The sequence below is a fragment of the Limnospira fusiformis SAG 85.79 genome (genome assembly GCF_012516315.1).
Taxonomy (GTDB): domain Bacteria; phylum Cyanobacteriota; class Cyanobacteriia; order Cyanobacteriales; family Microcoleaceae; genus Limnospira; species Limnospira fusiformis.
Genome location: NZ_CP051185.1, coordinates 115,343 through 170,989 on the forward strand (window position 1 = coordinate 115,343; position 55,647 = coordinate 170,989).

Genomic DNA, 55,647 nt, shown 5'->3' on the forward strand with positions numbered 1-55,647 from the left:
TTGTTGATACTTAGATAAATTCGTGCTATTGCGTCGTGGGTTGACCGTCCGGGACGGAACCCATAGCTTGTGCCTTCAAATCTCGATTCCCATTCAGGTTCGAGAGCCGACTTAACCAAGGCTTGCCTCGCTCTATCTTGGATTGTGGGTATTCCCAGGGGGCGTTTTTCATCCCTTCCGGGTTTTGGAATCCACACCCGTCGCAGTGGTTTTGCTTTGAGGTTTCCCTTGATGCTCTCAACAAGTTCAAACCTTTGTCTTGGAGAGATTGCTCTCATTCCATCAACTCCGGCTGTTTTCTTGCCTTGATTATCTTGGGTCACTCGTCGCACTGCTAAGAGTCGGGCATAATATGACTTCACCAATAGACGTTGCAACCTTCGTGCCTTTGCATCCTGTCCCGATTTAGCTGCTTGAAATATCCTCTTTTGGAGCTTAAAGATGTATCGCTGAACCTTGGCCCAGTTAATACTTCTCCATACATTCGTAGTCTTTGTAAGTTTTGGTTTCCCAAATCCCTTACTTTCTCTCGATTTCGTCATTTTGACTCCTACTAGACTCTATTCTTTACAATCAAACCGTGACCCGTTAGCATATCCCTACCATTACAGTCGGGCGTTGGCTTCTGGTCACATCTCACATCCTCTTAGACTTGCGGTTACACTTATCCCTACTGATATCTCGACCAGATAATCAGAGTCTAGGAGGACTTAAAACGTTCCGTTTATATGGGCATTCCATCTTTAGACTTGTCCTTTCCACCGGGGTACCTTTAAAGGTCTGTGTAGGTAGTCTTACAAGCCTCCTACTTTTCCCCTTGCTCTTTTGAACGTAGCGTGTCAACCTATTTCGCTACTAAATATTTACGATGGTTCAAGCCGGACATTCGGTTTCCCTAATCATGGATGGTTGGCAGTGGTCGCATTTGGTAGTAGGTTCTACTTCACGCCTTCCGTTCCCCGCTTCAATCCCAGGGGTGTGATTCCTGAAATTGGGGGTGGCTATCGCCGTTACCCTCATCTCCATTCCATTCATTCCTGTTCGGTTTCCCGATTTCTTTCCGGTTCGGTTTCCCGTCCCTTCAATTATTAATAAATGTTAAGAATTGTTACAGAGTGTGTTGACCTTGGGTTCCCTGCCTTGTTTTGTATATTTCTATACCAAACTTTGGGACATATAAACAGTTATGGAGATGGTCAGGAGTGCATCCTTATATTCAACCAAGGGGCTGAAATCCCCACCAGGCGGTTATTTCGGCATCGCAGCCTTATTTCATGCCTGAACGTCTCGCACTATTAGTGATATTTTAACTTAAACCACAAAATAGTCGAAGCCAATACGAAAGTCGCCACATTAGTTAGGATAATCGGTAGATCTTGAATCAGGGTCCCATATACAATCCTTGACACTCCCCGGCGTGAACGCACGGGGATTCTTTGTTCTACGACACGACTTGCTGATGCAGGATTTCTCCAACAACAGTAGAGGACTTGTCTCCCAAAGCGTTGCTCGGCTATCCGAAAGTTCCGGTATGCCCTACCGTACTCAATCCTCGACTCAGAATATTTCTAGCTGCGTTTTCATCCCTATCCATTGAGCAACCACACTTACAAACGTGCGTTCTTGTGGATAGTGTTTTCTTCACAATTGCACCGCAGTTAGAGCATTCTTGGCTAGTGTATTGCGGATTTACCGCAACCGTTACTCTTTCAAAAACTTTAGCAAAGTATTCAAGCCAGACACGGAACTGATACCAAGAAGCGTCGTTGATAGACTTAGCTAAACAATGATTCTGCACCATATTTTTAATTCTCAAATCTTCGTAGGCTATCAAGTCGTTTGACTGAACTACGCACCTTGCCAACTTCACAGCATGGTCTTTACGTTGCCTACTTATTTTGAGATAGTGTTTACCTAGAATCTGTCTAGCTTTGCCTCTGTTTTTTGAACCTTTAACCTTCTTCGATACGCGACGGTGACTACGTTTTAAGACCCGTTCGCCTTTTCTCAGGAATCTAGGATTTTCAACGGTGACTCCGTTTGAATCGGTGTAATACTCTTTCAGTCCAACGTCTAAGCCAATGGTATTGCCTGTCGGCGCTGTGTTTTCTTTCCTGTCAACGTTAATACAGAATTGAACGTACACACCATCAGCACGTTTCACCAGTCTTACCCGTTTGATCTGGCTGACTTGGTAAAAGTGTAAATCGCGTGTACCTTTGATTTTGAGTTTACCAATTCCTTTTTTATCTGTGAAAGTTATTGATTTTCTGTCGTCTGCAAGTTTCCACCCGGTTGATTTATATTCAACTGAGCGACAATCTTTTTGAAACTTCGGATACCCCTTTTTACCGGGAATCTTCTTCTTGCAGTTTTCATAGAATCGAGAGATAGCTGACCAAGCTCTTTCAGCGCTGGCTTGTCTCGCTTGAGAATTGAGTTCGTCGGCAAATGGAAAAGTTGCTGCCAGCACCGCACAGTATTTGTTCAAATCGTACTTATTCTTTTTAGGATTATCCATCCAATAGCGCAAACAGCTATTGCGGACAAACTGCGCTGTACGAATGGCTTCAGCTACTGCGATGAACTGGCTTGATTTTCCGTAGGTTTTGAACTCAAAAACTAGCATGGCTCTACCTCCTATCTTATGCTAACGCCATCAGCACAAAACATTCGATATTGCCACAAAAATTTACAATTAAAGCCGTCCTAGAAGGACGGGGTTTTAGACCCAGTTTCTTGATAAAAATACCCCCGTACAGAAAATTACGAACATTCCCAGGGAGACATCACGGGTTGATTTAGTTTTCCAGGTTTTAATTGCTTGGGGAAGAAATGCAATAGTCGTCAGCATCCCCGCTAATAGCCCAATTCCAGTAATTGTGTTCATAAATTGATGAGCAAATCCTGTGCTTAATTCAATAAAAATCCCACCCAAAACGAGTGGGATATTATCAACACTTGAGTATTAACACTCAGATTTTATGGTTCTTAAAATTAGAGTGCAGAACCCACACCGACGTAAGCCCCATAGAAAAACAGACCAACCACAACCAGAACACCAGTTCCGGCTACCGTGGCGATTAACCAAAGGGGAAGTTTAGCATCTCCAGACACAGCTTTATACCTCTCTATTCAAAATTGAAATTACTGGGGAAAAGGGTAAATATCTCCAAGGTATAATGGTACTTCTAGTTAGTTAAAGAAATAACTAGAAAACAGGATACCCAGGACAAAAATCAACAGCAAGCCCAGATACAGAGAGGTTCTGTTCAGTTCAACAGGCTGCTTATTGGGGTTACGACTACGATCCATGTATGTCTCCTATCGTTGAATAAACTGCATAGCGGCGATCGCACCCAGGAAGAAAACTGTAGGAACAGCCAGGGTGTGTACAGCCAACCAGCGAACCGTAAAAATCGGATAAGTTATCGGTTGGTTTTGATTTGCATTCGTCATGTTTTTAAGTTCTCCTGGATCTACTTACCAATAAATTGATCAATTTGTGTCTTGCTATCTTGGCGTTCAGTGATAATCGGTAGTTCCTGGCGCTCTTGAGTAAAATACTCATTAGGGCGAGGTGTACCAAAAGCATCATAAGCCAATCCGGTGCTGACAAATAACCATCCAGCAATAAACAAAGCCGGAATTGTCAGACTATGAATCACCCAATAACGGACACTTGTAATAATGTCACCAAACGGACGCTCACCAGTAGTACCTGCCATTTAAGTCTCTCCTGTTAACAAATCCACAACTTACAGACTCTCAATCATATTATAATAGGGTAGAGAGTCACTGATAACAAGCCAATTTTACCAACATTTTTTAAAGGCTGGTTTTGCTCTCAACTAGATGCTGAGGTGTTTCCGGTGTATCTAAGTAATGTTCCCCGTTGACCGAGTATAAATCCCCGTTCAGGACTGATAAACTCAATGCGGTAAAAATTCGAGGGAATATCTTCAACTTCCCTATCTTTTTGCCAGGCTTCACCCCCATCAAAACTACAGAGAAGGTTTCCACTACCGCCAGCGACCCAAATCTCCTCTGGGGTACGATAAGCCAAATCGAGTAATCCCCAACTGGTGGAAAACTCTGGCTTAATAGGATCACTCCACTCTTCAGGATCATTAGGATCGCTAAATCGGATTTCACCGCCGCGCGCTAACATCCACAGGCGGTTATCCTGACCAAAGCCAATTTTTTCTAGGCGTTTAGAACTATAGCGAATGTGGGGAGTCCAAGAGGTCTGTCCCGGTTCCCAAGTCGAGTAAAAATTACCCTTAGCCGAAACGGTAACATATTCGCCTTGTTCCGAGCGAGACAAGCTGCGAATCACCCCCACAGCATCTTCTACCATAGCTTGCCAAGTTTTACCGCCATCTTTAGTTTGATAGATGGCTCCGACATTAGTAGTCATTTCCGCCGCACTAGGTCCGAGGGCGACAATATTATTAGGAGCGCCGGGGAGTTTATTGCTGAGGGCGATGCGAGTCCAGGACTTACCGCCATCAGTGCTATGGAGAAGTACAGAAGGCTCACCGACAATCCATCCCTCCGAGCCACTAAAGCTAACAGAGGTCAGCAGAAGATTAGGTTCATCGAGATCTAGCTGTTTAGTTTCCCAGGTCTTACCCCCATCGTAAGTTTCTAACAAAGTGGCATTGCTACCGACAATCCAACCATGATCGGAGTTATCGACAAAATCGATATCAAATAACTTGGCATCTGTAGCCACCGGGACTAATTCCCAAGGATTATAGCTAACATCTGGCAGATAGTCACAACTTGCACAGAACAAAGCCACAGCTATCAAAATCGCCAATTTTTTCAAAAATTTAGGGAACTGCATTTGATTCAATCTGGTTAAATCCCTTAACGTAAACCATACAAACTAATAAAAAACAGAAATGCCAAAGCCAGCCCGCCAAAAATGAGAAGACTTTTCTGTTGAGAGGTTAGGGTATTGACTCCCAGACCAAACCCGAGATTCTCCTCAAATCCAGACGGACCGGAGGAGGAGCCAATATTCCTAAATTGGCTACGGGGCGCACCGCAAACGGGACAACGCCACCTAGCTGGCAGATCTTCAAATTCAGTACCTGGGGGAATATTGCCTGTAGAACTGCCTTTGGAGGGTTCATAGACGTAACCGCAGGCGTTACATTCATATCGGTCTGGGGATTTGACTTCAGTGGCTGGCTCACTCATAGTACGGACGGTCGGGGAGTTAATTATTAAAAGTCTATTACATAATATTACAGAACCTGACAAAGTTAAATCAATCTGTGGCGATCGCCCAAAATCCTCGAAATCCCCAAAATCCCCAAAATCCTCGAAATCCCCAAAATCCCCAAAATACCCAAAATACCCAAAATACCCAAAATACCCAAAATACCCAAAATACCCAAAATACCCAAAATACCCAAAATACCCAAAAATCTCAACAGTCCCCAAAATCCCCAAAATCCCCAAAAGCCAGTCAACAGGTTCAGCCCTGTTGGTAAGGGCGATAATCGCGGATTTCTGTTAAGATCCAACGAGAGCGATCGCGATCATCTAGTCCCACTGAACCGATCAGATCTTTGATTTATCGGTACAAGTGATCCAATAATATAAAGAACCGGTTACCAAAACTATAACTCTGCTGATCTACTGTGTTTTTTCTGAACGGTTACGAATATTTCCTGGGCTTCCTAATCATCTGTAGCCTAGTCCCGATACTAGCTCTAGGAGCCTCCAAAATCCTCCGACCCCAAAGTAGAAGCGCCACTCGTCGCATAACCTACGAGTCTGGCTGTGAACCCATAGGGGGGGCTTGGATTCAATTCAACATCCGCTACTATATGTTTGCCCTAGTCTTTGTCATCTTTGATGTAGAGACAGTATTTCTGTACCCCTGGGCGGTAGCATTTCATAGGTTAGGCCTACTAGCCTTCATAGAAGCACTCATCTTTATTACCATCCTAGTCATTGCTTTAGTGTACGCATGGCGCAAGGGTGCGTTGGAATGGTCATAGGTACGGTATTACAGGTTATAAAAATATGACAACTCAAAGTCCTTCACCGAATACAACTATCATCAACCCCATTGAGCGACCCCAGGTAACTGAGGAATTGTCGGAAAATGTGATCCTGACCACGGTTGATGATCTCTACAACTGGGCTAGATTATCTAGTCTGTGGCCGTTGCTCTATGGGACTGCCTGTTGTTTTATTGAATTTGCGGGTCTAATTGGTTCGCGGTTTGACTTCGATCGCTTTGGATTGGTGCCACGGTCTAGCCCCAGACAAGCGGATCTGTTAATTACGGCGGGAACCATCACCATGAAATATTCCCCCATGTTGGTCAGGCTTTACGAACAAATGCCGGAACCCAAATATGTGATTGCTATGGGAGCGTGTACCGTCACCGGGGGAATGTTTAGCATGGACTCCCCCACCGCAGTGCGGGGGGTAGATAAGCTGATCCCGGTAGATGTTTACATCCCCGGCTGTCCTCCTCGCCCAGAAGCGATCATTGATGCGATTATTAAACTACGCAAGAAAATCGCTAACGAATCATTCCAGGAGCGGGGAAATCTCCAACAGACCCATCGCTACTATACGCGATCGCATAATCTGAAAGTAGTCGAACCGATTTTAACCGGGGAATACTTAGAATCAACTACCCGTCAAGTCCCCCCGAAACAACTGACCGAGGCGATCGGGATGCCTGTGCCTCCCGCCCTACAAACCGAACCCATGAAAAAGGAGGAACAGCGTGGCTGAGACCGAAACCGAAGCCCCCATCATTGAAGCCGGACTCGTCTCCCAGTGGTTAAGTCAGAATGGATTTGACCATGAATTTCTGGGTCCCAATCATGTGGGAGTCGAGATGATTAAAGTAGACCGGGATTATTTAATTCCCCTAGCTACTGCCTTATATGCCTATGGTTTCAACTATCTACGGTGTCAGTGTGCCTATGATATGGGACCAGGGGAAGATTTAGTCAGCACCTACCATCTCGCCAAAGTTCAGAACAATGTGGAACAACTAGAGGAAGTTTGCGTCAAAGTTTTCGTTCCCCGAAGCGACCCAAAAGTTCCCTCAGTTTATTGGATTTGGAAGGCAGCGGACTTCCAAGAACGCGAGTCCTATGATATGTATGGTATCGTCTACGAAGGCCATCCTAACCTGAAGCGGATTTTAATGCCAGAAGATTGGGTAGGCTGGCCACTTCGGAAAGACTATATCTCGCCAGACTTCCATGAATTGCAAGATGCGTATTAGTGGATTAGTGGAGTGTTATAGTTTTTTTCAGGTCAGACCATAACCGTTATGGTTGTTGACTGTTAAGAACAGTGGGTAGCCCTAGAGCGCCCACCACTCCCCTGGGGCGGAAATGAGGATGTCCCCCATTCACAACCCAATTGCAATCTTTCTCAAAAGTCTGGTATATTTTCTTAGGCTCATGCTGTTATATTCAATGTGGTCTTAAGAATACGCACTCAGAGCAAGCGAGTGTATTCTGTTGGGATTAAGTCAAGGAACATAGACTTGATCTTGCAAAAACTGTCTTAGTCCAACATTTTGGTGGAGGAGTTCAAGCTAATGTCAAACCTTACAGGTACTAGTTTTATAGATGTCAACCGCACTGGCGTATTCGATCCTGGTGATCTGCCAATAGCTAATGCTGCGGTATTCACAGATTTGCCGCCTTTTGATGGTATATACCAACCGGATCAAGGTGAACGGAGCGCCATTACTGGTCAGGATGGCAGCTTTGTAATCACTGATTTACAGACTTTAGGAGCCGGTACTCCGTTCCAACTGCAACAAATCCCTCCTGCTGATGGTAGTGTCAGCAGTCCTGGGAACAACCTACCCCTCCCTTTCACCGTTCCCGCCGATCCGACCCAGAACATAGGCCCAGTTGCCATTGCTAACTTGCCTCCCGATGTCCCTGTACCTTCAGTTCCCCCCATTACCAGCAAGGGTAACATCCAAGGTCGGACTTTCGTAGATAACAATGTTGATGGCATCTTTAATCTTGACGAACCTGTTGTCGGTGGTATTCCTCTGTTCCTTGACTTAGACGGTAACGGAGCCTGGACAGCCAACGAACCTATTACAGTAAGCCGTCCCGATGGTTCTTATTCCTTCAATAATCTGACTCCGGGAACCTACCAACTGCGGCCCCTATTGCCTGGGAACGACGTACCCCCAGGATTAGGTGGTGTAACTAGCTTTGCAGATAGATTAGTTGCCACTAATGATGATCCAAAATTAGTTAACGTTTCAGCCGGTGCTGTTACCTTCCAGGACTTGGGCTATGTAGTTCCCGGAAGCATCTACGGTTTCGTAGTTTCCGACTTAAACAGTAACGGTGTTGCCGATCCCGGAGAAGCAGGTATCCCTGGCATTACGGTGTCTGGCGGCGGAAGAACTGCGGTTACAGATGCCAATGGTTTCTACATCCTTGATGTAGATGCGAGATTCCCCACCTTCTCGGATGCGGAGTTAGCCCAAAATCCCTACCTACACTATGTACTTTCCAACGAGCCTGGGTTGTTGACAGAAAGTTTTGCAGTCGAGGTGGTTAATCCTCCTGGTAACTTGGTAGCTACCGGACCTGATCCTGATTTTGATGTGGCTTTGGGTCGTGGTGGAGCCGCACAAAAGAACTTTTTCTTTAACGTTCCCCCCAGCCTGGTGGGAGGTCCTGGAGTTCCAGATAGTATCACTGGCTTTGTGTTCACCGATGTTAACATTGACAGTGCCTACCAAGTTGGTGAACCCCTCCTGGAAGGTGTAACCGTTTACCTGGATCTGAATAAAGACGGACAGTTAAACAGCGGTCCCCTGCGTGACCCAGTAACTGGGGCTGTGATTCTGGATCCTAACGGCAACCCATTCCCGGCTGAACCCAGTACAGTAACTGGCCCTGGCGGTAATTTTGGCTTCTTTAATGTCTCCCGCTGGTTGCCCTTTATCGAACCTGGGGATGTTGAATTTCAGGTCCGGGTGGAAGCACCTGCTTCGTTGCCTTTCGTCACCACTCCCGATGTATCAATCTCTGGTGAAGGGTTGGGAGTTTTGGCGGAAGTGGGCGCATCTGGCGTAGCCTTCGGTATGTCCCAGTTCCCCGTTTAGCTTCTCGCGGAGAAGCCCCGCGCTGTAGTTTTCGATTCAGGGTCGGGTAGTTCACGCGCAGTATTCTGGCAGCGTTGCTGATTCAGGAGTCAAAATAGGCGTAAAAATATAATGGCGAACATCCCAGGCAGAAGGTTGGCTTGGGATGTTTTTTGTTTTGTATCAAAATACTCAATTTTTGTGGTAAGGAGGTATTATTATATAGCGAGAGGGTTAACGGGGGTTTAAAAGATTAAAAGTTGTCTAAACTGTCAACGATCGCAACGTTTCCCGCTAATGTCTTCACCCTAGACAATGGTTTAACCGTCATTCATCAGGAAATTCCAGCTACACCGGTGGTCGTGGTAGATGTTTGGGTTAGGGCGGGAGCCACAAGAGAGCCAGAGCTTTGGTCGGGGATGGCTCATTTTCTGGAGCACATGATTTTTAAGGGGACTGAAAAAATCGCCCCCGGTTTGTTCGACTGGGTAATTGAAAGCCGAGGGGGGGTGGCTAATGCAGCTACAAGCCACGACTATGCCCATTTTTTCATTACCAGCGCCGCCCAGTATTTAGAGGAAACCCTGTCTCCGCTGGCTGATTTACTGCTGCACGCGGCGATACCTGATGATGAGTTTGTGCGAGAACGTTCGGTGGTGTTAGAAGAACTGCGCCAATCTCAGGATAGCCCAGATTGGATAGAGTTTCAAGCGATGATGGAAACTCTCTATGGTAATCATCCCTATGGGCGATCGGTTTTGGGGACGGAAGCGACTCTGATGCCGCGAACTCCTGACGAAATGCGGAAGTTTCATCGCTGTCACTACCAACCGGAAAATATGGCGGTAGTGATTGTTGGGGGAGTCTCGGAAAAGCGATCGCAAGATTTAGTTTCGGAGGCTTTTGGTTCATTTTACCACCGGGAAGAATGCCCGATCACAAACGGTTATCATCAACCCCAACTTAGGGGTATCCTGCATGAGGAACTACTACTACCTAATGTAGAACAACCTCGGATAACTATGGCTTGGTCAGGACCTGGGGTTGAAAACATACGACATGGCTACGGACTAGACCTAATCTCAGTTTTATTAGCAGAGGGGAGAACTTCTCGCCTAGTGCAATTATTACGGGAAGATAGACAGCTAGTAGACTGTATCAGTAGCGGTTTCTCCCTACAGCGGGAGTCGAGTCTATTTACGATTAATGCGTGTTTAGATATTGACAATATCGAAGAAGTTGAACACCTAATCTGCGAGTGTTTAGCGAATTTAGCAGCAACTCCGATGTCGTCAGCGGAACTCGATCGCTGTAAGCGTTTACTGTGTAATGACTACGCCTTCTCAACGGAAACACCGGGACAATTAGCGGGTTTATATGGCTATTATTTCACAGTAGCGAAACCAGAGATTTCGGTAAGTTATCCCCACCAAATCAAATCCCTAGAAGCGGAGGAATTACAGGAGATTGCGAAAACTTACCTGAGCCAGGAACGATATGCGATGACTGTAGTGAAGCCCATATAATTAATAATTAATAATTAATAATTAATAATTAATAATTAATTGTAGGTTGGGTAAAGTAGGTGGGGTGAAACCCAACAGAGTAGTTAATAATTAATAATTAATAATTAATAATTAATAATTAATTGTAGGTGGGGTGAAACCCAACAGAGTAGGTTGGGTAAAGTAGGTTGGGTGAAACCCAACAGAGTAGTTAATAATTAATAATTAATAATTAATAATTAATAATTAATTGTAGGTGGGGTGAAACCCAACAGAGTAGGTTGGGTAAAGTAGGTTGGGTGAAACCCAACAGAGTAGGTTGGGTAAAGGGCAGGGAAAGCGAAGTCCATGGGATTGATTGATGATGTAATTTAGGCTTATGATGTTTGGTTGTAGTCCTGACCGAGCGATCGCCACTATGTCCATGATTGCGGAATCCCCATTTAGTCCCGAAGAAATAGCCTCAGAAGGCTTAAAACCCGAAGAGTATGAGGAAATCTACCAAAGACTAGGCAGACACCCCAACAAAGCCGAATTAGGGATGTTTGGGGTAATGTGGAGTGAACATTGCTGCTACAAAAATTCTCGCCCTCTCCTGAGCCAATTTCCCACCAGTGGCGATCGCATTCTTGTCGGTCCAGGAGAAAACGCCGGAGTAGTAGACTTTGGGGACGGTATCCACCTAGCCTTCAAAATAGAATCCCATAATCATCCCAGTGCGATCGAACCATTCCAAGGAGCAGCCACCGGAGTGGGGGGAATTTTGCGGGATATTTTCACCATGGGAGCGCGTCCGATCGCCGTACTCAACGCCCTGCGATTCGGTTCCCTAGAAGACCCCAAGACCCAGCCAATTTTACTGGGAGTAGTCGCCGGAATTTCCAACTATGGTAACTGTTTTGGAGTCCCAACCGTGGGGGGAGATGTATATTTTGACAGCTATTATAGCGGCAACCCCCTAGTGAACGCCATGGCGATCGGCATCATGGAAACCCCAGAGATAGTTAAATCCGGTGCTGCTGGTATTGGTAACCCAGTGCTGTATGTAGGTTCAACCACCGGAAGGGACGGAATGGGAGGCGCAAGTTTTGCAAGTAGCGAACTCAGCGAAGAGTCCATAGCCGATCGCCCTGCTGTACAAGTAGGAGACCCATTTTTAGAAAAATCCCTAGTCGAAGCCTGTTTAGAAGCGTTTAAAACCGGGGCTGTAGTCGCCGCCCAGGACATGGGAGCCGCCGGAATCACCTGTTCCACCTCGGAAATGGCTGCTAAAGGGGGAGTCGGTATCGAACTAGATTTAGACCTAATCCCCGTGCGAGAGACGGGAATGGTCCCTTATGAATATTTATTATCCGAATCCCAGGAGAGAATGTTATTTGTCGTCCACAAAGGACGGGAATCAGAATTAATTGAGATTTTCCATCGTTGGGGACTACAAGCGGTCGTCGCCGGAAAGGTGATTCCAGAAGCGATCGTGCGGATTTTGTTTAAAGGTGAAATCGCCGCCGAAATCCCCTCCACAGCTTTAGCTGATAATACCCCCATTTATCACCGGGAATTGATGTCAGAACCTCCCGAATATGCCCAAACCGCCTGGGCGTGGTCGCCGGAAACTTTACCCGCCACCACAGTATCAGGGATGGAAATAGAAAATCAACTGGTAACTTGGAATCAGGTATTATTGAATCTCTTAGATACCCCATCGATCGCCTCTAAGTCTTGGGTATATCGTCAATATGACCACCAAGTGCAAAATAATACCGTCATTGTACCGGGTGGCGCTGATGCGGCGGTGGTGCGGTTGCGCCCTCAAGAACCCATTGGCAATAATCCCGGTAAAATTTGGCCGGGGGTGGCTGCCACTGTTGATTGTAACGCCCGCCATGTCTATCTTGACCCCTACGAAGGCGCTAAGGCTGTGGTTGCAGAGGCGGCGCGGAATTTAAGTTGTGTCGGGGCTGAACCTGTGGCGGTGACGGATAACCTCAATTTTGGTAGCCCGGAACATCCTATTGGTTATTGGCAATTAGCACAAGCCTGTAAGGGCATTTCTGAGGGCTGTAAGGCGTTTTCTACTCCGGTGACGGGGGGGAACGTTTCTCTGTATAACGAGACTCTGGACGCGCAAGGAAAGCCACAGGCAATATATCCGACTCCGGTGGTGGGAATGGTGGGATTATTGCCAGATCCGGCTCTCGCTTGTGGTCAAAGTTGGCAACAACCAGGAGATTTGATTTATCTGTTGGGGGTGACTAATTGGTTGGCTGATGAGGATCATGGTTATATTACCCTGGGAGGATCGGAGTATTTGGCGGTAATACATAATCTGGTGGCGGGTAAGCCTCATAGGGTCGATTTTGACTTGGAACTAATGGTTCAAAAGGTTTGTCGCCAGGGAATTCGTAACGGTTGGGTGCGATCGGCTCATGATTGCGCTGAGGGAGGCTTGGCGATCGCTTTGGCAGAATGTTGCATTGGCAACCGATTGGGGGCTACCATTAACCTAGGGTTAACCTCAGATCCTTGGCAACGCTGGGATACGATCCTGTTTGGTGAGGGGGGAGCTAGGATTTTGGTTTCCGTTCCTACTCAACACCAGCAGGCTTGGGAGGGTTATCTGCAAGAAATCTGGGTGAGCGATCGCCAATTTTGGCATCACTTGGGTACAGTGACGGCAGTTGACTCGTCTTTGCAAATTCTAGCCGATGATAACACCAGTTTAATTGGGGTTAATGTGGCGGAAATGGCCGATCGCTATAATTATGCGATCGAGCGTCGTCTATCTTAAAATTCCCTCCGGGGGATTTGTTTATCAGCCTATCGGCGATCGCATCTCATTTGCTACCGATATAAGAGATAACTGATAATTGGTAATTGACAGTTATTAACTATCCTATCTCTTGCGGTTTTCACCAACTCAGTTAACATCACAAGATTACCATGATTCCTAATAAGTCCCATGTGACCGATGACCAGTTTCACACCGAGCTAATCCCCGATAAACCAGAGGAAGCCTGCGGTGTGTTTGGGGTTTATGCTCCCGGTCAAGATGTGGCAAAATTAACTTATTTTGGGCTATATGCTCTCCAACATCGAGGTCAGGAGTCAGCCGGAATAGCTACTTTTGAAGGGGAAGATCTGCATTTATATAAAAATATGGGACTGGTTTCCCAAGTATTTAATGAGTCTATTTTACAACAGTTAAAAGGTGATTTAGCCGTAGGTCACACACGCTATTCGACCACTGGCTCTAGTCGCATCGTTAATGCTCAACCTGCGGTTTCCGAAACTAGATTGGGACCTGTGGCTGTCGCTCATAATGGTAACTTAGTTAATACTGCTGAATTGCGGGAGGAAATGAGTAGACGAAAGTTTGATTTTGTCAGCACTACCGACACCGAATTAATTGCTTTGGCGATCGCTTCCGAAATTAATGGCGGTAAGGATTGGTTAGAAGCTAGTATTACCGCTTTTCAAATGTGTGAGGGAGCATATAGTTTGGCTATTGGTACTCCCGTCGGTTTAATGGGAGTCCGAGACCCACACGGAGTCAGACCTTTAGTAATTGGAACTTTGGGAACTAATCCCCAAAGATATGTTTTGGCTTCCGAAACCTGCGGCTTGGATATTATTGGCGCTGAATATCTCCGAGATGTTGAACCGGGAGAATTGGTTTGGATTACTGAACAGGGGATTTCCTCATTCCATTGGAGTCAAAAACCTGCGCGGAAATTGTGTATTTTTGAAATGATTTATTTCTCCCGTCCTGATAGTGTCGTCGAAGGAGAAAGTTTGTATAGTTATCGTATGAGAATTGGTCGGGTTCTGGCGACTGAATCTTCTGTTGATGCTGATATGGTTATTGGAGTACCTGATTCCGGTATCCCAGCAGCGATCGGCTTTTCTCAACAGTCGGGAATTCCTTATGCGGAAGGATTGATTAAAAACCGTTATGTCGGTCGCACCTTTATTCAACCTACCCAAGTTATGCGAGAGTCCGGTATTAAAATGAAGTTGAATACCCTGAAAGATGTCCTGGAAGGAAAACGGGTAATTATGGTTGATGATTCCATTGTTAGGGGGACTACTAGCCGTAAAATTGTTAAGGCTTTACGAGATGCTGGTGCGACTGAAGTACACATGAGAATTTCATCGCCTCCCGTCACTCATCCCTGTTTCTATGGGATTGATACCGATAACCAGGACCAGTTAATTGCGGCGACTAAATCTGTCGCGGAAATTCAAGAACAAATAGGCGTCGATTCTTTGGCTTATCTCAGTTGGGAAGGTATGCTAAATGCTACTAAACAAGACCCCTCGACTTTCTGTTCCGCTTGTTTTACGGGGGATTATCCTATTGATGTACCGGAAACCGTTAAACGCTCTAAATTGATGTTAGAAACGCCTCCGGTTAAAGCCTAAAATTATCCCCGATATCATGGTGCGTTATGGAATATAACCCCAATTCCGCCAATTATTAACTCCTAGATGAAACTGCTTTCAGTCGAACATTTTAACCTCAAGTTACCCGCTAATTTTAACCTCCGAAAAGTGCGCTATATCTCCCTGTCTCTATTCAGTGGAATATTGATGGGGTTGGCTACCGAACCTCTGGGGTGGTGGCTAGTGGCTTGGGTGGCTTTTGTTCCTCTGTGGGTTATGGTGGTGGAAGCTAAAAGACGGGGACGAATACCCTGGGAAATAACCGCTGGTTGGGGTGTTGGCTATTATGGCTTTTCCCTGTTTTGGATGACCGGAATTCACCCCATGACCAGTCTGGGAGTTCCCTGGTTGGCTAGTTTGGCGATCGCTATATTTTCCTGGGTTTTTATTACCCTCTGGGGAACAGCGATCGTCATCGTTTGGGGATGGTTATTTGCGAAATTAATGCCATTAAATATCGGCGCTAAAACCTCGTTAATTAGAATCCTAATAGGGACGGCTTTATGGTGTGCTTTAGAAGCCGTTTGGAGTGGGGGTCCCCTGTGGTGGTCAACACTCGCTTTAACCCAAAGTTTCGGTAATTTGGTGATTCTCCATTTGGGTCAAATCTCTGGACCTAATACCGTTGTGGCTACTATATTAGTCGTCAATGGGACTGTAGCTGAACTCTGGTTAACACATAAACAGCAGAAATCGTCACTCTATTTAATTCCTGTCGGAATATTTGCGATCGCTCATTTAATCGGATTGAGTCTCTACAATATTCCCCTAAATTCTGACCCCGAAACTTCTCTGAGAGTCGGAGTTATTCAAGGGAATATCCCTAATGAAATTAAACTCAATCCCCAGGGTTTTCGACAGGCTTTAAATGGATACACGCGGGGATATTTAGAATTGGCGGCGCGGGGTGTCGATGCAGTCTTAACCCCCGAAACCGCTTTGCCTTTTGTCTGGAACAGACATGACAGCTATCACTACAATTATAGCTTATATCAGGCGATTTTGCCACAAGGTGTTATAGCTTGGGTGGGGGGATTTGGCGAGACCGAAGGGGGATTAACTAATAGTTTATTTACCATTAATGGTGAAGGGGAAATTATCGGTCAATATGACAAAACTCATTTAGTTCCCCTGGGTGAATATATCCCCTTTGATGCCATTCTGGGAAGGGTCATTAATCGTCTGTCACCCCTGGAAGCGCGGTTAGTCGCCGGGGAAAAACAACAAAAATTTGAGACTGGTTGGGGAAAAGCGATCGCTGGAATTTGCTACGATTCCGCCTTTGCTGACCATTTCCGCCGTCAAGTAGCAGCAGGAGGGGAATTTATCCTAACAGCCTCTAATGATGCTCATTATGCCACTATGATGCTATCACAACATCACGCCCAAGATGTGATGCGCGCCATAGAAGGCGATCGCTGGACAGTTAGGGCTACTAATACAGGTTATTCTGGCATTATCGACCCCCACGGTCGCACCTTATGGATTTCTGGTATCAATACCTACGAAATCCATGACCATATCATTTACCGCCGCCATAGCCAAACCCTTTATGTCCGTTGGGGAGACTGGTTAACTTTCCTTTTACTAGCCATAAGTGCGATCGTCATTTTCTGGAATCGTTTTCTGTCATTAGCGATACCACAAAATAGGCGCTAATATTAATATCATGGTTAGAGCTGATAAATCGCTGCCAATTTCTTCCTTTGTTAGCCTTAGTCACACAGGAAACAAGAATCGGCTAGATTGCCTTTCCGCCGCCAGCTATAGCTAGGCGGTTTCCCAGCTACCGGAGATATTCCATGACACAATCACAACGCCCCCCAGCCCCCCCGCGTCCACCTAGCCCACCTGCACCCCCTCGCCCACCTGCACCGGGCGCTCAGAAAAGTAGCCCTCCACCTGCACCCGCCCAAGCAGCAAGTCCCGTCGCCGTGGGAATTACCAGCAGAGGACCAGGACCTAGCCCCGGACAGCCAACCTTGCGAGAGATTGTCCAACGCGCCGATGAGTTAGGCGCATCTGATGTTCACTTAGGGGTTAATGAAACACCTCGCCTGAGATACCGAGGCGATATGACCCCCCAAGAAGATTGGCCAGTCACAGACCTTAATAGCTTTATGAGTTGGCTACGGGAGGTCTTAACCGATGAGGAAATCCATCAGTTTCAGGAAAACCTAGACTTTGACGGAGCCGCAGATTTAGGCTTTGTGCGGATTCGGATTAGTATTTTTGACTCTCTCAGTGGTCCGGCGATGGTGCTGCGGCTAATTGGTGCTACCATCCTCACCCTAGAACAGTTGAAATTACCCGACGTTTTCAAAAAAATCTGTAACTATCACAAGGGGTTGATGTTGATTACCGGCCCGACGGGTTCAGGTAAGTCTACTACCATGGCCGCGATGATTGATTACATCAATAAAAACTACGCCTATCACATCATCACCATTGAAGACCCGGTGGAGTTTGTACACCAAAGCCGAAAATCCCTGATTAAACACCGGGAAGTTGGACGACATACCCTCAAGTTTTTTAATGCTCTCAAGGGGGCTTTGCGTCAAGACCCTGATATGATGCTGGTGGGGGAAATTCGGGACAAGGAAACCATGCAGATTGCCATTAAAGCTGCATCAACAGGTCACTTGGTAGCTGGAACCCTCCACACTAACAGCGCCATTAAGACCCTAACCCGGGTTTTGGATATGTTCTCGGCTGAGGAACAGTTATCAATTAAAACCGCACTGGGGGAAACTTTGGTCGCAATTATTGCTCAACTGTTGTGTAAGACGACAGATGGCAAGCGGGCCGCCTTCCATGACATCCTCATCAACACCGATGTAATCAAAGAGTATATCATGAAGGATCAGTATGAGGAAATTAACCAGATTATGCTCAAAGATACTTATGAAGGGATGACGACTATGAACAGATCCCTTTATGAATTGTATCAAGAGGGGCGCATCACTGAGGAAATTTGTCTGGATGTGTCGCCTTTCCCCAACGAGATGAGTCAGATGCTACGGGGTAGAGTCTAACAAAAGTGTAAAGTTTTGACCATTAGCCCGAACTCTGAAATACACTATAAATGGTCTAATCTTAAATAAGGTTGCTCTCCTGGGCAACCTGAGTCGTTTTTGGCAAACAGTTATAACTGTGAGCGCATATCATTGAGTTTTACCCCCTTGGCTGTTCCTAATTTATTTAAAGGGATTGCACTTTTTACGCCGGGTGGTGACCTAATTTATTCCATTGACTACAGTAAACAGCTTAGGTGGCATCTAAATCTGTGTACTGCTTTACAGGAAATTTTAGGTTTACCTGAACCCCCCCATTTTCTTGTTCCTTGTTATACGGCGAGTTTTGACCGGTGGATTGATCCAATTACTCAGAAAGTGAGAGTTTCAGTAGAAGCATACCCTCCGGTGTGGCGATATCAGCCGTTGCTGAATGCTATTTTTGAAACGGTAGACCTGGTTTGGCCACCTGTGCAGATTGGTGATCAAGTTGGCAATCCCTTGGTTTTAGCAACTTATGATCAACCGTTTCCAGAACTTTGGAAAAATCATGACCTCATTATGAGGTTTAAAACCATGGATAATCAAACCAAATTTTCACACCAAGATAGTGATTCTGGGTCTGACTCCCAGAATCCCACACCGTTGGCATCTGATTCTAATGGTACACCAACCGAAGGATATGTGTTGAGGCTGTTTGTTTCTGGTCACAGTTTAGCCACAGAAAATACCCTGGAAACTTTGCATCAACTACTTGAGCGATCGCTCAATCACCCTTATACTTTGAAGGTGATTGATGTACTCAAACACCCGGAACAAGCAGAAGCTAGTCATATTTCGGCTACTCCTACTTTGATGAAGGTCTGGCCGCAACCTAAGCGCCGGATTGTCGGAGAACTCAATGATGTGGATACTATTCTAGAACTTTTGGGTGTGCTGGAGGATTAATAATTTTGACGGGTAAGTTAAGATTATCCCAAAACCATTTCAATCTCCTAGAAACCTGTCCCCGGAAATTTCAGGAGACCTATTTAGATGGGTTGGTCTCTCCGAGAACCTGGGAACAAGAAGAACATCTGGGTTGGGGAAGTCGTTTTCACCTGTTGATGCAGCAGGGAGAATTGGGTTTGCCAATTCAAGGTTTTATGGCTGAGGATCAGGAGTTACAAACTTGTTTATTAGCCTTGGTTAAAGAGGCTCCCGAGGTTTTTCAGCCTCAGTATAACTATGTATCGGGAGAATTTCGGGAGGCTGAACATTATCGCACCTGGGGTTTTGGGGATTATGTTTTAGTGGCGATTTATGATTTATTAATTGCTCATGAAAATCAAGCTCAAATTATTGATTGGAAAACTAATCAACGCTTAATTAATCGGCAGAAATTGGCGAATAATTGGCAAACGCGGCTTTATCTTTATTTGTTAGTAGAAAGCAGTGACTATAGCCCAGAACAGGTATCTATGACTTACTGGTTTGTGCGTTTAAGAGGGGATGAAGTACCCCAGAAAATTACTTTTGTTTATGACTCACAGCAGCATGAAAAAAACCACCGCGATTTAACTAAATTGTGCGATCGCCTCAGTCATTATCTGCATCAATACCAACGGGGGGAGGCATTCCCCCAGGTGGCATCTTGAGGACTCGACAAGGGAGGCGATCGCCTTTCTAGGCTTTCTAGGCTTTAATTTTCCAAAGCCACCGCACCGCCAACAACTTCCAGGATCTGCTGGGTAATTGACGCTTGGCGAGCCTTGTTGTAAGACAGGGTAAGGGTTTTCACCAAATCACTAGCGTTATCGCTGGCGTTGCTCATAGCAGTCATCCGAGCCGCCAATTCACTAGCGGTAGACTCCTGCCATGCTCGTAGCAATTGGTTAGTCAAAAACAGAGGCAACAAGGCATTAAGGATATCAACCGGATCTTGCTCAAAAATCATATCCTGAGCGAGGGCTTCCGGCTCAACACTCACCTTTTCTCTAGTTACATCAAACTTACCACCTTTGCTAGTGAGGCGGAACACCTCATCATCCTGAGCCTCTAAGCCTTGCAGGTCTAGGGGTAGCAGAGTTTGGGTAACAGGTCGTGAACTAATCAGAGAGACAAATTTCGTGTAAATCAACTCAACGCGATCCACTGCTCCCGACTCAAACCAGGCGAGGATTTCATCAGCCGCACTGGATACCTTTTGTAGATCTGGGGTTTTCTCTGGGTTATCGCGACATTGAGAGATCGGAGCATCCCGACGGGTAAAATGTTGAATAGCTTTGCGACCCACGAGAAGATAGCTATATTCCAGGCCTTCCGCTTTCAATTCGGCCGCCCGTGCTTCTGCCCGTTTAATAATATTACTATTGTAGGCTCCACACAGACCCCGGTTTCCTGCCAGCACCACCAGTCCCACCTTTTTCACCTCCCGCTGTTGGAGCAGAGGACATTCTACATCCTCAAATTGAAGGCGACCTTGGAGACCATAGAGAACCCCTGCTAGACGGTCAGCAAAGGGACGGGTAGCTAAAACTTGTTCTTGAGCGCGGCGCACCTTAGCGGAAGCAACTAGGCGCATGGCTTCGGTAATTTTTTTGGTATTTTTGACTGACTGAATGCGATCGCGAATCGCTTTTAAGTTTGACATAGTTTTATGATCAGTAATTGTTATCCACAGACTTAGTAGGACTCTGGGAGTTAATCCGGGTTCAAGCAAGAGTTATCTAGTCAATAACAGACTTATATTGAGGAAGGGGGTCAGTTCCCCCTCAGCCCTCAATTGTTGCCTTTCCCGGTTTTAACTAATTGGTGCGCCGCAGCATAAAGCGTTTCGTTTCCACCAATGGCTGATCCCGTGCGTGTGCTACGCGGAAACTAAGAAAGTCTGCTTAAACTCAGAAATTGCCTCTTTCAGCATAGCCTCAGCTTCTTCGGTGAGGACTTTTTGGCTTTGAACAATCTCACCATATTTGGGCTTGCTATTTTTCAGATAATCCCGCAGACCTGTAGTAAAGGCTACAACTTTATCTTCGGGAACATCATCAAGATAGCCATTAATACCAGAGTAAATCACAGCTACTTGTTCAAACAGTTGTAGGGGGGAATTTTGAGGCTGTTTGAGTAATTCTTGCAGACGTTTACCCCGTTCCAACTGGTTACGAGTGGCTTGGTCTAGGTCAGAAGCAAACTGAGAGAAGGCTGCCAATTCGGCAAACTGAGCTAATTCTAGTTTAACCTTTCCAGCCACTTTCTTCATTGCCTTAGTTTGGGCAGCAGAACCCACACGGGAAACGGAGATACCAGCATTCACCGCCGGACGCAGACCGGAGTTAAACAGGTCAGCGGACAGGAAGATCTGACCATCAGTAATAGAAATTACGTTAGTGGGGATGTAAGCGGAAACGTCACCAGCTTGGGTTTCGATGATTGGTAGGGCTGTCATGCTACCGCCGCCGAGTTCATCATTTAATTTAGCGGCGCGTTCTAACAAACGAGAGTGCAGGTAGAATACATCTCCGGGGTAGGCTTCACGACCGGGGGGACGACGCAGCAACAGGGACATTTGACGGTAGGCTTGGGCCTGTTTGGAAAGGTCATCGTAAATAACCAGGGTGGCTTTACCTTGATACATGAAGTATTCCGCCATGGCTGCTCCGGTGTAGGGAGCTAGGTATTGCAGGGTAGCGGGGTCACTAGCGTTAGCTGCGACAACAATGGTATAGGGGAGAGCGCCTTTTTCTTCTAGGGTGCTGACCACTTGAGCGACGGTTGAGGCTTTTTGACCGATCGCCACATAAACACAGATTACATCTTCTTCTTTCTGGTTAATGATGGTATCAATAGCGATCGCTGTTTTACCAGTTTGACGGTCACCGATGATCAATTCCCGTTGACCCCGACCAATAGGAATCATGGAGTCAATAGCGGTAATCCCTGTTTGCATAGGTTCACAAACAGAGCGGCGCTCAATAATACCCGGTGCGGGGGATTCTAGCAGACGGGTATCGGAGGCTTGAATATCTCCCTTACCATCGATAGGACGACCCAGGGAATCAATCACCCGTCCCAGCATAGCTTCTCCCACGGGGACTTGGGCAATTCTTCCGGTAGCGGTCACAGCGGAACCTTCTTGAATTTCCAGGCCTTCGCCCATGAGTACCGCACCCACGTTATCCTCTTCCAGGTTAAGGGCGATACCAACTGTTCCATCGGTAAATTCTAGCAGTTCTCCGGCCATGGCTTTATCTAGGCCATAAATCCGGGCAATACCGTCACCAACTTGCAGTACTGTACCCACGTTAGAAACTTTAACGTCTTGGCCGTACTGTTCGATTTGGTCTCTGATAATATTGGCAATTTCGTCAGGTCTGATGGATACCATAGTTAGTGTTTGTGATCCGTTGCTAAAGGTTAAACTAAGATAAATGGCTAAGTTGTCGGCGAATTATTAACCGACAGTTAGGCTCATACCAATGCGGCGCAGTTGTCCTCGGATGCTGGCATCAAACAATTGGGAACCCGCTTTAATGATGACACCACCGAGGATCTCGCGATCGATTTTCAGATCCAGCTCTACATTTTGCGCCCCAGTTCTAGCCTTGATCTGCTCAACAACCATGTGTTTTTGGCCGTCGTTTAGCTCTACCGCCGAGGTAACTTCTGCCAAAACTGTTTGATTAAGTTTCCGCAACAAAGCCAAGTATTCTTGGGCTATTTCTGCTAGAAATAGGATGCGACCGCGATCTACTAGGAGCATTAAGAAGTTCCGCAAGTAGGGGTGTACTTCCTCTCCTAACATTCGTGTAATCACGGCTTTTTTATCTTCTCCTTTCACCACCGGACTGCCTAAAAAATCCTGTAGTTCGGGGGAATTTTTGAGCAAATCAATAAGCGATCGCATTTGATTGCCAAAATCTTCCGTGACATTATTTGACTTAGCCACAGACATCAAAGCCGTGGCGTAGGGTTCTACTAATTGACCAACAATTGAACTCATGAACCTCCTCCAAGTAAAGCCAAGGAGCGATCTACCAGTTGTTGCTGGGAATTTTCATCTAGGCGTTCTCTAATTTGCCCTTCGGCGCGTTCCAACGCTTGAGACACAGCCAAAGCCCGCAACTGAGCGATCGCCCTACTTCTTTCCGCTTCCAAATCCTGATTAGCCGTCAACTTCATCTGTTCAACATCTGCCTTAGCACGAGCTGCAATTTGCTCTCTAATCACTTCGGCACGTTCCACAGCAGAGGCTTTAATTCTTTCAGCTTCCGCCTTAGCTTGAGCCAAATTTTCTTGTTGTTCAGCCAGAGCTTTTTCAGCTTCTTTCAAACGTTGATCGGCTTCTTGAATTGCTTGCTCAATTTGAGCGCGTCTTTCACTCAAAATTTTATTGAGAAAGCCCCGCCCATAGTAAACTAGCAAACCAATAATAATGCCTAAGTTTATCAGGTTAGTTTCAAACAGATTAAAATTCAGTCCAAAACCACCCTCATGACTTGCTTCTGTCGCCAGTAATACAAGATTCACCATCTTCCTCTTCTCATAATTTCATGTGATTGCCCTTTCCTCAACCGCCGAATGGCTTAATTAGGGATGGTATGTAGGCTTAACTTTTCCCCCATTTCTAGGGGATTGAAAATAATTTTTGAGAGGACAGCTACCCAATCATTCCAGCTCCTAAAAGTTTATCAAGAATCAGGCGACTAATAGAGTCTACCTGTTGTTCCAAACCTTTTCGAGCCTCGATTTTATTTTGTTCAATTTCTTGATAAGCTGCTTCTCTAATTTTCTGAGCTTCTTGTTGAGCCGCTGCCATTTCCCTAGCCGCAATTTTTTGAGCTTCAGCCTGAGCATTAATAATTAGTTGTTGAGACTCTTTACGAGTTTCTGCCAACTCCAGCTCATACTGTTTAGCCAAACTTTCTGCCTTGCTCAAACGTTCTTTAGCACTCAGCTTATTTTGGCGAATGTAGTCAGCCCTAGAATCAATTGCATTTCCCAAGGGCTTGTAAAAAATTTGGTTTAAGATAGCTGCCAGAATTAGAAATTGTACAGCCATCAATGGCAGTGTAGCATCAAAATCAAACAGACTACTCTCCGTAGCTGCCTCTTCTACGGCCAGCAGAATTGTCGAGTGTATCATTTTTTTGAAGGGTGTTAACCAATGGGCTTGCGAACTTTCTTTTTTTTTTCAGACCACCATAAATGGGTAGATTTCAGATTTGAGACTAGATAAATCCGCCCAAATCCGAAATCTAAGAAATCTGAAAATATCTATACGAAGGGGTTGGCAAACAGCAACACCAGAGCCACTACCAGACCGTAAATAGTCAGTGCTTCCATGAAAGCCAAGCTCAACAGCAGAGTTCCACGAATTTTACCTTCAGCTTCAGGCTGACGCGCAATCCCTTCCACCGCTTGACCAGCAGCTTGACCTTGACCCAGACCAGGTCCAATAGAGCCTATACCTACTGCGAGAGCAGCAGCGATTACGGAGGCGGCAGTAGTTAAATTAGATTCCATAGTTGGTTTTGACCTCAATAAAAAAAGTTGACAAGTGAAATTAAGGGTTGGATTTTTAGCCCCCAAACAATCTTATCAGTTTGTTGGCATTTTAACTGAACAAATTGCTCAAACCGAATCAAACTACTCGTGATGTTCTTCGCCGTGTCCTTCCATGGCTTCCGCGATGTAGTTAGCGGCTAGAGTCGCAAAAATCAGGGCTTGAATTGAACCGAGAAATAGACCCAAAACCATCATCGGGATTGGCACAAATAGCGGCACCAACAGCACCAGAACACCGACTACCAACTCATCGGCCACGACGTTCCCAAATAAACGGAAACTGAGGGACAGAGGTTTAGTAAAGTCTTCCAGAATGTTGATCGGTAATAAGATGGGTGTCGGCTGAATATATTTCAGCAGATATCCCAAACCTCTACGGCTAAACCCTGCATAAAAGTAAGCCAGGGATGTTAGCAGTGCTAAGGCTACCGTGGTATTAATGTCATTAGTTGGGGCTGCCAATTCACTGTTAGGGATTTCAAATACCCTCCAGGGAACTAATGCACCAGACCAGTTAGACACAAGGATGAACAAGAATAATGTACCAACAAAAGGTACCCACGGACGATATTCTTTTTCCCCTATCTGATTTTTCACCAGATCGCGAATAAATTCTAGGGCATACTCCATAAAGTTCTGTATACCGCTGGGGATTGTCTGAATATTTCGCGTTGCCGAAATTGATAGTAGCAGGAGTACGCCAATCACGAACCAGGAGGTCATAAATACCTGTCCATGGATTCGCAGATTACCGATATTCCAGTAAAAGTGTTTGCCAACTTCCAATTCCGCAAAGGGAAGTGAACCAAAGGCGTTTACAACATCAAACATTTGCATTTAGGAGAGTTCCCCTATAGGTCAAGGAGTGGAGAATAATTACAACAGTATTTTTACGTCATGGGTTGGGCCTAACCAATAGGCGTAACGTATAGACTAGCAGGGCGGCTTTATAGGTGAGAAACCCCAGAAAAATCGGTAAGATTTTGAGTTGATTCAATTGAGTAGCCACAATTATCAGGGCTGCGAACACAGCTAAACGATTTTTGCTTGGGGATAATTTTTGTGTCCCAATTCGTTCCACGTCTTTCCCCAGCATTCTCAAGTAGACGACACTCAACAGGGCTCCCAAGAGGTAATTTAGGGCAATGGTCCAGGGATAGAACCAATAAACCACCAGGAAGATTACCACTGCCAGCACAATAGTAGTGAGCAACAACTCCCGTTGAAGCTGATAATACTCTCCCATAGAGGAGTCTGGCTCCTGAACGGGAGACCCCATCTCTACAGTATCCCCGGCATCAGACATAAGTTACAGCGATATGATCGGCACGTTTACCCACGGCGTGAACTCCACGAAGCTCTCTAGTGAAGCTTTGTAAGCCAACACAAATAATATCACGGAACGGAAACAATACTTAAAATAAAATTAATTGTTCCCTGAGTACAGAAATTTATAGAGATTGGCTAATTTTTTGTTGAAGTAGGGAAACTACTTGTTCTATGGGGACTTCGGAGGATTCATGGTCTGCTCGTTGCACTAACTCAACTTTACCGGATTTGATGGCTCTCCCTGTGACTATGCGATAGGGAATCCCCACTAGGTCAGCATCTTTGAATTTTACCCCGGCTCTTTCGTTGCGGTCATCTAGTAGGGTTTCGACTCCGGCTTGGTTAAGTTGGCTGTAGAGTTGTTGAGCGATCGCCATTTGTTGATTATCGCTGACATTAGGAACTGTAATGATGACGTGATAGGGAGCGATCGCCACTGGCCAGATTATACCGTCTTTGTCATATGACTGTTCTACCGCCGCCTGAGCCAAACGAGACACTCCCACCCCATAGCATCCCATAACCAGGGGTAAATCCTCACCTGTTTCGCTGGTATAGGTAGCTCCCATAGCTTGAGAGTATTTTGTACCGAGTTGGAAGATATGACCTATTTCTATTCCCCTGGCGCTTTCCAAGGTTTGGCTTGGGTCATGGATACTGCGATCGCCTTTTTTAGCCTTCCGCAAATCAGCGACCAAATCGGGGAGTTTAAATTCCTGTCCCCAATTAGCACCAACGACGTGATAACCGGACTGATTAGAACCTGTGACCAAGTTCTGCAACTCAACTGCTGTGTGATCAACCAATCGCAGGAATTTCGGGGCTATTTGCTTATTATCGCTGATAATGTAGTCATCTTCGAGTGAGGGGGCGATATATCCCAAGGGCAAAGGTTTACTCGCCCATTTTGCTTGTGTCTCTGGGTCGGGAACTGTGAGGGATAATAAGGCTTTCCCCCCATAGCGACTAGCAGCATTAGTGAGTTGATTGTGCAACTTCACCTCATTGACATCTTGATCACCGCGAATACTAACCAGGACTAAAACGGTGATTCCGTTATCATAGACTGCCTGATATAGCACATTTTTGACAACTTGGGTGGGGGAACATTTGAGAAACTCACAGAGGGTGGCGATCGTAGGGGTATTAGGGGTTTCGAGTTTTTGGTAGGTAGTAAAACCGGAGGCTACCGCATCAGGGGGTAAAGATACAGCCTTTTCGACATTAGCCGCATATTTTCCGTCAGGGGTGTATAGTACCTCATCTTCCCCAGCATCAGCTAAAACCATAAACTCCTGGGAACCAGACCCACCAATAGCGCCAGAATCAGCTTCTACTGCACAGAAATCTAACCCACAGCGTCGCAAGATATTACGATAGGCGCGATCCATATCTTGATAGGTTTGTTTCAGGCTATCTTCGCTGGTGTGGAATGAGTAGCCATCTTTCATAATAAATTCACGGCCACGCATTAAGCCAAATCGCGGGCGGATCTCGTCTCTAAATTTAGTTTGGATCTGATATAAATGTAGGGGCAGTTGTTGGTACGAGCGGATCATGTCCCTGGCTACGGCGGTAATTACCTCTTCGTGGGTGGGTCCGAGAGCCAGAGAGCGATCGCGTCTATCTTTCAGGGAAAACATGATACCTTCTGCTTTCGTGTAGGTATCCCAGCGCCCTGACTCTTTCCATAGTTCGGAGGGTTGAACCTGGGGAAGTAGACATTCCTGCGCCCCGGTAGCGTTCATTTCTTCTCTCACAATTTGGGAGACTTTCTGTAGCACCCGCCACATTAGGGGTAAATAGGCGTAAACTCCGCTACCGATACGACGGATATAGCCAGCGCGGAGGAGGAGTTTATGGCTAGGGATTTCTGCCTCTGTCGGGTCTTCCCGCAGGGTGACAAAGAGCATTTGGGAAAGTCGCATCGGTTTGGTTTCCAGAGATATTACGCAACTTTCCATTATAGCAGATATATTTATCCCCTGTCAAGCATATTATGAGTAATTCCCCAGGGAGATTAGGTGGGGGTAGTGATTTTACCAGGTTACCAGATTTTCCCATCTTTCGATAGTTTTAGGTCCAATACCAGAAACACGGGTAACATCATCTAAACTGGTAAAAGGCTGCTGACTGCGTGCTTCTATAATTCGCTGCGCCAAACCGGGACCGATACCGGGAAGGCTTTCTAATTCCGGCTGAGATGCGGTATTGATGTTAATAATTTCTCCTGATGGATGAAAGGGTGTTTCAATGACACCGCCACAATTTTGTTTTTCCCGTTCAATTCTACTTAAAAGCCAACCAGGAACGCCCAAACTTGAATTTTGATATAAGCGCTCAAATTCCCGTTGAAAATGAGCGTTAACGGTGGGATTATTAACGACTAATAAGGTCTCATCATTGGAGTGATTAGCGGCTCGACTCCAGTTATGGGAACCGGTAATCACGATTTGATCATCAATGACGGCAAATTTATGATGAAGGCGATCGCCTTCAGCCAAATTCGGAACTCCGACGGTAGAAATAGGTTGTGACCAAGGGTTATTTCCGGGTTGATATCGACAATTATTAGGCAAAGCAATCCCCATCATATCCAGGGCTTCGCTATAGTAGCGGTAAGCAAACCCAACCTCAATTAATCCCCGGATTTCCACTCCCCTTTGATGAACTGTTTTTAAGGTATCGGACAATTCCTGAGCCGAGAACACAAATAAAGCAAAATTTATGTCATTTCTAGCTCGTTGTAAGGTTTGAGCAATCAAGCCATTAACGCTATTTTCCCAAGGTCTAGTAGCCGAAATAGGGGCAAACTGAACGGTAACAGTTCCTTGACCGACGGAGACTTGTTTAACTCCCCGATGTGGTTTATTAATCCCAAACAGACTATCATTTTCTCCTCCGGGTCCATCTCCCCACATAATTTCAAATTCCCGGGTAAAAATAGCGGCTAACTCCCGGCTATTGATAGACAGCAAATTATTAGGATTACCCCGGCTTTCGGCGGAGTAAAAATCTCCGTGAATATCACTGGTAGTAAAATTCGCAGAGGTGACAATAACTGTATTTTGGTCAACTATGACAAACTTATGGTGCATCAAACCGCTACCCTTCGACCCATCCTCGGTATCATCGATTAAGGGAACATTAGCATTAGCCAGCATAACCAGAGCATCTCTTTGGTTAATTTCTTCAGGTTCGAGGCGACCATTTTGGTTTAAATCCGCCAAGTGCATAAATTCTTGATAACGACCTTTTTCTCTATCGGAAAAGGCGGCAATTTCGGCGGGGGTAAAATCACTAAAGGGGCGACTATATTCATTTTCAATAATGACGCGCACCCGGACTCCTTTTTGATGTTGATTAACTAAGGCTTGAGCGATTTTGGGTAAACGTAATTCCTGAATGGCGACATCTACACTTTGGGAAGCACTGTTAATAGCATCGACTATAATTTGTTCAAGGTTATCACCGAGTCTAGTTTTGGGGCGATAGGGTTCGGTATAGACGGAAGCCTGGGAATGATTAAAATAAACCCGAATCTGTGGATCTTGAGGTAAGGGGTCAACTAAGGGTTGAACAGAAGCATTATGATTAGACCTGATGCTATGGGAATTGCAAGCACAGGAGTTGAGTATAAATACCAGACTAGCGCCCAGCCCAAATAAGCGGGTGACAGGAAGCAAACGCACCATTGATAGTTAATTGTATAGGTAATTGAGAGTTACCGAATTTTTTAGCACTTTTGTTGTGGTTGTTGGGGGAAAATTAAATTAGCTTAACAACTTGAGACTCGGAAAGTCGCTCTGGTACAATAGTCCAGGGGCTAGGGTTAGTTGCAACCCTCATACTATGCTATGCCAAAGAGAAAAAAGACCTTTCCTTGTGGCCATAAAGGTTATGGCCGTGTTTGTCATCGCTGTGAACAAGTCCAAATAGCGGAGGAACAAGAATATCGGGAGTTAGAAGACAGAAAGAACAAGAAACTGGAGTGGGAGGCTTCATTTGCTCAGGATCTTATTGATTTAAGGGGATTACCGGACTATGTTGTAATTAAGGCGAGGGTTATTATTGATGGACTGACCAGCAATAAAAATTATCGGGAGTTTGGTGGGAAGCGGTTGCGCCATAATCGTTTTGTGATCAGTATTCCTGTAACTCGTAACTATCGGATGTTATGCCAGGATAGTGGCAGTTTTCTGATTCCTCAAAAGGTCCTATCCCATGAGGACTATAACGTTTGTAAGCCGGGTAAATTATGACTGTGGCTTTAATGAAGGTTTTTGGTGTGCCTGAGTTCCCTAGTTTGATGATCACTTTGGGTGAGACTAATGCAAATTTACTTAGATTATAGTGCAACTACTCCGACTTGTGCAGAGGCGATCGCTGCTATGCAAGGGGTATTGACGGAAAGTTGGGGTAATCCTTCTAGCTTGCATGAATGGGGTCAGAGGTCGGCTACGGTTGTGGAAGTGGCTAGAACCCAGGTGGCACATTTAATTAATGCGCCGCCTGATGGGATAATTTTCACTTCTGGGGGAACAGAAGCGGATAATTTGGCGATATTTGGGGTGGTCGGTCAATATGATCAGCCTCAACATCTGATTATTTCTAGTGTGGAACATTCGGCGATCGCTGAACCGGTAGGACTATTGGAAAAACGGGGCTGGTCGGTGACTCGTTTACCTGTCGATCGCCAAGGTCGCATTCATCCCCTGGATTTAAAAACCGCTTTACAACCCAATACGGTTTTGGTATCGGTGATTTATGGTCAGAGTGAGGTGGGAACTTTACAGCCGATTGAAACTTTGGGGAAAATAGCCCGATCCCATGGGGTTTTGTTCCATACTGATGCAGTCCAGGTGGCGGGAAGATTGCCCATTGATGTGGAAAATTTGCCTGTGGATATGCTATCGCTATCTAGCCATAAAATTTATGGTCCCCAAGGTGTGGGGGCTTTGTATGTGCGTCCGGGGGTGGAGTTGATACCACTTATGGGCGGCGGCGGTCAGGAGTTTAAATTGCGATCGGGAACTCAGGCGGTCCCGGCTATTGCTGGGTTTGGGGTGGCTGCGGAATTGGCGGCGCAGGAACTTTTATGGGAAACTCCCCGATTGATTAAATTACGCGATCGCTTGTTTGATTTGCTGGCGGATATTCCCTATTTAGTCCCTACTGGCGATCGCTTACACCGACTACCCCACCATGTTAGTTTCTGTGTGGTTCCCCCGGCTGAGGTGACTGGAATTACTGGGAAAACTCTAGTCCGACATCTCAATTTGGCGGGAATTGGTATTAGCGCCGGTTCTGCTTGTCATAGTGGTAAACTTAGCCCTAGTCCGGTTTTGCTGGCTATGGGATATAGCGATCGTGAGGGCTTGGGGAGTATTCGTCTAACTTTGGGACGACAAACTACCGAGGCTGATATCGAGTGGACGGCGATCGCCGTTAAACAAATTTTAGATCGTCTGATTTCTAAACCTCTAGCGATCGCTTTTTAACTCACTCACTCACAGCGCTATCTGAATCAACCCGCCCCACCTATCATTAATTATTAATTATTAATTATTAATTATTAATTATTAATTATCGGGGCGGGTTCTATCAATTCAATTCCCCAGGACTATCTGAATCAACCCGCCCCACCCATTCATTAATTATTAATTATTAATTATTAATTATCGGGGCGGGTTCTGTCAATTCAATTCCCCAGGACTATCTGAATCAACCCGCCCCACTCATTCATTAATTATTAATTATTAATTATTAATTATTAATTATTAATTGTCGATTAAGGAAAATAGACGATCGCCTGTGCGTTGATTTTCCGCCGGAGTTCCTATGGTAATTCTTAAACCACCTCCTGTATGGCGAATTAAAGAACCCTGAGATTTCATAGCCTGTACTATTTGATTTAATCGCTGATCAGAATTATTAGACTTGAGACGACCATAGATAAAATTAGCATCACTCGGCCAAAATTTGAACAGAGGATGATTAGCCAACCGCGTCCAGAGGCGATCGCGTTCCCTAATAATTTCCGGGATGACCTGTTGTAATTCTTCCCGGTGAGTTAAGGCTAACAAAGCCGCTTCTTGGGAGAAACTAGGGAGGTTATAGGGAAGGCGCACCTTTTCTAAGATAGTAGTCAATTCCGGGGAAGTTATAGCATAGCCAACCCGCAAAGAAGCCAACCGAAAAGCCTTAGAAAAAGTCCTTAAAATCACCCAATTAGGATGTTGGGTAATTTCTCCGGCTACTGTGGTTTGACTAAACTCAAAATAAGCCTCATCAATGACTACTAAGATATGTTGGGGAAGACTCCGCAGCCAGTCTAATTCTGCCTCGGTTAAAGCATTAGCGGTGGGGGAGTTGGGATGCACCACAAACACTACTTTAATGGGGGGGTTTTGCTGGTCGAGAATAGCCTGTTTGGCGGCGATTAAATCTATTTCAAAATTCGCCTCCGACCGATTAACTGTGACTACCGGAACCCCTAAAGTTTGGGCGAGAATAGCATACATGGAGAATGTAGGGTTGGCTACTAAAATCGACCCAGAACCATTTAAGCAGGTGGCAATTAACAGAGAACGGATCAACTCATCAGAACCGTTCCCTACAGACACATAATCAGCGGTTATCGGGGTGGAAACCTCGGAAATGGCAGAATTAACATAATTAGCGATCGCCTTTTTAACAGGCTCGTGGCTGCCGTCTGGATAACGATTGGTTTCAATATCCCGTTGATAGATACTCGCCAATTTCTGTTTCAACTCCCCTGGTAGGTCATAGGGGGACTCGTTAGTATCCAGGCGGTCCATAATTAGATCAGACTTAACCGCACTACCAGAGTCTCCACCTGGGTGGGGGGTGTAGGCTTCAAATTGATTCAGATCTTCGCGAATAAATGGCAACATATATATAGAGTGATTTGAGAAACTATTACTCAACCCAAGCAACTAGAGGTTTAAATCAATGGCTGGAAAACAGATTTTGATGCTGGTGGGTGACTTTGTAGAGGACTATGAAGTTATGGTTCCTTTCCAAGCCTTACAAATGTTAGGACATACTGTTCATGCTGTTTGTCCGGGGAAAAAATCCGGGGAAAAAGTCCGAACTGCTGTCCATGATTTTGAAGGCGATCAAACTTACACGGAAAAGCCCGGTCATAATTTTACCCTGAATGCGACATTTGAGGATATACAACCAGAAAATTATCACGCTTTGGTAATTCCTGGGGGCAGAGCGCCGGAATATATTCGCCTCAACCCCAATGTCATTCAAGCGGTCAAGCATTTCGCGGAAACGAATAAACCTATTGCGGCTATTTGCCATGGCGCTCAACTTTTGGCGGCGGCAAATGTTCTCCAGGGTAAACGCTGTTCAGCTTATCCGGCTTGTTCGCCTGATGTTGTTCTGGCTGGCGGACAATATGCTGATATTGCGGTTGATGATGCGATCGCTGATGGTAATTTAGTTACAGCACCAGCATGGCCGGCTCACCCCCGTTGGTTGGCTGAGTTTGTGAAACTACTGGGAACACAAATTATCCATTCTTAGATATCTTTCCCCCTGGCAATAGGCATTCGCCAACCTGTCCCAAAAGCGCGATCGCTAATTTTCAACCCAGGGGGTGCTTGGCGGCGTTTAAATTCTGCGCCCATAACCAATTTTACCATACGTTCCACCGTTTGGCAATCATGTCCGGCTGCAATAATTGTGGCAACAGATTCATGTTTTTCGATGAGCCGATAGAGAATATCATCTAAGATATGATAGGGGGGGAGAGAATCACTATCAAATTGACCCGGTTTTAATTCGGCACTGGCGGGTTTAATCAGGACATTATTAGGGATAATTTCTCGACCTCTGCTTTCATTTAACCATTTGCAAATTGAGTAAACACGGGTTTTCGGCACATCCGCAATTACCGCTAAACCACCATTCATGTCACCATAAAGGGTACAGTATCCGACGGCGATTTCTGACTTGTTACCTGTGGAGAGTAACAGATGACCGAATTTGTTAGAAATTGCCATTAATAAAGTCCCCCTAATTCGGGATTGCATATTTTCTTCAGCAATACCAAATTGAGTCCCGGCGAACAAGTCATATAGGGTGGTATCAAAGGCATTCATAACCGACTCAATTGGCAGTGTTTTGGTGGAAATTCCCAGGTTGTTAGCTAAATCAAAAGCATCCTCAAGGGAATGTTCGGAACTGTAGGGAGATGGCATCAAAACCCCTAAAACTTGCTGACTGCCTAGGGCTTCGGTAGCAATAGCAGCGACCAAGGAAGAATCAATCCCTCCACTTAACCCAATTACCACCTTAGAAAAGCCACATTTTCGGGTATAGTCTCTCACGCCCAAAACCAAAGCCCGCCATATTTCCTCATCTTCATCGAGCAATTGTGTATCGTCACTATTGACGGATTCACCGACAAAGGTAGAACTGTTTGAATCCCATTCAATTATTTGAAAATCGGTCTGAAAAGGGGCTAAACTTTTAACTACTTCACCCCCACCATTAATCACTAGGCTAGAGCCATCAAAAATGAGGTCATCATTAGCGCCGACTTGATTGGTATAAATAATGGGGATTGCGTAGCGGCGGGCGCTGTGAGTTAGCATGGCTTTTCGTAATTGTTGTTTCCCGGCGCGATAGGGGGAACCGGACAAATTTACTACCCAATCAACATGGCGATCGCTTAAATCTTTCATGGGGTCACAGGGATAGTTACGGTGTCCCCAAAACTCCTCATCATTCCACAGGTCTTCGCAAATAGTCACCCCAATTTTTACTATCTCCTCCGAGCGAGGTTTTTTGAAGATTAAAACATCACTAGCTGGGGCGGGTTCAAAATAGCGATGTTCATCAAATACATCATAGGTGGGGAGTAGACGTTTATGGAACACCTGTTTAATCTCACCACCCATTAATAATGCTGCTGTATTAAATAGGGGTTTTCCTCCCAATTCGCTGGCGCGAGGATTGGGGAAAACTGTACCTACTAAAACGGCTAATTCTACGGGTAGTTGTTGGGCGAGTTTTTCGAGTTGTTGTTGGGCGGCATTAATAAAACTGGGGCGGATTAATAAGTCTCGCGGGGGATAGCCAATTAGGGCTAATTCCGGGGTGATGAGTAAACTAGCATCCTCGTTAATAGCGGACTGGGCGGCTTCCAAAATTAGTTGAGCATTACCTGTTAAATCACCGACTGTGGGGTTAATTTGAGCGATCGCAATTTTCATAATTTCACGGCTACCATTTAGGATTGTTGATAAATATTACCATACAGATAGAACTTGCCCATTTATCTAATTTGGACATCTGGTGGTTAGGGAATCTTAAATAACTCAACTCATGGTTATGTTTCCTGAGCGAAAATATGCGTTTTCAATGTTAGTATCCAGGGGAGGGTTCACTAAGGAGGGCAAAATCGGGTTTTGGTCAATATTTCTGCTGAGTTTAAGTCAATTTCTCAGTGTTGACTATTGCCAATCGCCATGGTATCATAAATATGGGAAATTTGGGGTAAACTATCACGGAGGGACGGCGATCGCGATCGCTCATGAACGGACAAAAACCTACTTAGAATCATGACAGTAGCAATGGCTGTAGCGCGAGATATCCTCAAATTAACCATTGGTGGGGGGTGCGTCCTGGGTAGCTTGGCGTTCCCCTCCCTAGTCGCGACAGAAGGGATGGTCTGGGGAAACATCTTAGCCACGGCGTTAGGGAATGTGGCGGCGGGGAATACGGCTAATGCGATCGATGCTTTAATCGATGCACGAGAGGGGGGAGTTTCCCTAGAAAATCAGGATTTAACCAAAGCAGTCGGAAAAGCCATAGCTGCCGTTATCACCCTCGCAGCCAAACAACAGGGCGGCAAAACCCGCCAATATCTGGAAAAAATTGCTGCCCAAGCCAAGGATAACTGGGTTGCGATCGCCCAACAGGAACTCACCAAACAACGTTACCCCGACCTGCGAGAAGCCCAACTCGACCAATTCCTTACCCCCCAAGAATACCAACTCACCCAACAAGGCAACCTCACCGCTACCGAATGGGGTGATATTTTTATCCGCCTCAACATGGCAGCCTGTAAAGGGGGTGGCTTTCCCATTCCCGCAGAGGTGCGTCAACAAGTCGCCGATTTACTCCATACCACCTTCCCCAAAGCCTTGCGGGAAACCCTGAAAGAAGACTTTGCCAAGGATGGGAAAGCCTTTGCGGGGTTAACCTTGCAGTTACTCACGGGAATGCAGGCACAACTGAGGCAACTGCAAGCGAATCAAGGGGGGGTGAATGTTGAGGAGTTCAGCCAAATCCTGCAACAGTTTCAGGAATTGGAAACCCAGTTACGGGGAAGTGTTAGCCAGCAGCAGGCGTTTTTTCGGGAGATTTCCCGTGATATTGAGTCCGGTTTTGCGGAAGTCTGTCAACGGTTGGGGGTAATGGAAACCACCATCAGCGACTTGTTACAAACCCTAGAGGAACGCCTAGAGGAGTTGCGCCAAGAAGTGACGGAATTTCGTCAAGAGGTGCGGCAGGGGTTGGAGGCGCTGCACAATCAACCGGGGGGGCGATCGTTATCTAAACAGGAGTATCGCGATCGTCAAAATATCTTGACTCAGATGCGAACCGAGGTAGAAAGCCGTTTAACCCAGTCTATCCACCGGGCGGCGATCGTGAATTTGGGCAAAGAACAGCAACCCCAGCAGGTGCAACGTCCTTGGGATATGTCGGTGAAAGTGGGGGAACAGCGCAGCGTTAAGTTACCCCCCCAGACGACGATTCTGGATGTGTTTGATAATCCCACCATTTCCGGCAAGTTCCTGATTTTGGGCAAACCGGGGGGCGGCAAAACCACGACCTTATTAGAGTTAGCGGAAGCCTTGCTTGAGCGCGCAGAAGGGGATAGCGATGCCCCCATTCCGGTGATTTTGGAGCTTTCCACTTGGCAGGAGGTGACAAAACGGAAGTTTTTGTCCTTTGGAGAGGGGGAAAAATATGACCCTTCGATTAAGGAGTGGGTTCTGTCTCAGCTTATAAGTAAAGGGGTGAGTCAGGACATCGGGGAACAGTGGCTTCGGGAGAAGGAGTTAGTGCTGTTGTTGGATGGGTTGGATGAATTGCAACCGGAACGTCAGGGGAAGTGTGTCCGGGCAATTAATCAGTTTTTAGGCAGTGAGTTTTCGCCGTTGCATTTGGTGGTGTGCAGTCGCAAGGAGGAATATGAAGTCTATGAGGAGAAGTTGCACTTAAATGGGGCAATTTGTTTGGAGGATTTGACGAATGAGCAAATTCGGGATTATTTTGCTTCGGTTAATCTAGGAGAGTTTTGGGAGAGTATCAAGGGGTCGGAGAAGATTGTCAATTTTATTCGCCAACCGTTGTTTTTGGCGGTTACGAGTCTTGCCTATCAGCAGATTGACGTTGAGGAGTGGTGGAATTGTAATACGGAAGAGAGGGCGATCGATTACTTGTTGGGTGTTTATCGGGCGGAGATGCTGAGTAAAAAGAAAAAAAGCAAATGGTATAAATTTTGTGACATACCTAAATATTGGGCTACACAAAATAGATTAATCAAGATCGCCAAAATCATGAAAAAAGAAGAATTAAAATCATTTAATTTTGGGCAAATAAGCCTAGAAATCTTAGATTCTGGTTTTTTAAAGACAATAATTAATAGCATTTCATTTTTGCCCATCCTTATTTTTTTATTATATGTTTTAACTCAGATTATATTTTTGTTATTTTCAATGGAAGATATAATAATAAATCACCCAATGCTTGGTTTGTTTTACTTCATTTTACTTGCATTATTGACATTTGTATACAACGGTCTATTAACATTTTTAGATCCCTTAAGTATTGCCACTGACGAATTAACAAGTAACATTAAGCCTCAATTTTATATTATTGGATCATTTTTAATGATAACTCAATTTTATTTCATAGAAAGTTTAAATATAAAAAACAATGTTAAAGAAGAATGGCAGAAAGATTTTGAAAAACGCACTAGCGAAATCAAAAGAAATCTTAATAGTTCCAGTGATGGGTTGGGTTATTTTTCTATAGCGTTGTCCCTACTACAACTTATTAAAGCCGTACCAATATTACTAGAATTTGCTCCTAATTTATTCTTTGCTGTAATAGCAATGATTTTTTGGATTATCACTGCTACGATAGTTACAATGTTAGTAATTCCTTTTGTTGTGCTTGTTGCTTATGTTTATTTGTTTACTTTTGGTCAGTTGTTCAGATATTTATTCATTATTTTACATCCTGCAATATGTTTAATATTATTTCCAATACCTTTTGTTTTTATTCTGTTGTTAGAATTATATAACTTATTCCGCCGCTTGATCCTACGTCTTATCCTTGGCTTGACAGGTCAAATGCCCTGGAATATCACCCGCTTCCTCGACTACTGTACAGAACGCCTCATCCTGCAACGAGTCGGGAACCGCTACCGCTTTATCCATCGCCTCGTGCAAGAACACTTCGCCAACCTAGAAATCCAGAAAGAGTAAAACCTTGGGAGTAAAACGCACTTGAAATTTGACATTTTAGGAGAGATTGATGACATTGAAACTATTGCTTTTAATCGCTCAATTCGAGAACTCGAACGACTGGAAAAAGCCTATGGTTCTGGACGGTGGCGTAAACTGAAAGGCATCGCCACCATTCAACTCGAAGATGGCACAATCTGTCAAGCCGAAATTCATTGGTATGAAGCCCACGGCATTGGGCGCAAAGAATTCAAGATTAAATATCTACTGGAGTAAAAGCCATGAACTTTGTTGTTTGCATCAAAAATACAGACTATGCCGCTTCCCTAGAAGTTCGCAAGATTTATCAAGTCTTACCCGACTCAAAAGCCGATCGCCATCAAATGATTCGGGTTATTGATGAATCAGGGGAAGATTATCTCTATCCTAACTCCTATTTTATGCCTATTGAACTCTCTGCCCCGCTCCAACAAGTGTTAAAAATGTCTTAGGCTGCGTGAAATCAAAGAAACCCGGTTTCTGGAAAATTGGCTATAATAGTCCTAGCCCCCTTAGCCCCTCCTCAACTTAAATCGGTTTAAGGATGAGTCGGCATCAATCAGGTACAATTAGACATCAATCACCAATCCGAAAGACTCATGCTGAACATACAACTAGACCCCGAAACCGAAGCCCGTTTAGTGGAAATTTTAGCCCAGGAAAAAACGACCAGCGATGAATTGATTAAACGGTTGGTTAAAGAACGCTGGTTGAGTTTACAACCCCGCAAGACTATTGTCGAAAGATTGGGCGGACATCCTGAACATCTGTTAGAAGATGCGCCGCCGGATTTATCAGAACGGGCCAATCGCAAAAAGGCGATCGCTCATTATTTGCAAAAGAAATATCCTCAAGATGATTTGCCATGACCTACTATCCTGTAATTATTGGATATAAACCGCTGAAATTAGCAGTAAACATTGAAGGATAAAATCATGCCCATTATTAAAATTTCTAAGCAGTATTTAATTGACCAAAATGAGGAATTTATTACCGTAGATGTGCCTGCTTCAGTGGTAGCCCTCTGGCAACGGGATTATGCCAAGGTTGCCCAAGCCAAGGGATTGCTAAAAGATAAGCGAGACAAAATGCGGGCTCATCTCGACACAATGCGTCAGGAGTGGGAGCGGTGAAATATCTCTACGACACCAACATATTTATTGACTACTTGGCTGACGAAGCAGCAATCTTGCCATTTTTCTCAGAATCATTTATCAGACAAAATGAGGTGATTATTTCCTGCATTGTGCGAATTGAGTTGCTGAGTTTCCCAGAATTATCCAATGAGGAAGAAGCGGTCATTACTGATTTGTTGATGCAGTTTGAACAAGTCCCCCTACTGCCCCAAATTGAAGATCGCACCATTCAATTACGGCGACATAACCGCCTCAAACTTCCCGATGCCCTGATTGCGGCAACTGCATTGCACTGCTCTGCTTGTGTGATGACTAGAAATGTGGATGACTTCAAGCGCGTACCTGAGTTAACATTATGTAATCCCTTTGAAGGGGTGAAGGAGGGTAATGATACAGATTAACCATTCCCCACCCAAGCTGCCAAATCATTTGTAACGGCTAATGGGCGAAGAAAAAATTTTGTTTAACGGCAGTTTACTAATACTTAGCTTATGAAAATTACAGCAATTATTCATCCAGCAGAAGAAGGTGGCTATTGGGCAGAAGTTCCGGCACTTCCGGGTTGTATTACCGAGGGAGATACTATAGAAGAGGTTCGGCAAAATTTACAAGATGCTGTTCAGGGGTGGCTCACTGTTGCGAATAATAGCCTAAACAAAATAGAGCCAACATAGTCATCGGCTCAAATATCTTGTAAAATTTCTGGCGTTAAGCCTCGTTGTTGTGCTTTGTCTGAAATTTCTGCCATCACCTCAGTTAAACGCTTGTCATATAAATTTCGTCGTAAAAATAACTGAACAATATGACTTAACTGTTTCTGGATTTCCGGGTTAGCCTGTTCAAATGCCGCCTTAATCTCTTCATCAACCTGAAGAATAATACTAGCCATAGTTTTCTTGTCAATTAGCAATTTAGGGTTTGACACAATTATAGCACCATATCACCCCCCGTTTAACCATCCCATCCCCCCGGTGGTTGTCCCCCAACCCCTCGCGCTCGTGGTGACTGCCGCAATACCTAGAAAGGGACCCAGATTTTTTCTCCATATCGCGATCGCCCCTTGACAATACTTGGCTATAATAGTATCAACCCTTGCCCTGTCCTCAAGATGACATTCACCACCGATACTCCTGTAACTTGGCAATACCTAGAGATTGATGCTCAAAATCAGGCAACCATTGCCCAGAGTCGCGTTTCAGTTGCCCAACTAATTCAAGAAAAACACGCCCACGGCTGGAGTCCAGAAGAACTGCACTTTCAACACCCAGAAATTTCCCTCGCTGCCATTTATTCTGCCCTCAGTTATTACTACACCTATCAACCCCAAATTGATGCTCAAATTGCCCAACAACAGGAAGAAATCCAGAACCTGCAAGCTGATTTAATTACAATAGGAGTCGGTCATCATACTGCCGATTTTAAACAAAGGCTTCAGCAAAAGAGGAAAAGCTATGAACTTTGAGTATCTGAGAAATCGTGTTTCTGCAATAGTTTCAGGGACTAAGCAGAGTTTTGATACAAACCCGGTTTATGATTCCCCACCTTCAAAATAAACCCGGTTGAGCCAATAGCGAGTATAATAAAAACATCACCTGAAAGCTGACTCCAAAACCGATGTCTAATTACCAAGAAATTCTGCATCAAGCTCAAACTCTAACCTCAGATGAGCAAAAACTTCTGTTAAAAGAACTAGCTACCCTAGTTTCTCAGGGTGAACCCTCTCAAGAGGTGCAAAACACTACCGAATCACCCCGACTCAACTTGAATCGATGGCGTGGGTTTCTACCCAAGCGCGTTGATGCTCTGAAATTTCAATTAAAAATTCGACAAGAATGGGATGCCGACTAAATACCTTCTTGATACTAATATCCTGATTTATTATTTTAATAATCAGCCGGAAGTTCAGGATGTATTTGAGGAAATTGACAGCCGACAAGCAGAGGGATTTTACTGTCCAATTACTTGGGTTGAATTGCTTTGTTACCCTGGTCTAACCGAAAAACAAGCCCATCAAATGCGAGAAATTTTAAGGCTAATTAACTGCGTATCATTGACCGATTGTCCAATCAGCGGCAAGCCAACGCCAAGCAGCCGACCATTGGCAACCTGAAGGAGTCGGCACCGCCTCTGGTGACAATTCGGGAGAATTGGCGAGGATTAGGTTTTCAGGTTTGAGTTAGTGTTCGTCTTTTTCAACTAGGAGATAGCTATGATTGCAGCCAAAGAAAAAGGGCGCTACTTTACGCCGGAGGAGTATTTTGCTTGGGAGGAGCAGCAACTCGAAAAGCATGAGTTAATCGATGGTCGCGTGTATGCGATGACGGGTGGCACGCAAAATCATAGTGCGATCAAAATTAATATCGTCAGCCTCATCAAAGCGCACTTGCGGGGAAGTCGATGTCGAGTTTTTAATTCGGATCTAAAGGTCAATATTCTTGATACCTCTAACTATACTTATCCTGATTTGAGTGTGACTTGTGACGATCGCGATCGTGAGCATACACAATACATTACCTATCCCTGTCTAATTGTCGAGGTTTTATCCCCCAGCACTGAGGCTTATGACCGGGGCAAGAAGTTTGAAATGTACCGCCAAAATCCGAATTTGGTGGATTATGTGTTAGCTAGTTCCGAGGAGATGGCGATCGATATGTATCACAAAAACGAGGCGGGGGATTGGTTAATTCTGAGCTATCGACCCGGCGATGTTGTGGAGCTAAAAAGTATTGGATTCAGTGTGGCGATAGAGGAATTTTACGAAGAGGTTGTCTTCGAGTAGGGCAATTATTCACTGTTGTTATGAGCTAAGAAATAGTGATGATCGCAGCCAAAGAAAAAGGGCGCTACTTTACGCCGGAGGAGTATTTTATTTGGGAGGAGCAACAACTCGAAAAGCATGAGTTAATCGATGGTCGCGTGTATGGGATGACGGGTGGTACCAGAAATCATAGTGATGTGGCTGGTAACTTTTTAGCGATTATCAAGCCTCATCTCCGAGGCAGTGGTTGTAAAACCTACAATTCTGATTGTCGCGTAAATGTTCTCAACACTGACAACTATATCTATCCAGATCTGAGTGTTACCTGCGATCAGAGAGACAATTCTAGCGCCCAATACATTACCTATCCCTGTCTAATTGTCGAGGTTTTATCCCCCAGCACTGAGGCTTATGACCGGGGCAAGAAGTTTGAAATGTACCGCCAAAATCCGAATTTGGTGGATTATGTATTAGCTAGTTCCGAGGAGATGGCGATCGATATGTATCACAAAAACGAGGCGGGGGATTGGTTAATTCTGAGCTATCGACCGGGCGATGTTGTGGAGCTAAAAAGTATTGGATTAAGTGTGGCGATAGAGGAGTTTTACGAAGAGGTTGTGTTTGAGCCATCGTCTAATGCGGTTTAGTGTACAAGATGGATGACTCCAGTGCGATCGCCCATATCTCCACCCGCCACCCCCACCAAAGCAGCCTCAAACCGTGTAACTTCCTGGGTGTTAGAATAATCCCTAATGTTCCAGGCATCAACATGAAGTTCGAGCGCGACACCATCGTAAAATTAACCATCGGTAGCGGGTGCGTCCTGGGTAGCTTGGCGTTCCCCCCCCTAGCCGCCGCAGAAGGGATGGTCTGGGGAAACATCTTAGCCACCGCGTTAGGGAATGTGGCGGCGGGGAATACGGCTAATGCTGTTGATGCTTTAATCGATGCACGAGAGGGGAGAGTTTCCCTAGAAAATCAGGATTTAACCAAAGCAGTCGGGAAAGCGATTCTCTACGAGACGCTACGCGAACGCCGCCGTTATCACCCTCGCAGCCAAACAACAGGGCGGCAAAACCCGCGAATATCTCGAAAAAATCGCCGCCCAAGCCAAGGATAACTGGGTTGCGATCGCCCAACAGGAACTAGCCAAACAACGTTACCCTGAACGACGAGAAGCCAAACTCGACCAATTCCTCACCCCCCAAGAATACCAACTCACCCAACAAGGCAACCTCACCGCTACAGAATGGGGTGATATTTTTATCCGCCTCAATATGGCAGCCTGTAAAAGGAGAAACCTCACCCAGCAGCAGGAGTTTTTTAGGGAGATTTCCGGCACAATTGAGTCGGGTTTTGCCGAAGTCTGTCAACGGTTCGGGGTGATGGAAACCCAGATAACTCAGTTGTTGCAAGGACTGGAAAGAACCCTCGAAAGTTTGGTGGAGGAAATTCGATCGCATTTTGATGCCGCTAACCCCCATCTTTCCTTAGCAGAATGGCGAGCGATTGCGGAGTTAATGCTGCCTAACCGACAGGTATTCTTAACGGCTAATCCGGCATTTAAGCGGGTGGATGTTTATGTGCCGTTGGCATTGGTGGAGCTATACCCAACTAAGGAACGGAAACCGGGGCTAAGTCTGGAAAACCGAGAACAGTGGGAACGGGAAGAAGAGAGAATGACTCCTATCAGTGAGGATGAGTTTTTTAATCAGGTTTTGCGACAGGGAAAAACTCCCCAAAGTCAGGGGCGACGGATTGCCGTTATTGGTGAACCGGGGTCAGGAAAAACCACACGGTTACAGGCGATCGCCAATGGGATATTCGGGCTTGGGTTGACTTGGCACAATTTACCCAACCGACCCTAGTAGATTATCTGGAAAACTGGCTGAAGTCGGCGGGAGTTGAAGGAGCGATCGCTTCTGTCCAAGACCATAAAGAGAATCTCTGGTTATTGATGGATGGGTTGGATGAAATGGTAGCCCGGATTGAGCGGCTCCATGTGTCCCAGTTCTTAACCGGGTGGGTGGGGTTAGCAAGGGCGATCGTCTCTTGTCGGGTGAATGTTTGGGAATCCGATAAAAATGCCTTTTCCGGGTTTGATGTATATCGGAATTTACCCTTTCAGTCCGAGCAGATGGAAACCTTTATCCGGCGATTCTTTGCCCAGAGTGATTAAAAACAGTGATTCGATTTGTGTATGCGCTATGATCGCCTTAGTTAGGGAGCAAGTTAAGGAAAGAATCGTGAAGATTAGCATAGAGTTGCCTTCTGATCTGGAAAATGAACTGATACATTTACGCGACATTTATCCGGCTATTGCCCGACAATGCGACGATAGCACTATTACCCGTTAAGGTAACAGAGGCGGTATCCCGCAAAGCTTTTAGAAAGATTCCAAAAGCACCGTTCCAGTCCCTGGGTAGAGTGAACCCACACTCCGGACATCGGAACACTTTTGAGCCACCTAGCTGGGAATGCACATGACCACAGTGAGTACAGGTTTTGCTGGTGTATTCTTCCGTCACATCTACAACTGTGGTTCCAGTTATCTCGGCTTGATGTCTCAGGGTTAGTTTGAATCGATAATGCGCCCATGTCAGCATGGCGCGGGCAGTCTTAGACCTGATTAGACGCTTCACCTGACTGGCCATATTGGAAGTCTCGAAGGTGGGCCAAAAAATCAGGCTGTGTTATGGGATGGCCAGGGATGCGACCCAATCAACCAAGGGGTTGAAGTCCTCACCGGGTAGTTATTTCGCCCATTTCAGCTCTATTTCATACCCGAAGGTCTCGCACCATACTTGGTATTATACTGTATTGCCGTAAAATGTTAACCTAATTTGAGATTAAATCATGCTCTCATTGCAGCCTGTGCCGTTGGGCGTAACGCAACCCTCTTCACTTTCAACGTCACGAGGTAAACTATAAGCGGGGAGATTATGGTGAAAACTGATGAAGTTGACTGTAACACTTGACCGTGACGAAGATGGAGTTTGGGTTGTAGAGTGTCCCAGCATTCCGGGTTGTGTCAGCCAAGGTCAAACGAGGGCAGAAGCTCTAGAAAATATCAGAGATGCAATTATCGCTTGCCTTGAAGTTCGTGCAGAACGTGGGCTACCCCTAACGATTGAAACCTGCCAAGTAGAGGTAATGGCGTAATCATGTCCTCTACTCTTCCTGTTCTCAGCGGACGTGAGGTAGTCGGAGTATTTGAAACCTTCGGCTTCACCTTGATTCCCTATAACATTCACTTTTAACCAGGCTAAAACTTTTCCCAGTTAAGGGATTTAGCCAAAAAGAAAGTTTTGTATATGCTAGATTTAGCAATTCTTGACACCTCGATATTGATGTGCTACAATCACCACAAGGTTTACTTCCAGGGCAATTATAGCTTTAATACTACCTTAAATCAGCTAGGTTCCTGATTGTCGCCTAATGAATAGTTAGCTTGCTGAGGTATCGGTGAGATCAGTATTTGTCAGTATTTGAAGGTTGTCTGTTGGTCAGCCCCAATCTTATGGCATTAAGTTTAGCTTTTCAGTAATCGATTAAGGTAAACTTTTATCAGTAGAGTGAGATATATGTGATACCAAGGAGTGGTGGTCTTGAGCAGTGATGAATTAAGATCAAAGCTACATCGGCAAAATGTACGCGATGAACAGGATCGTAAGGCTTGGAAAGAAACTTTGAGACAGGTTCATGCGCTTCGAGCGCGATCTAATAGCTATGTAGGTTTTCGGGAGTATTACCGTTGGTGGCTTAAAAATACGAGAGAGGGTCGGGAAATAAAAGCAAATCTTCTTAACGCTCAGTCAGAGAAGTGCTTTAAGTGCGGAGGTTCAGTCATAATCTCTAGAGAAGATGGTGTATCTGTTGACCACTCGGAAATTCACCACTTAGCTCCATTGGCGCTTCTGCAACGCTATTTAGAAGCAAAACCTCAAATTAAATGGACGGATTTATCCGTTTTAGTTACCTCTGAGAAATATCTCAGGTTGGTTCATTCACTCTGCAATAAGCAACTTGGAGAGCAAGTAGGGGATTTGCCGGAGTTGCAGTTTTTGAAAGATTTTTTGTTGGAGAACAGATAGCAGTATGTCTAGTAAAGTGCAGTGGATAAGAGAGGTATCTCAGGAAATTAGCCGTTCTCAGGCTTCCTTATATCGTGCAATAAGGGATACTGGTAGAAAAATTAGATCCAAGTACGATGTTCTTCTTGCCTATGCAGAATGGTCGGTTCCAAAGCTGAAGGATGTGGAGAAACAAGAGGCTACCTATCAGAGGCGTATTAAGGACTTGGAAGATCTACTTTATGAATCTTCATCAACTCAAGCAAGGATGAAAAATGAATTCGATGAACAAATAGAGAGGAAAAATCAATTAATTGATACACAAAACCAGACCATTGCAGAGCAGGACCAGACCATTGCAGAGCAGGCTAGAAATATAGCAAAGATGGAAGAACTTCTCAGAAGTCTACCTCTAGCAATGGGGCAGTAACACTTTATGAACAACATACCTCGCATTATTACCCAGTCAGATTTGAGGGGACGCGGTTTGTCTGATTATATGGTCAGGCAAATTGTTAAAGACTTATCCTTTTCAAGAGCAAAAAGAGGTCTTCGACTTTATGAAGCCTCAGATGTGATTTCGGCTGTCAAAATCAAGCTTGCCAATCCAAGAACTCGCTCAACGACTTGTGAGAAGCTTCAGCAAGTGCTTTCTTGGTTAGAGGGTGAGTCAAATGTAATTAAGGTTGATTTCTTAAAGAATTTATCACTTAAAGAACGGGCTAAAACTCTCAAATCCCGCATAGAAGCTGCTGATATCAGCATGGAAGCTGGCATTTTGAAGGAGTATGAAGAAGTTCAAAAAAAAGTTGAGGCTGCCCTTGCAGGATCTAAACTCATGCGATGACGCAAGCTAACACTAGGTTGGTGCGGACGGTACAGAGATCATCTGCGAGAGTTCAAGGTTAACTGCCGCCGCACAACTTCACCGTTACACCGATCGCCCAGGATGAGTTTTTTAATCAAGTTTTGCAGCAGGGGAAAAGTCCCCAAAGTCAGGGGCGACCGATTGCCGTTATTGGTGAACCGAGGTCAGGAAAAACCACACGGTTACAGACGATCGCCAATGGGATATTCGGGCTTGGGTTGACTTGGCACAATTTACCCAACCGACCCTAGTAGATTATCTGGAACAATGGCTGAAGTCGGCGAGAGTTGAAGGAGCGATCGCGGAGCGTGGCGGTAGCCGTATCGCCTTTTGTCGGGTGAATGTGTGGGAACCGGATAAAAATGCCTTTTCCGGGTTTGATGTATATCGGAATTTACCCTTTCAGTCGGAGCAGATGGAAACCTTGATCCGGGGATTGTTTGCCCAGAGTGATTAAAAACAGTAACTCCTGGTAGTAAAGGCTTGTAGCTTTTTGAGGCTAAGGTGCATATCCCCTTGATTCTGTATAACATCCACCTTTAAAAAAGGCTGAACCCCTTGCCATTTAAGGAATTGGGCGAGTAATGAAGTTTTGTGTATGCTAGATCTAGAAATTTTTGACACCTCGATATTTATGTGCTAAAATCCCAGCACAGCTTAGTTATGGAGGGTTCAGCTTCCTAAAGTCTTAGGTATGTTAGGCTGCTAATCGCCGCCTAATTAATAATGGTTATGTCGCCAGCCCTCGGTGGAGTCGTGGCTAAATGCTGTCGGTTTTGCAGCCAGGTTAAGTTAGACCAGTTGGCAGAGAGTTACACAAGATCTTGAGCAAGGATGAATTAACCCAAATGCCTAAAGATATGGTGATCATACAAACTATATTTCTCTAGTTAAGTCAATTGATTCTAATAACCCATCATGAGTACAGATTTTCTACAACCAAATCTTGAGGACTTGCAACAAGACGTAATAAGTCTACTTAAGAAAATCGAAGAGTTAATGTATCGTGCCAGTAATCTGTTGATTTCTGACCCTTCAGGTAAGAAGTATGCCGGGTTTCAAAAAGAAGTTGTAGATGCCAAAAAGAATGTAGAAGATCTTGAGTTAGTCATGGCGATCGTTGCTCCTATGAAGGCGGGGAAGTCTACGATTATCAACGCGATTGTTGGACAAGATATATTACCTAGTCGGGCATCAGCCATGACTACGTTACCCACGGAAATTATTCTTCGTTCTGATCAAGCACAGCCAGTTTTAGAGCTGAAGCCAAATACTATTTCATGTTTAAAGAGGACTCTTTCAACTCTACAGCAGAAAATTCAAACAAACGGTCTAAATCAGGCAGTTACCAAAATGGCAAAGTATCCCCATTTAACTTCACTGATTCCGAAAATTCAAGATGGCTTCTCGATTCAGTCTGAGATAGGGGGGTTAGAAGGCATCAAACAAACATTAACGGATTTGAATGACATCGTTCGCGTTTGTACAGTTCTTGAGCCGTTGATAGATCCATTAAATCAAGAATATTTTGACGTTCCCTGCATCTATACTCCTTTCTGGAAAGCCACAGATGCTGGTCAATCTAAATTCTTAGGAAATCTCGTTATTGTTGATACTCCCGGACCTAATGAAGCCGGAGAAAACCTGAGATTGTCTGCGGTTGTAGCAGAGCAATTACGCCGAAGTTCAATGGTTCTAATTGTCCTTGACTTTACACAGTTAAATAACAAAGCAGCAGAGGAAATTAAGCGCCAAGTTGAACCGGTTGTTCGATTGTTAGGGAAAGAGAATTTATATGTTCTTGTCAATAAGGTTGATCAAAGAACTGAAAAAGATCCGATGACATCTGAGAAGGTGAAGCAGTTTGTCATTGCTGATTTGGGATTGGGTGAATCAAGTGATGCAGGAAGGGTGTTTGAGGTAGCCGCCAGATGGGCTTTTTGTGCGGCGAGTTTCCTTTCGGAAATGCAACATCACCCTAATATTAAAAAAGAGGAGATGAAAACTGCAAGAGCTTTAGCAGAGCAAGTTTTTGGGATTGATTGGGAAGAGGAACTTGAAGATTGTTCATTGGAACAATTGCAAAAAAAGGCTCAGAGATTATGGAAGAAGTCCGGTTTTGAGCCCTTCTTGGAGAACGCCATCAATGTTCTCATGGAAAGTGCTGCTCCCAGATGTATCAAATCTGCACTTAATCTTAGCCGTCAACGTTTAGAAGAATTGAGAGATGACGTTATACTAAGAAGTAGTGCCATTGCTAAAGACGAAGAGAAACTCAGGTTAGAAGTGGCAGCGTTGGAGCAAGATCTTGAACATCTTGAACTGAGTCGTAAGCGACTTAAAGAAGTTGATAATATCAAGAATCATCTTCAAAAAAATCTTGAAGACTTACTTGGGAAATTAAAGGAAACAGCAGCCATAAGTCTTGAAGATTACTTTGCCAAAGAAGACTATGAGCAAGCTAATTTAATCCAAAGGCTAGACATAGAAGCAAGAAAAATTTTTACGACTCCGCTGGGTAGCTTTGAACTATTTCCTAAATGGATTTCCCAAAGACTGAAAAACGCCGTAGAATTGAAGAGTTCTGGAATCTTGGAATTTAAGAGTGATGATGAAGCAGAGGAATTTGCCAATGGAGCCGTTGCTTATGCCAAGCAACGAGCAGAGAGTCTTCTGGTCGCCGTTCGAGAGGAAACGATTCGCGAGGTTGAGAAAGCACGTTCAAAATTAATGAGTTTTTTGGAACAAGAAACAAACCCCATTATTGAAAGAGCACGTACCCGTCTTAATAAATCTTTTGATATCACCCTTTCTCTACCCCCTCCTGTTGTAGATACATCTGACCATATATCTGTTAATAGACCTCCCATTAGAAGCCAAACCAAAACCATAGGTCAGGGATATGAAGAAGTAACAGTTAACAAAAGAGTGTGGTGGCATTGGCTTTGGATAATACCAATCGATCTTACAGAAAAACGAAAGCGTCCTGACAAGAATGTAGATTATTATACGGTTTCACTAAATGAGTTGATTCCTGAAATCAATTATTCAATGGAAGCGAGTATTACTGCTCTTGAAGAAAGTTTGAATAAGTATCTTGATGATGATTTCCAACAGCGGGTTGATCAATTTTTTGCCTCTTTGGATGCCTATTTAAGTAACTACAGGGATAGCTTAAAGCAGGCTCAGGAAGATCAGCAACTTGCTGCTGAGGAGAAGAAAACGCTTATCAGTGGGTTGAACTCAATTGTCCCAGAGGCAACTGCACAAATAAAAAAGTGTAGAACTTATGCTGAGTCTGCCAATTCATTACTCCTAAGACAGTGAGGAGCAAACCATCTCGAGGAACTCAAAAAACTAGAGCGTTGAGTTCCTATAGTTAGCGATAAAGCACTGCTCAACTTAGTGAATGGAATTCCCATAAATGGTGACCTTGTACGATTCACAATGTGAAATTAAAAGTGAGTCTCACATATAAACAGTACCGATTGGGAACAAAGCGAATGGGAGTCGTAGCGATCGCATTTCGATGTTTTTTGGGTTAATCTTGACCCCACAATTGGCAGTGAAATTCAGAAAAAACGACCCTGTGTGATGATCTCACCGGATGAAATGAACCTTTATATTGCCACGGTGATTATTGCACCAATGACGACAAAAGGGAAAGCCTACCCGACGGGAATTTCCTGCCAGTTTCAGGGTACAGTTTGATCACACCTTGCCATTATTGATATTGTAGGAGTGATTTGTGAAAGCCCGTGACTTGCTCAAGCCAGGTGAAAAGGTAGTTGTTATTTTTACAGCCGAAGGTCGCCAAAACCCAATTCGGTATCTTCCTTGATGTAGCTTTAATTCTGGAAAACTGGCTGAAGTCGGCGAGAGTTGAAGGAGCGATCGCGGAGCGTGGCGGTAGCCGTATCGCCTTTTGTCGGGTGAATGTGTGGGAAGCGGATAAAAATGCCTTTTCCGGGTTTGATGTATATCGGAATTTACCCTTTCAGTCGGAGCAGATGGAAACCTTGATCCGGGGATTGTTTGCCCAGAGTGAATTAAAATAAGAAAAACCAAACCTTTTACCCTGATGCTAGTTCATCCTTCCCTCCCTCCCCTCCATCATCTCCCTGATTCGTTACCCCTAGATGGGGCGGTGCGAATTGAGTTGGAATCCGGTGTCCCAATTTTTCGGGCATCGGCAACCGTGCAGAATCGGATTGTCATGTTGTTGGAAAAACAGCAACTTGAAGCCTTAACTGAGTTAGAAGAACAGGAGTTAGATGCCTATGAGGAAATTGATGATTATTTAAGTTTTGTCAATCGCACGATTCGGAATTTGGCAGTTGCGCCTAATTCCCAAGGTTAAATAAAATGGATCGTCCCTGGATTTCTGAACAGATACAAGCAACGGTTAGGCAACGCGCCAAAGGACTTTGTGAATATTGTCATGCTTCGGAACAGTGGCAATATGTACAATTTACCATCGATCACATTATTCCTTTAGCAGAAAGGGGGTCTAGCGATCTTAATAATTTGGCTCTGGCCTGTTTTCACTGCAATCGTCGGAAAGGACGCTATCAAGAGGCTATTGATCCAGAATCGGAGCAAAAGGTCGCTTTGTTTCATCCCAGACAGGATCGGTGGCTGGATCATTTTCGCTGGTCTGACGATTGTCTAAGGATTATGGGCATTACTCCCACTGGACGAGCAACGGTGGCAGCACTAGCCCTTAATCGGGAACGCATCCTGGCTATTCGAGCCGCCGATTACGAAATTGGGCGACACCCACCCTTGGACGATAGAGAGTTGGTTTTGTTGTATTGGCAAATTGGGCGGGAAATTTTAGCACGGCAGGCTCAGGAGGGCTGGGGCGCAAAGGTGATTACTCCCCTTCTTGCCCGGTATCAGCAGGAGTTACCGCAGGAGTTGCGGGCGGTTTTGCCCAGTGTGGCGCAGTTGGAGATGGCGTTAAATGAAATTACAGAAGTTGGCGGAGGGGCGAATGATCAGTGACCTAAAAGAAAAACCCAATCTTAATTTACTACGACAAAAACGTGAGGACATTCTCGCTATTGCTCAAAAACACGGAGCAAAGAATGTAAGGATTTTTGGCTCTGTGGCGCGAGGTGAGGCTGATGAGGATAGTGATATTGATTTCTTGATTGACTACGACCTAGAAAAAATTACCCCTTGGTTTCCTGCGGGTTTATTGCTCGATTTGGAGAATTTACTCCAGCGTAAGGTGGATGTGGCTACGGTGGATATGCTGAAAGCCCGCATTAAGGATCGAGTTTTAAGTGAGGCGATCGCTTTATGAGAAAACCAGAGGAGCGCTTACAGGATATTTTAGATGCTATTGAGGCGATCGAGCGATATGTAAGCCAAGGGAGGAGTGCTTTTGAGGATCAAGAATTAGTTCAAGTTTGGATTGTTCATCATTTACAAATTATTGGAGAAGCAGCCAATGATATACCGCATGAGTTAACTGCTCTGTATCCACAAGTTCCTTGGGTACAAATTATTGCATTCAGAAATATTATTGTTCATGAGTATTTACGCTTGTCTTTGAATTTGGTTTGGTCAATTGTTGTTAATGATTTACCGAGGCTGAAAGTTCAGGTTATTCAAATATTGTCAGAAGTTGGTGAAGGGGGCGATCACTGAGTGAATTAAAAGCACAAAATCTGTATTTTGACGCTAGGATGGCTCATGATTTAGAGGAGGTAGATATTGTTGCAGATTTGGGAATGTTTGCATTTAGTTTATTGGTGGAGGGTTAATCATGTTAAAAGCAGTAGAAGCCATTATTCAACCAGACGGAACGATTCGCACTTTGGAGCCTTTGCGAGTTGAGGTGGCGACAAGGGCGATCGTGACGGTGCTTGCCCCTCTACCTACCAATGGGGCAGGGAACGGAGCCAAAATTCTGGCATTGTTACAATCACCTCGATTGGCAAACCGTCCTGTAGCTGACCCTTTGGAAGTGGCAAAACGGATTGAGAATTTACGCAATGACTGGGAGCGAGAATGAAAGACGCATTCAGAAATTATGGCAGATTATGATGATTGAGATGAGGCGGATATTTTAGCGGCTCTGGGAATGTTTTAAATTAATATACAGAGGATGAAACCATGTTTATGCAAGAACTAAAGCTCGAACTAGCGTTTGAATTTTCGCCAGATGAAGTGAAACTACTACTGGCAATCAAGCTTTATGAGGTGGGCAGGCTTTCGATTGGACAAGCGGCAAAGGTGGCGGGTTATTCCCAACGAGCATTTATGGAGATTTTGGGACATTATCATGTGCCTGTCTTGGCCTATTCTCCTGATGATTTAGCCGCAGAGGTTGACTTATTGTCATGAGTCAAAATCTGGGTCGATTGATTGTGGATGATCTGCAAGCTCGGAAAGTGGCTCAACGCTTGGGGGTGAAAATCACAGGAACTATGGGAATTTTAATTATAGCGAAGAACAGGGGAATGATTGATTCGGTTAAGGGGGTGATTGACTCTTTAGAATCGGTTGGGTTTTATGTGAGCGAAGCTCTGAAAGCCCAAGCGTTGAAGTTGGCGGGTGATGATGAGTCGATGACTGGAACGGTTAACAGCACTGATTCAGGAGAAGTTGGTGGAGGGGGCGATCGCTGAGTGAATGAAAAGCACAAAATCTGTATTTTGACGCTAGGATCGCTGGGGTGGCGGGTCTAGGGTGGCGGGTTCTCTCGCTGTAAGTGTATTTTATGATTTATTAAAGGTGGCGAGCGGCAATGCCGACGCTGTGCAAACGATGCCTAAAAAGATTGGGGAGTTAAAGGCTATGCTTAGAAAAGCGGGTGCGGCACTCCAAATACTTAAAGATAAGGAGCAAGGTTAATGATCCCATCTAAATATCGCATCAATATCATCTGGTCTGAAGAAGATAATTGTTATCTGGTGGAACTGCCGGAGTTTGCCACGCCAATACAGCGCTATTTTACCCACGGGGACACCTACGAGGAGGCACTGACTAACGCCCAGGAGGTCTTGGAGTTGTTACTCGAAAGCTACAGGACAGAGGGAAAGGATCTACCAGAGCCGCAGGTGTTACAAGTTGCTGGGGGAATGGATTAGCTGAATGAGTGGAAAGCACAAAGTCTATATCTTGACCCTAGGATCCCTTAGCTGGCGGGTCTAAGGTGGCGGGTTCTCTGGCTGTAAGTGTATTTTCTGATTGATTCAAGGAGGCGATCGATGAGTGAGTGGAATATCGAACCTTTGGGAAAAATTGCTGTTATACAAACGGGTCGTCTTGACTCAAATGCTGCGGTGGATGGAGGAATATATCCTTACTTCACTTGTTCACCTGTCACCCGTTCTATTAATGAATATAGCTTTGATGGTGATGCTGTTTTACTAGCATGCAACAATGCAAATGGGATATTTTCTGTAAAGCACTACAATGGCAAATTTAACGCATATCAAAGAACCTATGTAATGTTATGGTCGAAAGGGAAGTCACCTTCGCCAACTCCAATTCCAAACCGTGCTTGATACTTTCACATCACACGGCTCCTAATGTGAATACCCTATTGTCAGTAGGAACGGGACTACAACCCCCCGCTTTATGACTTCAACTTTCAGAGCTATATGACATACGTAGTCTTTAAACTCGCTTTCGCCGTAGGACTCCTACTTACCGCAGTCTCTATATCCACACCGTGACTAGTGGGCATATCCTAACCATTACAGTTAGGCATTAGCTTTCAGTCACATCCTTTCCCCTTAAAGGTATACGCTTACACTTTTGACTACTCAATAGACACAACACTACTGAGAGCCTAAAAGGGGTTTAAACGTTCCGTTTATACGGGCATTCCATCTTTAGACTTGTCCTATCCACCGGGTTACTTAAAAAGGTCTGTGTAGGTAGCGTGCTCAGACTCCTACTTTTCTCCTTACTCTTTTGAGTGCAGCGTATCAACCTATTTCGCTACTTACTATTGACGATGGTTCAAGTCGGAACATTCAGATTTCCTTAGTCATGGATGGTTGGCAGTGGTCGAGTGAGAGGTAGGTTCCCCTATTACGCCTTCCGTTCCCCGCTTCAACCCTAGGAGTGTGAATCCTCAAATTGGGGGTGGCTATCGCCGTTACTCTATCCCATAATCGCCCCAAGTGGGTTTAATACTCCTCCTAGGTATACTTGGATGGTATATTGCGATTTCTTAAAATGGGATTGACCTTGAGTTCCCTGCCTTGCTTAGATTTCTCCAAGCGTTGGGACATATAAACAGTTATGGGATGGTCAGGGTACGAGTCCCTTATATT

70 protein-coding genes and 2 pseudogenes (1 of these 72 running past the window's edge) are annotated in these 55,647 nt (G+C 45.0%); 49 read left to right on the top strand and 23 right to left on the bottom strand.

The features are described from left to right. Window positions 1-542: the start of a group II intron reverse transcriptase/maturase gene (ltrA, locus tag HFV01_RS00565; RefSeq protein WP_046318614.1), read on the bottom strand. 1,234 nt of this gene lie to the left of the window's left edge; 542 of the gene's 1,776 nt are visible here — the first part of the coding sequence; its start codon is at window positions 540-542; its stop codon lies beyond the left edge, outside the window. A 283-nt stretch (window positions 543-825) separates the two neighbouring features. Here ltrA and HFV01_RS00570 point away from each other — a divergent pair, with 283 nt between their 5' ends. Then, the gene (locus HFV01_RS00570) at window positions 826-1,092 is read left to right on the top strand and encodes a hypothetical protein (RefSeq protein ID WP_193520734.1); all 267 of its coding nucleotides are present in this window, start codon (window positions 826-828) and stop codon (window positions 1,090-1,092) included. A 349-nt stretch (window positions 1,093-1,441) separates the two neighbouring features. On the opposite strand, the pseudogene HFV01_RS00575 reads toward HFV01_RS00570, so the two are convergent. From HFV01_RS00575 to HFV01_RS00610, 8 genes and pseudogenes are all read right to left on the bottom strand, one after another. After that, window positions 1,442-2,629, bottom strand: a pseudogene (locus HFV01_RS00575) (RNA-guided endonuclease InsQ/TnpB family protein). 96 nt (window positions 2,630-2,725) lie between these two features. Next, complete coding sequence (locus HFV01_RS00580; protein ID WP_046318632.1) at window positions 2,726-2,890, bottom strand: PQ-loop domain-containing transporter; 165 nt, start codon at window positions 2,888-2,890, stop codon at window positions 2,726-2,728. Between the two features lie 107 nt (window positions 2,891-2,997). Then, window positions 2,998-3,117 carry a photosystem II reaction center protein J gene (locus HFV01_RS00585; RefSeq protein WP_006616836.1) on the bottom strand — a complete coding sequence of 40 codons (120 nt, stop codon included), beginning with the start codon at window positions 3,115-3,117 and terminating at the stop codon, window positions 2,998-3,000. Window positions 3,118-3,195: 78 nt separating this feature from the next. After that, window positions 3,196-3,315: a photosystem II reaction center protein PsbL gene (gene psbL, locus HFV01_RS00590; protein ID WP_006616835.1), complete on the bottom strand. Its 120-nt coding sequence runs from the start codon at window positions 3,313-3,315 to the stop codon at window positions 3,196-3,198. A 9-nt stretch (window positions 3,316-3,324) separates the two neighbouring features. Further along, window positions 3,325-3,459 carry a cytochrome b559 subunit beta gene (gene psbF / locus HFV01_RS00595; protein ID WP_006616834.1) on the bottom strand — a complete coding sequence of 45 codons (135 nt, stop codon included), beginning with the start codon at window positions 3,457-3,459 and terminating at the stop codon, window positions 3,325-3,327. A 20-nt stretch (window positions 3,460-3,479) separates the two neighbouring features. Continuing rightward, on the bottom strand, window positions 3,480-3,728 hold the full coding sequence (gene psbE / locus HFV01_RS00600) for a cytochrome b559 subunit alpha (RefSeq protein ID WP_006623155.1): 249 nt from the start codon (window positions 3,726-3,728) through the stop codon (window positions 3,480-3,482). Window positions 3,729-3,847: 119 nt separating this feature from the next. Further along, window positions 3,848-4,852, bottom strand: coding sequence for a photosynthesis system II assembly factor Ycf48 (locus HFV01_RS00605; protein ID WP_006670545.1), 1,005 nt, complete (start codon window positions 4,850-4,852; stop codon window positions 3,848-3,850). A 23-nt stretch (window positions 4,853-4,875) separates the two neighbouring features. Then, the gene (locus tag HFV01_RS00610) at window positions 4,876-5,211 is read right to left on the bottom strand and encodes a rubredoxin (RefSeq protein WP_035759049.1); all 336 of its coding nucleotides are present in this window, start codon (window positions 5,209-5,211) and stop codon (window positions 4,876-4,878) included. 77 nt (window positions 5,212-5,288) lie between these two features. On the opposite strand from HFV01_RS00610, the gene HFV01_RS00615 reads away from it, so the two are divergent. The 12 genes from HFV01_RS00615 (at window position 5,289) to HFV01_RS00670 (ending at window position 19,714) form a co-directional block, all read left to right on the top strand. Beyond that, a complete protein-coding gene (locus tag HFV01_RS00615) occupies window positions 5,289-5,507 on the top strand; it encodes a hypothetical protein (protein WP_193520735.1) in 219 nt (72 codons plus the stop codon). Window positions 5,508-5,657: 150 nt separating this feature from the next. After that, a complete protein-coding gene (ndhC, locus tag HFV01_RS00620; RefSeq protein WP_006616830.1) occupies window positions 5,658-6,020 on the top strand; it encodes a photosynthetic/respiratory NAD(P)H-quinone oxidoreductase subunit C in 363 nt (120 codons plus the stop codon). A gap of 25 nt (window positions 6,021-6,045) precedes the next feature. After that, a complete protein-coding gene (ndhK, locus tag HFV01_RS00625) occupies window positions 6,046-6,771 on the top strand; it encodes a photosynthetic/respiratory NAD(P)H-quinone oxidoreductase subunit K (RefSeq protein WP_006623158.1) in 726 nt (241 codons plus the stop codon). Next, window positions 6,764-7,273 (top strand): NAD(P)H-quinone oxidoreductase subunit J, encoded by a 510-nt coding sequence (locus HFV01_RS00630; protein ID WP_006623159.1) that lies wholly within the window; start codon window positions 6,764-6,766, stop codon window positions 7,271-7,273. Before ndhK ends, HFV01_RS00630 begins: the two co-directional genes overlap by 8 nt. Window positions 7,274-7,594: 321 nt before the next feature. Then, the gene (locus tag HFV01_RS00635) at window positions 7,595-9,136 is read left to right on the top strand and encodes an SdrD B-like domain-containing protein (RefSeq protein WP_193520736.1); all 1,542 of its coding nucleotides are present in this window, start codon (window positions 7,595-7,597) and stop codon (window positions 9,134-9,136) included. Window positions 9,137-9,375: 239 nt separating this feature from the next. Next, window positions 9,376-10,641 carry a M16 family metallopeptidase gene (locus tag HFV01_RS00640; RefSeq protein WP_193520737.1) on the top strand — a complete coding sequence of 422 codons (1,266 nt, stop codon included), beginning with the start codon at window positions 9,376-9,378 and terminating at the stop codon, window positions 10,639-10,641. Between the two features lie 397 nt (window positions 10,642-11,038). Further along, window positions 11,039-13,408, top strand: a complete 2,370-nt coding sequence (gene purL, locus HFV01_RS00645; RefSeq protein ID WP_193521250.1) for a phosphoribosylformylglycinamidine synthase subunit PurL — start codon at window positions 11,039-11,041, stop codon at window positions 13,406-13,408. A gap of 152 nt (window positions 13,409-13,560) precedes the next feature. Beyond that, window positions 13,561-15,042: an amidophosphoribosyltransferase gene (gene purF, locus HFV01_RS00650; protein WP_006618471.1), complete on the top strand. Its 1,482-nt coding sequence runs from the start codon at window positions 13,561-13,563 to the stop codon at window positions 15,040-15,042. A 66-nt stretch (window positions 15,043-15,108) separates the two neighbouring features. Continuing rightward, window positions 15,109-16,722 carry an apolipoprotein N-acyltransferase gene (lnt, locus tag HFV01_RS00655; protein ID WP_193520738.1) on the top strand — a complete coding sequence of 538 codons (1,614 nt, stop codon included), beginning with the start codon at window positions 15,109-15,111 and terminating at the stop codon, window positions 16,720-16,722. A 143-nt stretch (window positions 16,723-16,865) separates the two neighbouring features. Then, window positions 16,866-18,098 (top strand): type IV pilus twitching motility protein PilT, encoded by a 1,233-nt coding sequence (locus HFV01_RS00660; RefSeq protein WP_193520739.1) that lies wholly within the window; start codon window positions 16,866-16,868, stop codon window positions 18,096-18,098. Window positions 18,099-18,230: 132 nt separating this feature from the next. Then, on the top strand, window positions 18,231-19,025 hold the full coding sequence (locus HFV01_RS00665; RefSeq protein ID WP_193520740.1) for a circadian clock KaiB family protein: 795 nt from the start codon (window positions 18,231-18,233) through the stop codon (window positions 19,023-19,025). 5 nt (window positions 19,026-19,030) lie between these two features. Further along, window positions 19,031-19,714 (top strand): PD-(D/E)XK nuclease family protein, encoded by a 684-nt coding sequence (locus HFV01_RS00670; RefSeq protein WP_006618466.1) that lies wholly within the window; start codon window positions 19,031-19,033, stop codon window positions 19,712-19,714. A 44-nt stretch (window positions 19,715-19,758) separates the two neighbouring features. On the opposite strand, the gene HFV01_RS00675 is transcribed toward HFV01_RS00670, so the two are convergent. The 10 genes from HFV01_RS00675 to HFV01_RS00720 all read right to left on the bottom strand — a co-directional run bounded on the left by HFV01_RS00675 (window position 19,759) and on the right by HFV01_RS00720 (window position 29,647). Further along, window positions 19,759-20,709, bottom strand: coding sequence for a F0F1 ATP synthase subunit gamma (locus HFV01_RS00675; RefSeq protein WP_008055484.1), 951 nt, complete (start codon window positions 20,707-20,709; stop codon window positions 19,759-19,761). A gap of 216 nt (window positions 20,710-20,925) precedes the next feature. Continuing rightward, on the bottom strand, window positions 20,926-22,443 hold the full coding sequence (gene atpA, locus HFV01_RS00680) for a F0F1 ATP synthase subunit alpha (protein ID WP_006623168.1): 1,518 nt from the start codon (window positions 22,441-22,443) through the stop codon (window positions 20,926-20,928). 66 nt (window positions 22,444-22,509) lie between these two features. Then, window positions 22,510-23,058 (bottom strand): ATP synthase F1 subunit delta, encoded by a 549-nt coding sequence (gene atpH / locus HFV01_RS00685; protein WP_006623169.1) that lies wholly within the window; start codon window positions 23,056-23,058, stop codon window positions 22,510-22,512. After that, the gene (locus tag HFV01_RS00690; protein ID WP_006618462.1) at window positions 23,055-23,588 is read right to left on the bottom strand and encodes a F0F1 ATP synthase subunit B; all 534 of its coding nucleotides are present in this window, start codon (window positions 23,586-23,588) and stop codon (window positions 23,055-23,057) included. Before HFV01_RS00690 ends, atpH begins: the two co-directional genes overlap by 4 nt. Window positions 23,589-23,715: 127 nt before the next feature. After that, window positions 23,716-24,201 carry a F0F1 ATP synthase subunit B' gene (locus tag HFV01_RS00695; RefSeq protein ID WP_006623170.1) on the bottom strand — a complete coding sequence of 162 codons (486 nt, stop codon included), beginning with the start codon at window positions 24,199-24,201 and terminating at the stop codon, window positions 23,716-23,718. A gap of 131 nt (window positions 24,202-24,332) precedes the next feature. Then, entirely contained in the window at window positions 24,333-24,581 is a 249-nt protein-coding gene (gene atpE, locus HFV01_RS00700; protein ID WP_006618460.1) for an ATP synthase F0 subunit C, read from the bottom strand. A 123-nt stretch (window positions 24,582-24,704) separates the two neighbouring features. Continuing rightward, window positions 24,705-25,460 carry a F0F1 ATP synthase subunit A gene (atpB, locus tag HFV01_RS00705; RefSeq protein WP_006618459.1) on the bottom strand — a complete coding sequence of 252 codons (756 nt, stop codon included), beginning with the start codon at window positions 25,458-25,460 and terminating at the stop codon, window positions 24,705-24,707. Window positions 25,461-25,518: 58 nt separating this feature from the next. Beyond that, complete coding sequence (locus HFV01_RS00710; RefSeq protein WP_006623171.1) at window positions 25,519-25,929, bottom strand: ATP synthase subunit I; 411 nt, start codon at window positions 25,927-25,929, stop codon at window positions 25,519-25,521. A 145-nt stretch (window positions 25,930-26,074) separates the two neighbouring features. Further along, complete coding sequence (proS, locus tag HFV01_RS00715; protein WP_006669600.1) at window positions 26,075-27,880, bottom strand: proline--tRNA ligase; 1,806 nt, start codon at window positions 27,878-27,880, stop codon at window positions 26,075-26,077. 111 nt (window positions 27,881-27,991) lie between these two features. After that, on the bottom strand, window positions 27,992-29,647 hold the full coding sequence (locus HFV01_RS00720) for a phospholipase D-like domain-containing protein (protein WP_006623173.1): 1,656 nt from the start codon (window positions 29,645-29,647) through the stop codon (window positions 27,992-27,994). A 162-nt stretch (window positions 29,648-29,809) separates the two neighbouring features. Here HFV01_RS00720 and HFV01_RS00725 point away from each other — a divergent pair, with 162 nt between their 5' ends. Continuing rightward, window positions 29,810-30,214 (top strand): DUF7682 family zinc-binding protein, encoded by a 405-nt coding sequence (locus tag HFV01_RS00725; protein ID WP_006669601.1) that lies wholly within the window; start codon window positions 29,810-29,812, stop codon window positions 30,212-30,214. A gap of 69 nt (window positions 30,215-30,283) precedes the next feature. After that, window positions 30,284-31,453, top strand: a complete 1,170-nt coding sequence (locus HFV01_RS00730) for a cysteine desulfurase family protein (RefSeq protein WP_006623175.1) — start codon at window positions 30,284-30,286, stop codon at window positions 31,451-31,453. A 279-nt stretch (window positions 31,454-31,732) separates the two neighbouring features. Here HFV01_RS00730 and HFV01_RS00735 read toward each other — a convergent pair whose 3' ends face one another. Further along, a complete protein-coding gene (locus HFV01_RS00735) occupies window positions 31,733-32,869 on the bottom strand; it encodes a histidinol-phosphate transaminase (RefSeq protein ID WP_006623176.1) in 1,137 nt (378 codons plus the stop codon). A 58-nt stretch (window positions 32,870-32,927) separates the two neighbouring features. Between HFV01_RS00735 and HFV01_RS00740 the strand changes: the two genes are divergently transcribed. Then, window positions 32,928-33,512, top strand: coding sequence for a DJ-1/PfpI family protein (locus HFV01_RS00740; protein ID WP_006623177.1), 585 nt, complete (start codon window positions 32,928-32,930; stop codon window positions 33,510-33,512). Here HFV01_RS00740 and HFV01_RS00745 read toward each other — a convergent pair. Continuing rightward, a complete protein-coding gene (locus tag HFV01_RS00745) occupies window positions 33,509-35,206 on the bottom strand; it encodes an NAD+ synthase (RefSeq protein ID WP_193520741.1) in 1,698 nt (565 codons plus the stop codon). The two genes, HFV01_RS00740 and HFV01_RS00745, sit on opposite strands and share 4 nt — an antisense overlap. 348 nt (window positions 35,207-35,554) lie before the next feature. Between HFV01_RS00745 and HFV01_RS00750 the strand changes: the two genes are divergently transcribed. The 7 genes from HFV01_RS00750 (at window position 35,555) to HFV01_RS00780 (ending at window position 40,322) form a co-directional block, all read left to right on the top strand. Further along, a complete protein-coding gene (locus HFV01_RS00750) occupies window positions 35,555-38,494 on the top strand; it encodes an NACHT domain-containing protein (RefSeq protein ID WP_318286079.1) in 2,940 nt (979 codons plus the stop codon). A 21-nt stretch (window positions 38,495-38,515) separates the two neighbouring features. Further along, entirely contained in the window at window positions 38,516-38,749 is a 234-nt protein-coding gene (locus HFV01_RS00755; protein ID WP_006623181.1) for a hypothetical protein, read from the top strand. Between the two features lie 5 nt (window positions 38,750-38,754). Next, complete coding sequence (locus HFV01_RS00760) at window positions 38,755-38,964, top strand: hypothetical protein (RefSeq protein ID WP_006623182.1); 210 nt, start codon at window positions 38,755-38,757, stop codon at window positions 38,962-38,964. A gap of 147 nt (window positions 38,965-39,111) precedes the next feature. Continuing rightward, a complete protein-coding gene (locus tag HFV01_RS00765; RefSeq protein ID WP_193520742.1) occupies window positions 39,112-39,381 on the top strand; it encodes a hypothetical protein in 270 nt (89 codons plus the stop codon). A gap of 66 nt (window positions 39,382-39,447) precedes the next feature. Further along, entirely contained in the window at window positions 39,448-39,645 is a 198-nt protein-coding gene (locus HFV01_RS00770) for a hypothetical protein (RefSeq protein WP_006623184.1), read from the top strand. Then, window positions 39,642-40,049 (top strand): type II toxin-antitoxin system VapC family toxin, encoded by a 408-nt coding sequence (locus HFV01_RS00775; protein ID WP_006617881.1) that lies wholly within the window; start codon window positions 39,642-39,644, stop codon window positions 40,047-40,049. Before HFV01_RS00770 ends, HFV01_RS00775 begins: the two co-directional genes overlap by 4 nt. A 90-nt stretch (window positions 40,050-40,139) precedes the next feature. After that, the gene (locus tag HFV01_RS00780) at window positions 40,140-40,322 is read left to right on the top strand and encodes a type II toxin-antitoxin system HicB family antitoxin (RefSeq protein ID WP_006623185.1); all 183 of its coding nucleotides are present in this window, start codon (window positions 40,140-40,142) and stop codon (window positions 40,320-40,322) included. 8 nt (window positions 40,323-40,330) lie between these two features. Here the strand turns inward: HFV01_RS00780 and HFV01_RS00785 are convergent, their stop codons facing one another. Next, window positions 40,331-40,573: a hypothetical protein gene (locus tag HFV01_RS00785; RefSeq protein WP_231296489.1), complete on the bottom strand. Its 243-nt coding sequence runs from the start codon at window positions 40,571-40,573 to the stop codon at window positions 40,331-40,333. Between the two features lie 183 nt (window positions 40,574-40,756). Here HFV01_RS00785 and HFV01_RS00790 point away from each other — a divergent pair, with 183 nt between their 5' ends. From HFV01_RS00790 to HFV01_RS29990, 8 genes are all read left to right on the top strand, one after another. Further along, window positions 40,757-41,110 (top strand): DUF433 domain-containing protein, encoded by a 354-nt coding sequence (locus tag HFV01_RS00790; protein WP_006623188.1) that lies wholly within the window; start codon window positions 40,757-40,759, stop codon window positions 41,108-41,110. 152 nt (window positions 41,111-41,262) lie between these two features. Beyond that, window positions 41,263-41,496, top strand: coding sequence for a hypothetical protein (locus HFV01_RS00795; protein WP_046318596.1), 234 nt, complete (start codon window positions 41,263-41,265; stop codon window positions 41,494-41,496). After that, window positions 41,486-41,758, top strand: coding sequence for a PIN domain-containing protein (locus HFV01_RS00800; protein WP_006623191.1), 273 nt, complete (start codon window positions 41,486-41,488; stop codon window positions 41,756-41,758). Before HFV01_RS00795 ends, HFV01_RS00800 begins: the two co-directional genes overlap by 11 nt. Window positions 41,759-41,857: 99 nt before the next feature. Beyond that, the gene (locus tag HFV01_RS00805) at window positions 41,858-42,427 is read left to right on the top strand and encodes a Uma2 family endonuclease (RefSeq protein WP_006669607.1); all 570 of its coding nucleotides are present in this window, start codon (window positions 41,858-41,860) and stop codon (window positions 42,425-42,427) included. Between the two features lie 38 nt (window positions 42,428-42,465). Further along, complete coding sequence (locus HFV01_RS00810) at window positions 42,466-43,053, top strand: Uma2 family endonuclease (protein ID WP_006669608.1); 588 nt, start codon at window positions 42,466-42,468, stop codon at window positions 43,051-43,053. 8 nt (window positions 43,054-43,061) lie between these two features. Beyond that, on the top strand, window positions 43,062-43,526 hold the full coding sequence (locus tag HFV01_RS00815) for a hypothetical protein (protein ID WP_006623194.1): 465 nt from the start codon (window positions 43,062-43,064) through the stop codon (window positions 43,524-43,526). 157 nt (window positions 43,527-43,683) lie between these two features. Continuing rightward, complete coding sequence (locus HFV01_RS00820) at window positions 43,684-44,274, top strand: ATP-binding protein (RefSeq protein WP_318286080.1); 591 nt, start codon at window positions 43,684-43,686, stop codon at window positions 44,272-44,274. Continuing rightward, a complete protein-coding gene (locus HFV01_RS29990) occupies window positions 44,247-44,585 on the top strand; it encodes an NACHT domain-containing protein (protein ID WP_318286081.1) in 339 nt (112 codons plus the stop codon). The genes HFV01_RS00820 and HFV01_RS29990 overlap by 28 nt, the downstream gene beginning before the upstream one ends. A 118-nt stretch (window positions 44,586-44,703) precedes the next feature. Here the strand turns inward: HFV01_RS29990 and HFV01_RS00825 are convergent. Then, window positions 44,704-45,099: pseudogene (locus HFV01_RS00825) on the bottom strand (zinc ribbon domain-containing protein); the annotation flags it as partial. A gap of 262 nt (window positions 45,100-45,361) precedes the next feature. Here HFV01_RS00825 and HFV01_RS00830 point away from each other — a divergent pair. The 18 genes from HFV01_RS00830 (at window position 45,362) to HFV01_RS00915 (ending at window position 54,870) form a co-directional block, all read left to right on the top strand. After that, window positions 45,362-45,568, top strand: a complete 207-nt coding sequence (locus HFV01_RS00830; protein ID WP_008198193.1) for a type II toxin-antitoxin system HicB family antitoxin — start codon at window positions 45,362-45,364, stop codon at window positions 45,566-45,568. 446 nt (window positions 45,569-46,014) lie between these two features. Then, complete coding sequence (locus HFV01_RS00835) at window positions 46,015-46,500, top strand: hypothetical protein (RefSeq protein WP_193520743.1); 486 nt, start codon at window positions 46,015-46,017, stop codon at window positions 46,498-46,500. A 4-nt stretch (window positions 46,501-46,504) separates the two neighbouring features. Further along, window positions 46,505-46,909 (top strand): hypothetical protein, encoded by a 405-nt coding sequence (locus HFV01_RS00840; protein ID WP_193520744.1) that lies wholly within the window; start codon window positions 46,505-46,507, stop codon window positions 46,907-46,909. A 6-nt stretch (window positions 46,910-46,915) separates the two neighbouring features. Further along, window positions 46,916-47,326 carry a hypothetical protein gene (locus tag HFV01_RS00845; protein ID WP_193520745.1) on the top strand — a complete coding sequence of 137 codons (411 nt, stop codon included), beginning with the start codon at window positions 46,916-46,918 and terminating at the stop codon, window positions 47,324-47,326. A 244-nt stretch (window positions 47,327-47,570) separates the two neighbouring features. After that, entirely contained in the window at window positions 47,571-47,804 is a 234-nt protein-coding gene (locus HFV01_RS00850) for a hypothetical protein (RefSeq protein ID WP_193520746.1), read from the top strand. 461 nt (window positions 47,805-48,265) lie between these two features. Continuing rightward, a complete protein-coding gene (locus tag HFV01_RS00855; RefSeq protein WP_006623196.1) occupies window positions 48,266-50,674 on the top strand; it encodes a dynamin family protein in 2,409 nt (802 codons plus the stop codon). 243 nt (window positions 50,675-50,917) lie between these two features. Continuing rightward, window positions 50,918-51,058 carry a type II toxin-antitoxin system PemK/MazF family toxin gene (locus HFV01_RS00860; RefSeq protein ID WP_230428126.1) on the top strand — a complete coding sequence of 47 codons (141 nt, stop codon included), beginning with the start codon at window positions 50,918-50,920 and terminating at the stop codon, window positions 51,056-51,058. Between the two features lie 77 nt (window positions 51,059-51,135). Then, window positions 51,136-51,405 carry a hypothetical protein gene (locus HFV01_RS00865; RefSeq protein ID WP_006623198.1) on the top strand — a complete coding sequence of 90 codons (270 nt, stop codon included), beginning with the start codon at window positions 51,136-51,138 and terminating at the stop codon, window positions 51,403-51,405. Window positions 51,406-51,428: 23 nt separating this feature from the next. Beyond that, window positions 51,429-51,707: a hypothetical protein gene (locus HFV01_RS00870; protein ID WP_006623199.1), complete on the top strand. Its 279-nt coding sequence runs from the start codon at window positions 51,429-51,431 to the stop codon at window positions 51,705-51,707. A 5-nt stretch (window positions 51,708-51,712) separates the two neighbouring features. Next, window positions 51,713-52,354 (top strand): HNH endonuclease, encoded by a 642-nt coding sequence (locus tag HFV01_RS00875; RefSeq protein WP_006623200.1) that lies wholly within the window; start codon window positions 51,713-51,715, stop codon window positions 52,352-52,354. Continuing rightward, entirely contained in the window at window positions 52,344-52,658 is a 315-nt protein-coding gene (locus tag HFV01_RS00880) for a nucleotidyltransferase family protein (protein WP_035759067.1), read from the top strand. The genes HFV01_RS00875 and HFV01_RS00880 overlap by 11 nt, the downstream gene beginning before the upstream one ends. After that, window positions 52,655-53,005 (top strand): HepT-like ribonuclease domain-containing protein, encoded by a 351-nt coding sequence (locus tag HFV01_RS00885; protein ID WP_006623202.1) that lies wholly within the window; start codon window positions 52,655-52,657, stop codon window positions 53,003-53,005. Before HFV01_RS00880 ends, HFV01_RS00885 begins: the two co-directional genes overlap by 4 nt. Before the next feature lie 118 nt (window positions 53,006-53,123). After that, complete coding sequence (locus HFV01_RS00890) at window positions 53,124-53,372, top strand: hypothetical protein (RefSeq protein ID WP_006623203.1); 249 nt, start codon at window positions 53,124-53,126, stop codon at window positions 53,370-53,372. Window positions 53,373-53,473: 101 nt separating this feature from the next. Beyond that, complete coding sequence (locus HFV01_RS00895) at window positions 53,474-53,704, top strand: UPF0175 family protein (RefSeq protein WP_006623204.1); 231 nt, start codon at window positions 53,474-53,476, stop codon at window positions 53,702-53,704. Then, window positions 53,701-53,988 (top strand): PIN domain-containing protein, encoded by a 288-nt coding sequence (locus HFV01_RS00900; protein ID WP_006623205.1) that lies wholly within the window; start codon window positions 53,701-53,703, stop codon window positions 53,986-53,988. Before HFV01_RS00895 ends, HFV01_RS00900 begins: the two co-directional genes overlap by 4 nt. Before the next feature lie 61 nt (window positions 53,989-54,049). Continuing rightward, window positions 54,050-54,214, top strand: coding sequence for a hypothetical protein (locus tag HFV01_RS00905; RefSeq protein ID WP_006623206.1), 165 nt, complete (start codon window positions 54,050-54,052; stop codon window positions 54,212-54,214). Then, window positions 54,214-54,450, top strand: a complete 237-nt coding sequence (locus tag HFV01_RS00910) for a type II toxin-antitoxin system HicB family antitoxin (RefSeq protein WP_006623207.1) — start codon at window positions 54,214-54,216, stop codon at window positions 54,448-54,450. The genes HFV01_RS00905 and HFV01_RS00910 overlap by 1 nt, the downstream gene beginning before the upstream one ends. 120 nt (window positions 54,451-54,570) lie before the next feature. After that, the gene (locus tag HFV01_RS00915; protein ID WP_006623208.1) at window positions 54,571-54,870 is read left to right on the top strand and encodes a restriction endonuclease subunit S domain-containing protein; all 300 of its coding nucleotides are present in this window, start codon (window positions 54,571-54,573) and stop codon (window positions 54,868-54,870) included. The last annotated feature ends 777 nt before the right edge of the window (window positions 54,871-55,647 follow it).

Coding starts and splice junctions, on each gene's coding strand:
- lnt (WP_193520738.1), top strand. CDS start 15,109: ATGAAACTGCTTTCAGTCGAACATTTTAACCTCAAGTTACCCGCTAAT.
- HFV01_RS00635 (WP_193520736.1), top strand. CDS start 7,595: ATGTCAAACCTTACAGGTACTAGTTTTATAGATGTCAACCGCACTGGC.
- atpB (WP_006618459.1), bottom strand. CDS start 25,460: ATGCAAATGTTTGATGTTGTAAACGCCTTTGGTTCACTTCCCTTTGCG.
- HFV01_RS00660 (WP_193520739.1), top strand. CDS start 16,866: ATGACACAATCACAACGCCCCCCAGCCCCCCCGCGTCCACCTAGCCCA.
- HFV01_RS00730 (WP_006623175.1), top strand. CDS start 30,284: ATGCAAATTTACTTAGATTATAGTGCAACTACTCCGACTTGTGCAGAG.
- HFV01_RS00875 (WP_006623200.1), top strand. CDS start 51,713: ATGGATCGTCCCTGGATTTCTGAACAGATACAAGCAACGGTTAGGCAA.
- HFV01_RS00690 (WP_006618462.1), bottom strand. CDS start 23,588: ATGGTGAATCTTGTATTACTGGCGACAGAAGCAAGTCATGAGGGTGGT.
- HFV01_RS00895 (WP_006623204.1), top strand. CDS start 53,474: ATGTTTATGCAAGAACTAAAGCTCGAACTAGCGTTTGAATTTTCGCCA.
- HFV01_RS00770 (WP_006623184.1), top strand. CDS start 39,448: ATGCCCATTATTAAAATTTCTAAGCAGTATTTAATTGACCAAAATGAG.
- HFV01_RS00830 (WP_008198193.1), top strand. CDS start 45,362: ATGAAGTTGACTGTAACACTTGACCGTGACGAAGATGGAGTTTGGGTT.
- HFV01_RS00800 (WP_006623191.1), top strand. CDS start 41,486: ATGCCGACTAAATACCTTCTTGATACTAATATCCTGATTTATTATTTT.
- HFV01_RS00720 (WP_006623173.1), bottom strand. CDS start 29,647: ATGGTGCGTTTGCTTCCTGTCACCCGCTTATTTGGGCTGGGCGCTAGT.
- atpA (WP_006623168.1), bottom strand. CDS start 22,443: ATGGTATCCATCAGACCTGACGAAATTGCCAATATTATCAGAGACCAA.
- ndhK (WP_006623158.1), top strand. CDS start 6,046: ATGACAACTCAAAGTCCTTCACCGAATACAACTATCATCAACCCCATT.
- purL (WP_193521250.1), top strand. CDS start 11,039: ATGTCCATGATTGCGGAATCCCCATTTAGTCCCGAAGAAATAGCCTCA.
- HFV01_RS00725 (WP_006669601.1), top strand. CDS start 29,810: ATGCCAAAGAGAAAAAAGACCTTTCCTTGTGGCCATAAAGGTTATGGC.
- HFV01_RS00880 (WP_035759067.1), top strand. CDS start 52,344: ATGATCAGTGACCTAAAAGAAAAACCCAATCTTAATTTACTACGACAA.
- psbL (WP_006616835.1), bottom strand. CDS start 3,315: ATGGATCGTAGTCGTAACCCCAATAAGCAGCCTGTTGAACTGAACAGA.
- HFV01_RS00745 (WP_193520741.1), bottom strand. CDS start 35,206: ATGAAAATTGCGATCGCTCAAATTAACCCCACAGTCGGTGATTTAACA.
- HFV01_RS00605 (WP_006670545.1), bottom strand. CDS start 4,852: ATGCAGTTCCCTAAATTTTTGAAAAAATTGGCGATTTTGATAGCTGTG.
- HFV01_RS00885 (WP_006623202.1), top strand. CDS start 52,655: ATGAGAAAACCAGAGGAGCGCTTACAGGATATTTTAGATGCTATTGAG.
- psbE (WP_006623155.1), bottom strand. CDS start 3,728: ATGGCAGGTACTACTGGTGAGCGTCCGTTTGGTGACATTATTACAAGT.
- HFV01_RS00760 (WP_006623182.1), top strand. CDS start 38,755: ATGAACTTTGTTGTTTGCATCAAAAATACAGACTATGCCGCTTCCCTA.
- HFV01_RS00675 (WP_008055484.1), bottom strand. CDS start 20,709: ATGTCAAACTTAAAAGCGATTCGCGATCGCATTCAGTCAGTCAAAAAT.
- HFV01_RS00910 (WP_006623207.1), top strand. CDS start 54,214: ATGATCCCATCTAAATATCGCATCAATATCATCTGGTCTGAAGAAGAT.
- proS (WP_006669600.1), bottom strand. CDS start 27,880: ATGCGACTTTCCCAAATGCTCTTTGTCACCCTGCGGGAAGACCCGACA.
- HFV01_RS00855 (WP_006623196.1), top strand. CDS start 48,266: ATGAGTACAGATTTTCTACAACCAAATCTTGAGGACTTGCAACAAGAC.
- HFV01_RS00580 (WP_046318632.1), bottom strand. CDS start 2,890: ATGAACACAATTACTGGAATTGGGCTATTAGCGGGGATGCTGACGACT.
- HFV01_RS00900 (WP_006623205.1), top strand. CDS start 53,701: ATGAGTCAAAATCTGGGTCGATTGATTGTGGATGATCTGCAAGCTCGG.
- HFV01_RS00810 (WP_006669608.1), top strand. CDS start 42,466: ATGATCGCAGCCAAAGAAAAAGGGCGCTACTTTACGCCGGAGGAGTAT.
- psbF (WP_006616834.1), bottom strand. CDS start 3,459: ATGACGAATGCAAATCAAAACCAACCGATAACTTATCCGATTTTTACG.
- HFV01_RS00765 (WP_193520742.1), top strand. CDS start 39,112: ATGCTGAACATACAACTAGACCCCGAAACCGAAGCCCGTTTAGTGGAA.
- HFV01_RS00790 (WP_006623188.1), top strand. CDS start 40,757: ATGACATTCACCACCGATACTCCTGTAACTTGGCAATACCTAGAGATT.
- HFV01_RS00840 (WP_193520744.1), top strand. CDS start 46,505: ATGTCTAGTAAAGTGCAGTGGATAAGAGAGGTATCTCAGGAAATTAGC.
- HFV01_RS00805 (WP_006669607.1), top strand. CDS start 41,858: ATGATTGCAGCCAAAGAAAAAGGGCGCTACTTTACGCCGGAGGAGTAT.
- HFV01_RS00915 (WP_006623208.1), top strand. CDS start 54,571: ATGAGTGAGTGGAATATCGAACCTTTGGGAAAAATTGCTGTTATACAA.
- HFV01_RS00870 (WP_006623199.1), top strand. CDS start 51,429: ATGCTAGTTCATCCTTCCCTCCCTCCCCTCCATCATCTCCCTGATTCG.
- HFV01_RS00735 (WP_006623176.1), bottom strand. CDS start 32,869: ATGTTGCCATTTATTCGCGAAGATCTGAATCAATTTGAAGCCTACACC.
- atpE (WP_006618460.1), bottom strand. CDS start 24,581: ATGGAATCTAATTTAACTACTGCCGCCTCCGTAATCGCTGCTGCTCTC.
- HFV01_RS00890 (WP_006623203.1), top strand. CDS start 53,124: ATGTTAAAAGCAGTAGAAGCCATTATTCAACCAGACGGAACGATTCGC.
- HFV01_RS00845 (WP_193520745.1), top strand. CDS start 46,916: ATGAACAACATACCTCGCATTATTACCCAGTCAGATTTGAGGGGACGC.
- purF (WP_006618471.1), top strand. CDS start 13,561: ATGATTCCTAATAAGTCCCATGTGACCGATGACCAGTTTCACACCGAG.
- HFV01_RS00795 (WP_046318596.1), top strand. CDS start 41,263: ATGTCTAATTACCAAGAAATTCTGCATCAAGCTCAAACTCTAACCTCA.
- HFV01_RS00750 (WP_318286079.1), top strand. CDS start 35,555: ATGACAGTAGCAATGGCTGTAGCGCGAGATATCCTCAAATTAACCATT.
- HFV01_RS00610 (WP_035759049.1), bottom strand. CDS start 5,211: ATGAGTGAGCCAGCCACTGAAGTCAAATCCCCAGACCGATATGAATGT.
- HFV01_RS00820 (WP_318286080.1), top strand. CDS start 43,684: ATGGCAGCCTGTAAAAGGAGAAACCTCACCCAGCAGCAGGAGTTTTTT.
- atpH (WP_006623169.1), bottom strand. CDS start 23,058: ATGAGTTCAATTGTTGGTCAATTAGTAGAACCCTACGCCACGGCTTTG.
- HFV01_RS00695 (WP_006623170.1), bottom strand. CDS start 24,201: ATGATACACTCGACAATTCTGCTGGCCGTAGAAGAGGCAGCTACGGAG.
- HFV01_RS00815 (WP_006623194.1), top strand. CDS start 43,062: ATGGATGACTCCAGTGCGATCGCCCATATCTCCACCCGCCACCCCCAC.
- HFV01_RS00710 (WP_006623171.1), bottom strand. CDS start 25,929: ATGTCTGATGCCGGGGATACTGTAGAGATGGGGTCTCCCGTTCAGGAG.
- HFV01_RS00780 (WP_006623185.1), top strand. CDS start 40,140: ATGAAAATTACAGCAATTATTCATCCAGCAGAAGAAGGTGGCTATTGG.
- HFV01_RS00740 (WP_006623177.1), top strand. CDS start 32,928: ATGGCTGGAAAACAGATTTTGATGCTGGTGGGTGACTTTGTAGAGGAC.